We start from the raw sequence: 57,671 nt of genomic DNA on the forward strand, positions 1-57,671 counted from the left end.
AAACCGTTTGTTGGTCATTGGTCATTAAGTCATTAGTCATTGCTGACTACTTTCCTATCGTCCACTGGCTTCCTTCCGGCCCGCTCACTACATGATTTTCTATTTCCTAAAAGAACTTTCTCGATATCACTGTCGCAGTGTATCTGTTATTTATTTACAAAACCCCGTAGGATCCTATTTTTTCAACGTTTTGCCTCGTTACCGAAGCGGCTGCAAAGATGCGATTAATTTCAATACGTGTCAAGTGTTATTTTCACTTTTTTTATATTTATTTTTAATCTGCAAATTTCAAAAAACAACCGCCCTTTTTGGTTGAGCGGGTTGCAAATGTAAAGAGAAAATGGCAAGCAGCCAAAAGAAATTTACAAAAAATTAAAACAATTGCTAAACCACTGTAAACTAACGGCTATTAACCTCATTTTTATTAAGAACCAACGGCAATTATTGAATTTGTATATTTGAAATGAAATGCAAAACCACCAATTTCCTGATAATTTCCTTGATTCGATAGCCGCAGAGCCGGGTTTCGACCGTGCAGATTTTACTGATGCGCATCAAAATACCGACTCGCCCACCGCTATAAGGATCAATCCTTTTAAAAAAACAGCATTAAAAACCGACGGGCAAGTGCCCTGGTGCGCCGAAGGCTATTATTTAGATACCCGCCCATCCTTTACTTTCGACCCGCTTTTTCATGCAGGTAATTATTATGTGCAGGAAGCGTCGTCTATGTTTATCGGCCACATCTTGCAACATATTAAACAAAAAGAACCGGTAAAGATACTGGACCTATGTGCCGCGCCCGGCGGTAAAAGCACGCTGCTTAATTCGGCAATGACGGCTGATGACCTACTGGTGGCTAATGAAATTATTAAAACGCGCGTTCCTGTTCTGGCTGATAACCTGAGCAGGTGGGGCACGGCAAACACCATAGTAACCAATAACGACCCTAAAGACTTTAACCGCCTAACCGGCTTTTTTGATATTATATTAGTTGACGCGCCATGCTCTGGCTCGGGTATGTTCCGTAAGGACCCTGCGGCTATGAATGAATGGAGCGAGGCCAATGTGAACCTTTGCCATCAACGACAGGAGCGTATACTGTCCGATATTTACCCGGCGCTAAAAGAAGACGGCTACCTTATATATAGTACCTGCTCTTACTCGCACCTGGAAAATGAGGATATACTGGATTGGCTCTGTGCCGAATTTGATCTGGAAACCGTGCGTATACCCATTAATATAGAGTGGGGCATTGTTGAAACGCAATCGTCAGCGGAAAAAGCGTGGGGTTACCGTTTTTATCCGGGTAAGGTTAAGGGCGAAGGTTTGTTTGCGGCCTGTTTAAAAAAGAAAGAAAGCAGCGGCACGTTGTTATCCTTTAAAAACAACAGGAATCAAAAAGTAGACAATAACGAGTTTGAATTGATTAAAAGCTACATTAATGATCCCGCCGTTTATTACTTTTTTAAGGTGAATGACGACTGGCTGGCCATAAACAATCAGCATAAAGAAAGCCTGAACCTGTTGCAGCACCATTTATATATTAAAAAATCGGGCGTTAGGATTGGTAAGCTGGCAGGACGCGATTTGATACCAGACCATGAGCTTGCACTTAGTACTATAATTAATAAGGATGCGGTTATACAAACCGAATTGGATTACGACCAGGCTATACTTTATTTGCGCCGCGAGAATTTAACTATCGACGCTGTCGAAAAGGGCTGGAGCTTAATGACCTTTGAGGGGCAGGCTTTGGGATGGGCAAAATTATTGCCTAATCGCATTAATAATTATTACCCGAAAGAGTTAAGGATATTGGCGAGCGGGCCGAAGTAAAGGATAGCCTATATTCTTTTAACTTTAAGTATGTTCAATGAAATGATTGTCCCGCTCAATTGCCGCGGTCTAACTGACATGCTTTTCCGAAGAAATAAATCCGATAATCCCTTAATCCTATGAATCATGGTTCAAACAATTGCGTTAGGGATGGAAATGGATACCGGCCAATGCGCCTAAGGCCTGAGGCGTATGAATGTACAGCCCGACCCGAAGGGAAACGTCCAAATAAATTTCGTTTAAAACTTATTAGCGCTGCAGGCTGTTTACGGACTATATAGTATAGCACATGACAGATATAGCCAAACGTTTCCCCGAAAATCCATTATTATCACCCATTGACCTTAAAGCAAGTGAAGCAGGTTTGCAAATTATTTGTTTACTTAATCCGGGTGTATTTACTTTTGAGGGGAAGACCTGGCTCATCATCCGCGTAGCGGAAAATGCGGTGCAAAAGGAAGGCTCCATATTTTTCCCGATCCTGAATGACCTGGGTAAAACTGAAATTGTTGAACTGCCATCAGCGCATCCGGAACTGATCACTACCGATCCGCGGGTGATACGCTACCAGGGGCTTGATTATTTAACCACCCTATCGCACCTGCGCCTGCTTTGCAGTGATAACGGCATCCACTTTTACGAGCCCGAAGGCTATGTGTCTTTATTTGGTGCAGGGTATTTGCAGGCTTTTGGTATTGAGGATTGCCGGGTTACCCAGATGGGGGATAAATATTATCTCACTTTTACCGCCGTATCAGGCAATGGTGTTGGAGTTGGTTTGCGCAGTACTACCGACTGGAAGACTTTCCAATCGTATGGCATGATACTGCCCCCCCATAATAAGGATTGCGCTATTTTCGAGGAAAAAATAAACGGACTATATTATTGCCTGCACCGCCCAAGCAGCGTGGATATTGGCGGCAATTTTATCTGGCTGGCCGAATCGCCGGATGGGGCGCATTGGGGTAACCATAAATGCATCATCAAAACCCGCAAGGATAGCTGGGACTGCCAGCGTGTTGGCGCAGGCGCCGCACCCATAAAAACAGAAAAAGGCTGGCTGGAAATTTATCATGGCGCTAATAAAGAACATCAATATTGTTTAGGCGCTTTCCTGCTTGATCTGAATGACCCTTCAAAAGTTATTGCCCGCACCGATAAACCTATTATGGTGCCTACAGAACAATATGAGCTAAGTGGCTTCTTCGGCAATGTAGTTTTCACCAACGGCCACCTGGTTGATGGAGATACGGTTACTATATATTATGGCGCATCGGACGAGTTTGTTTGCGGGGCGAGGTTTTCTATAAAGGAGATATTTGCGGAATTGGAGGTGTAATGATGATTTGCGTCTTAGGGGTGGCTAAAGATCATTTTAGTTATTCATCTTTTTAGCCAGTTGTATTGCAAATTATAAGCATCGTCCAGCTCAATCGCTGCGGGAAGGCTTTGTTCTTTTCCTTGATGAAGAACCAAAAATCAAGTCAGGCGAGAGGCTTCTTTACGCACAAGGCCTTTGCCCTGCAAAGCCGATAAAACCACGGGCTGCATAATTTTGCGCTTCGCTTCGCTCGCGCAAGGCCACCGCTTCAGCAAAAAGACGCTATGCCCCTCCTGCCGCACGACCCAATTTGTTTTACCTGCTTTCACCCGAAGCTTATCGTCTGACACTTAGGGCAGAACCAACATTCTGTTATTATGAGCAATCAAAAAAAGCGGTGGCCTGTCAGCCCACGCGGCCGGGAGTTTGGCCTGTGAGGTGGCAGCGATTGGGCTGACTTGATTTTTTGGTTACTTTTGTATCAAAGACAAAAGTAACAGCCAACCCGCGGCGATTGAGCGGGTGGATGTTTTAATGGCAATAAGGAACCTGGTTAGTACCTATAAGTAAAAAAGACGCAAAATATTGCGTCCTCTACAAAAAACACCCACTATCATTCCCTCTTTAGGGGGTTAGGGGGGCTAATATTCTCCTATCGACAACAAAACCAATGTACAGGCATACTCCGTCTCAATCCCCTTTTCATTCGCCATCTTCCTCAATTCACTATTTTCCGTTCCGGGATTGAAGATGATACGTTTGGGATGCGTGTTCAATATATAATCATACAGCGGCGGCTGGTTTTGCGGACCGACATATAACGTAATAGTATCTATATCATTATGAATAGTTTCGGGCTTTTCGATGGGTATGCCGGCTACCGTTCCGGTTTTTAATCCTACGTTAACTATAGAATGCCCGTGACCCGCCAACCGGTTTGCCGCCAGGTAAGCATACCTGCCTGCATTGGGCGTAGCCCCTAAAACCAATGTTTTTTTATCAGCCATAATATAAATTCCTCTTTTAAGCCCCTCTCCTTTGGCGAGAGGGGTTGGGATGAGATATTCAAATATTACGCCAAGGTGTAATATTTAGCGTTTTTGGCAGTCAGAATGTAGTCACAAAAAATAATTTAAATTTTTTAAAATGTTTTTAAACGTGAATCGTCTATACCTTTAAACAAGTAATACATTGATAGCGACCTTAATGCCCGAAGAAAGAAACAGCCATATACTGCACGCCATAAAAGCGTACGGTAAAAATTTGCTGGGCTTTATCCGTAAGCGTGTTAAGAGTGATGCCGATGCTGAAGACATCCTGCAGGATGTATGGTACCAGTTTAGCGCGCTGGTAAATTCTGAACCAATTGAACAGACAGGCGCCTGGCTGTATAAAGTGGCAAGGAATAAAATAACAGATAAGCATAAAAAGAAATCAGAAACTTTACTTGATGACCTGTTTACCGGAAGTAATGAAGACGAGGATGACACCTCTGGCTTTAAAGATTTCCTGATGACCGAAGACAGTACGCCCGAAACGGAATACATACGAACCCTTTTTTGGGAGCAATTGTTTAACGCGCTGGACGAACTGCCCGAAGAGCAAAAGCAGGTTTTTATCTGGCAGGAAATGGAAGATATGACCTTCCAGGAAATAGCAGAAGCTACGGGCGTAAATGTAAATACGCTGGTATCGCGCAAGCGGTACGCGGTATTGCACTTGCGCGACAGGTTACAACAATTATATCAGGAGATCACAAAATATTAAAAACAAAAAAACATGAAAAATTTATTTTTTAAAGGACGGTTTATATTTATACCCATTGCGGTAGCGGCTTTCCTTTCGCTCATCAGTTTTGTGGTGATGCAATTATGGAACAATTTATTACCCGCGATACTGCACGTTAGCGTCATTACCTTCTGGCAGGCTATGGGCATATTTATTCTATCTAAAATACTGTTTGGCTTCGGTAAAGGCGGGCGCGGCTGGGGTGGCCGTGGCGGTGCGCCATGGATGCGCCATAAAATGGAAGAACGTTTTAAAAATATGACGCCCGAAGAAAAAGAAAAATTCAAACAAAAAATGCGCGAACGCGGCGGCTGTGGCCCATGGGGACGAAGCGATAGTTTTGATTTCAACATGAATAATTTTGTTGACAGAACAGAGCCTGCTAAGCCAACTGAATAACATTTAGACCGTGAGATTTGACAACTTTTTAAAAGTTGTCAAATCTTTTAAGTTATTAAACACTCACAAACAATACTACTATGGACATACTGGTATTTACAACAAGCGTTACCGCCCCTGAGCAGATTACAAGGGTGCAACCCCTGCTAACTTCTGTGCAGGCTATTGAGGAATGGAACTTCGACCTGGAAGATTGTGATAATATACTGCGCGTAGTGTCGCACGATGTTTCGCCGCGGTATATTGAATCCCTGCTGCATAATGCAGGTTTTTTGTGTACGGAGCTGGAGTATTAAGGAAATTACCTCACCAACATCATGGTACGCACTTGCTGTAAACTGCCGTTTTGCAGGCGTGCGTAATATGGCCCGGGCACATAGCCTTGATTCTCAAAGGTAACCTTGTGACTGCCCTTTTCCTGTACCGCATCAATCAGCGTACGCACCAGGTGCCCTTGCGAATCAAATACCTGGATAAGCGCGTGCCCGCCCTGCGATTCGAAATTGATAGTAGTTGATCCGTTAAACGGATTAGGATAATTATTAATTAAATTCTTACCAGCCTGTGCATTCAGTATATCACTATTGGTTGATACACATGGCGCGGTATCTTTAATAACCGGCAGTTCCTGGAAATTATTAAGCATTACATTGTTTAAAATATCTGGCGATACACAGAACCATTCTTTCAATACAGATGCATAAACCGACCGAAAATCGTACTGCATAGGTATATTATCATTCACACCCACCGTGGTGCCAATAGCCGGACTGGTACCCAACACGCCTGATTGTATATAATCGCCAAATAAAAACATTGGCGCTGCTGCGCCGTGATCTGTACCTGCGCTGGCGTTTGATTTTATGCGTCTGCCAAACTCAGAAAACGTCATGCCCATTACCCGTTTAGATGTACCTAACCCTTTCATATCATCCATAAAAGCTTTTACCGCGTCTGACGTTTTTTGCAGCAGATTGGCATGTGTACCGGTTTCGGTAGCGCCATTATTAACTTGTGCAGCATGGGTATCAAAGCTGCCTATGCTTACCATATATACCCGGGTTTTTAACCCGCCGGCAATTAAACGCGCAACTATCTTAAGCTGATCTGCCAGGGTATTATTAGTTGGATAAGTTGCTTGCTTGGTCACTTTTGCAGCTGCTGCCTTAATAACCGCGCCATACTCCTGTGTTTGCTGCGATACCTGCCTGATGTAGGTCAACTCTTTACCCGCAGGCGTGTTTGGCGCAGTATCTTGTATACCGTTTATCAGGTTATAAAAATTATTCGGATCTGATATTGCCAGCCCCATATTTACCGAGGGGCCCTGCATGGCAGGCGATACGGTCGAGCCTATTTGTATAGCCAGCGGATCGGGCATAATGGTATTGGGATAGCCTATGGGGTAATTGGTATACTCCTGACTAAGGTAGCGCCCCGCCCAACCTGTATTTAATACAACATTTGAATCTGCACCGGTAAGCCAGATATCTGTAGCGCGAAAATGCGAGAAATTAGGCTGCGGATAGCCTACCGATTGTACAACTTTAAGTTTGCCATCATTATAAAGGCTTTGTAAACCCGTCATGGCCGGATGCAGGCCGGTCATGCTGGTACCGTCAAGCGCCAATATTTTATTTTGAGGTATGATAATGTTAGCGCGCGCATTTGCCAGGTTAGCATATTGATCTATAGGGATAACCATGTTTAAGCCATCATTACCGCCAGTCATTTGAATGATCACCAGCACATGGTCGGTTTCTGTAGGCGCCGCGGTTAGCGCACTCATTAATGGCGAGGCCCCAAAAGCCTTAAAAGCATAACCATTAACCAATGCGGGCATCATAACACCTGCCGTACCTGCTGCTCTTAAAAAATCTCTTCTTCTCATGATAGCTGGTATTCAGAAAGGTCCATGATATATTTATAAAACGCTGTAAGGCGCATGATAACTGTACCTTTATTAATAGCATCGGTGGGTAGCGATTTATAAGCGTTCCAGGCATCGCTCCAATAGTGATCAGACAATTGTGATGATAACAATATCGCCTTTAAAAAATCTTTTACCTGTTGCGATACCGTAACTGCATATAGCTGGGCAAGCACATCGCTTACCAATGCATTAGGATCGGCAGGATTTGGTAAGGTACTTGTATATGCAATAACATCTATACCTATTTTTTTGCCATTGCGCGTATAGCCGTTGGCCACCATGGTATCAGTAAACTGGTTACGTTTGGGCAGCGTGTCTGTGTTTATCCAAAGCTCATGATATTCTGGTTCCTGGTAATAAGCCGCCCAACCGGATACGTTGGGCGGGTCGCCAATATTTTGTGCGATGATAGCCGATTGCGTGCGGATATAATCCCACATATAATAAGCATTTACATAATCTGTATCCGCCGGGAAAACTATCCCGAAATCGCGGCAAACACCAACATGAAAATCAATGGGACTCTTTATCATACAACCGCTGTTTAGGCGGTCAAAGAAATGATCGCTGGTTAAAAGCGCCTTTAATACCGGCTTAATTTCATAATTATTATTCCTGAAAATAGTAGCCAGCGGCGCAATAACATTAGCCTCGGTGGCATCATCAATAATGTAATAAACAAAAAAGCGGTAAAGCCTGCGGCATATATACAGCGCGCACTCGTTAGTGGCAAATATCATATCCAGCATATCATCCAGCTCCGTGGCGCCGGCAGCGTTAACCTTACTGGTTATTAATTTATTACCGTAAAATGCAGAGAATTGCTTGTTGGTGGTGTCATGCCTGGTAGCATCAAATGCAGATGATATGGTGGCGGCGTTAACGTTATAACCGGTTAACACCTTCGCGACAGTTTTTACATCATCTTCTGTATATTTTGAGTTGGGGCCCTTACCTATGGTAAACAATTCCTGCAGTTCGCGCCCATAATTTTCATTGGGCGATGTTTTAACATTTTGATACCCGTTTAAATAACGCAGCATAGCAGGGTCGAGCGTTATTTGCTTTACCAGCTGTTTAAAATTACCTAAAGCGTATTGGCGCAGCAGGGCATTGTGCTTGTATTCATAACGCGCGTCGCCAATGGTAGCTGTTTGGGTAGAGAAATGGTTATGCAAAAAAAGCACCATTTTTTCTTCTATACTTTGCTGCTGATTTAACATACGGCCCAGCCACCATGCTTTAAGGCTGGTTGTGCGCCTGCTATCCGTTGCGCCATCTGTATAAGGCGCGTTTACCCAAGTTTGGCCAGCGGCTACATTAGCATCGGTATAATTGCTGTCATTATAGTTATTAACCGGTGGGGCAGGTGTTGCGGCGGGGGTTAACAGGGTATCAACCACGGTAATTAATGATTTGCCCTGAAAAGCTAATAGATCTGCCTGTTTTACACCAAAAAGTGAACGTTTTAATAAGTGGACCAACTCTGAGTTGCCGAAAATACCGGCATACGTAGCTGTGCCTGAAAGCGTCCGAAATGTGGTCATATTAGGGGATTTCTTAAATGTACACACAAATATATAAAATGCAACAAACCTGTTACATTTTATTGACAGGAAATTTATTCCTCAATATAACAGAGAAAAAAGGGCAGCATGACGTATTGCTATGTGGCAGGATGGCAGCGCTCCTTATCAAATTATCCTATAATTATCCTCGTCAACAATGCAATCTGTCCGGAATGATATATCTGGTGCTGTATAAACCCATAAACCAACTCCTCGTAAGTGGTAACCGGCTGGTTGCCGCGTTTATCAATGATTGGTTCGCCCCATTTTTCTTCGGGGAAATCCTGAATGGTTTTTACCAGGTTTACGTTAACCAGCTTAAGGTCATCTATCCATAGTTTCCATTTCCGTTCGTCGGGGTCGCCGGTTTCGGGCCAGTTGCCACTTAGGGGTAGTGATGCAGGTTTTTCGTTAAGGCGGTCCATTACCTCTTCGGTCCAGCTAAGCATGTGCAGAATGATCTCGGCAATGGTATGCGCATGGCCCACCCGTTCGTAAGCGGTTTCAAAAGTAACCTTGCCCAGTATATCATATACCGGCGATCCGTACCAGGGATGGCCCGTTGATACTTTTTCTAATTCGTGAAGGAGTTTTTCGGCTGTTGTCATGACTATGATTTATAGATTAAAGGATTTTAGGATTGCCTGTCGAACTGTTAAATTTAATCATGAAAATCAATAAATCCTACGAATCATGGTTCAGACAACCTTTCCCGCTCCCACCGCGCAATTTATCCCATCAATAGCCGCAGAAATTATGCCACCCGCGTAGCCCGCGCCTTCGCCGCAGGGGAAAAGCCCCTGTACTTGCGGGTGCTGCAGCGTTTCTTTATCGCGCGGAATTTTTATGGGCGATGATGTGCGCGACTCCACCCCCACCAATATAGCCTCATTTGTATAATATCCTTTCATTTTTTTACCAAAGGCGGGCAGGGCGCGGCGCAGCCTGTCGTTTATCCAATCGGGCAGCACCTCTTTTAGCGCTACGCTTTTAGTGCCCGGCAGGTAAGAGTTTTCGGGGAGATCAACAGACAGTCTACCTTCCACAAAATCTACCATCCGCTGCGCGGGAGCCACCAGTTTGCCGCCACCGGCTTTAAAGGCCAGCTGTTCAATCTGGCTTTGAAAGTGCAGCATCTTAAACGGATCGGCATCGCTGCCCTTTACATCTTCCATGTTTATTTGTACCACCGTGCCCGAGTTGGCGAAAGGATTATTGCGTTTTGACGGGCTCCAGCCGTTCACCACAATTTCGTTGGCTTCGGTGGCGCAGGGAGCAATGATGCCGCCCGGGCACATGCAGAACGAAAACACTCCCCGGCCATCCACCTGCTCCACCAGGTTATAGTAGGACGGCGGCAAATCCGGACCACGATATTCGCAATGGTATTGGGCGCGGTCTATTATTTCCTGCGGATGCTCTATGCGTACACCCAGCGCGAACGGCTTGGCTTCTATTAATATATTTTGGCGATGCAGCATTTCAAACACATCGCGGGCGGAGTGGCCCGTGGCCAATATCACCGCGCTGGCTTTCAGGGTTTCGCCCGATGATAGCTTTACGCCTTGTATTTTGCCGAAGTCGGCCAGTAAGCCGGTTACTTTGGTATCAAATAAAATCTCCCCACCTGCATTGAGGATGGTTTCGCGTATGGCAGTAATAATTTGCGGCAGCTTATTGGTGCCGATATGCGGACGTGCATCTACCAAAATATCGGTAGTGGCGCCATGCGCTACAAAGGTTTTAAGCACCTGCGTAACATCGCCGCGCTTGGTGCTGCGGGTGTACAGCTTACCGTCCGAATAGGTGCCCGCCCCACCCTCGCCGAAACAATAGTTGCTTTCGGGGTTTACAAGGCCCTCCTTGTTAATGTTAGCCAAATCGCGCCTGCGCTCTTTAACTGCCTTGCCGCGCTCTACAATAACAGGCTTCATGCCCATCTCTATACACTGCAAAGCCGCGAACAACCCGGCCGGACCAGCACCCACAATAATTACCGGCTTGCCATTTTTAACATCCGGGTATTGCTGGATATAGGTTTCGGGGTGATGGCTCTCGTCAATAAAAATCTTAACCTGCATGCGGTAAAGCACCCGGCGGCCACGCGCATCAATACTGCGTTTTAGTACCTGTATGCCAGTAATTTTTTGTGGCGATATGTTAAGCGATAAAGCGGCGATGCTTTTTAACGCGGCTTCATCTTCCTGCTGCCCGGGTGGGCAGGTTATTTCTATTTCTTTTATCATTAAGTTGCCGGGTTTTTATCCCGGGATGGGACAAAGGTAGGGATTAAGCAATTAACTCTCAAAGCGTCATTGCGAGAAACGAAGCAATCTCTACGTAGGCTAATCAATTTGGGCAAATTGGGTACCGCCCTTGCCAGCGGGGTATATTATTCAGTAATTATCAGATTCTTAATTTTTTTATACAACTTTTTTAGATGATGATCAGATATATCAAGTCATAGACTTCAGGCAGCCCGCAGCAAAAAACGCCAAAAATGTCAGAAAATAAACACTGGCATGGAAATAGCGCTACCTGCAATAATTTTACTATTTACAACATGCGCAAACTACAATTACCTGCATTTAACCTGAAAGGGATGGATGCCAAAATAAAAGCGGGTTTTACCCAACTGGCACAGAATGGCTTTAAACAAATTTTTAACCGGATAGACCAACTGGGCGTTAAAAAAGGTGTTGATGAGTTGGGTCTTGAAAAATTTATTAACCAATGCGCGCTGCTAGCGGCAGGCTCGGGTGCTATGGCAGGCGCGGGTGGCCTGTCTACCATGGTGTTAGGCATCCCGTTTGATCTGATCAATTTAATTACGCAGCAGTTTAGGGTCACGTTGGCTATTACCTATTACCATACCGGCAAATACCAGCTAAAATTTACTGATTTTTTTACGATAGTGGCTGCCTCGTTAAAGGTGGACACGGGAATGACCATCAGCAAAAACGTAATGGAAGAGGTCGCCGAAAAACTGATGCTCAACCTCGGCTCGAAAACGGCCGAACGGCTGATACCGGTAGTAGGCGCGGTAATTGGCGGCTCGGCAAATTATTTTTTTATTAAACGGATGGCTAATACATTGCAAGCTAAGCTGGCGGTTTAGGAGATTAATAAGCAACGGGATGTGCGATTACAAATGTTCGAAAAATTTTAATTTGTAATAAGTTCCCTCCCCACGGGAGGGGCGCGGTTTGACGGTGAAATAGCAGGGAGGGGTTTCACCGATATACAAATCGCTTTATTAACCCCTCCCTACCCTCCCAGGGGAGGGAATCGCACAGCCCAAACACTCTTTTCGCTTTACTCCGCTTTCCGCTTTCAGCTAAAAAACCTACTTTTGCCCTACTATGAGCGAAGAGAGATCATTAAATTTTATTGAAGAAATAGTTGAAGAAGATATAGCTGCAGGCAAGCACGGCGGCCGGGTATTAACCCGTTTCCCGCCCGAGCCTAATGGTTATTTGCATATTGGTCATGCTAAGTCTATCTGCTTAAATTTCGGACTGGCAAAAAAATACAACGGCAAAACCAACCTGCGTTTTGATGATACCAACCCCACCAAAGAAGAAACCGAATATGTTGACAGCATTAAAGAAGATGTAAAATGGCTGGGTTTTGACTGGGCCGAAGAGTTATATGCTTCTGATTATTTTGATAAATTATATAATTTTGCCGTAACGCTGATAAAAAAGGGCCTGGCTTATGTGGATGACAGCACCGCCGAAGAGATTGCCTCCCAAAAAGGCACACCTACCGAACCGGGCACACCCAACGAATACCGCAACCGCAGCGCAGAAGAAAACCTGCAACTGTTTGCCGACATGAAAGCCGGCAAATACCAGGATGGGGATAAGGTACTGCGTGCAAAGATAGACCTGGCCTCGCCAAATATGCTGCTGCGCGACCCATTGATATACCGCATTAAACACGCCCACCATCACCGCACAGGCGATGTGTGGTGCATTTACCCGATGTATGATTTCGCACACGGCCAGTCTGATGCCATTGAAGAAATAACACACTCTATTTGTACGCTTGAGTTTGTGTCGCACAGGCCATTGTATGACTTGTTTATAGAGGAATTAAATATATTCCCGTCTAAACAATATGAGTTTGCCCGTTTAAACATGACGTACACTGTTATGAGCAAGCGTAAGCTGCTGCAATTGGTTAATGAGAAACATGTAGAAAGCTGGGACGATCCGCGTATGGCTACGATCAGCGGTTTGCGCCGCCGTGGTTATACGGCCACGTCTATCCGCGAATTTTGCGAGCGTATTGGCGTTGCCAAACGCGAGAACATGATAGATTTTAGCCTGCTGGAGTTCTGTATCCGTGAGGACCTGAACAAAACCGCCTGGCGCCGCATGGCTGTGTTGGATCCGATTAAAATGATCATCACCAACTATCCCGAAGGAAAAACAGAAACCCTGCATGGCGAAAACAACCCCGAAGTTGAAGGCGGTGATGGCGGCAGAGATATGCCATTCAGCAATGAACTTTGGATAGAGCGCGAAGACTTTATGGAAGAGCCGCCTAAAAAGTTTTTCCGTTTAGGCGTTGGGCTGATGGTGCGTTTAAAGAACGCCTACATTGTTAAATGCGACGATTTTAAAAAGGATGCCAATGGCAACGTTACCGAAATATATTGCACCTACATCCCCGAATCAAAATCGGGACATGATACCAGTGGTATCAATGTTAAAGGCACTATTCATTGGGTAAGTGTGCCCCACGCTAAAACAGCCGAGGTGCGTTTGTACGATCGGTTGTTCCAAGTAGAGGACCCATCGAACGAAGAAGGTGATTTTAAAGATTATATAAACCCAAACAGCTTACATATCATCTCTAACGCTTACATAGAGGCCGACCTGGCCAATGCCGAAATGGGGAAAGGCTACCAATTTATCCGTAAAGGTTATTTCACGCTGGATAAACATTCAACTGCTGATAAGCTGGTGTTTAACCGTACCGTGACCTTGAAAGACGGGTGGGCGAAGAAGGGTTAAAGGTGGGAGGTAAAAGGTTTAAAGGTGAAAGGCGAAAGGTTTGATTCCTTACCTTTCGCCTTTTACCTCACTCAATACTTCTGATACACATTATACAACACATTCAAATCCAGCGGACTTAATTGCACGGTACTGTCATCCTGTACAAAGTGGCGTTTAAAAGCTATTATGGCCGCGTTGAGATCAGAAGTATCATAACCTATTAATCGCAATGCGGTTTTATAATCAAAATTGTCTGGCGCGGGTACTACTATCATATCGCTCCGGTAGCCAAAACCATGGTCTGCCAGTAATTTCCATGGGAACATCGGTCCGGGATCTGGTTTGCGCCTGGGTGCAAAATCCTGGTGCCCAATAAAATTAGCTGTAGGTATATTATAAGTCTTTTTTAGCTGCGTCAGCAATGCCAGCAGGCTTTTTATTTGCATGTCGGTAAAAGGTTCGAAGCCATTATTGTCTATCTCTATACCTAACGAACAACTGTTCATATCTGTAACGCTGCCCCATTTGCCTACGCCGGCATGGTTAGAGCGCAAGTAATCATTCACCATATGGAAAACCTTGCCGTCTTTACCTACCACATAATGGGCACTTACTTGAGTGCTTGCCATGATAAAGGTTTTAATTGTTTGTTGTACAGAGTCTTGCGCGGTATAATGAATGATCACATAGTTAGCTTTACGCATGCCAAAATTAACAGTGCCTACCCATTCTGAAGGCACTGCAATTATGCCCGTGCTGTCAAATAACATAACGGGCTGCTGTAGTCTTGCAATATTTAACAGCGAATCTGTTTTAGTAGTATAAATACTATCTGTAGTAAAATGGGGCCCTTTAACGATGGGCGATTTTACAGAACCTTGTTTAGGTTTGGGATTAGTGACTTTTGGCGAACACGACGCGACCAAAATCGCGGCAAACAAAAGCAATAAAAAAAGGTGTTGAGGTTTCCTGTAAGTAAGCATGTAGCTAAATTAAGTTATTAAGCTATAAACTAACTAAATAAAGTGCATATTGTTTATGTTATTACCAAAGCATAACCCTATTGGTTAATATACGCCCTTATTATAGGTCATCCCCGGCAAAAGTATCACCCTGATTTATATCGCCGGTATCATAACCTTTTTTAAACCAATACATACGCTGCGCGCTGGTGCCGTGTGTAAAGCTATCGGGTGTAACGCGCCCCTGGTATTGCTGCTGCAGGCGGTCATCGCCAATCTGGTGGGCGGCGGTAAGTGCCGAATCGATATCCGAGCGTTCAATTACAATATTATTATGATGATTAAGCGCTTCATAATGCGCCCACACGCCGGCATAAAAATCGGCTTGCAGCTCAAGTTTAACCGATAGCTTGTTGTAAGCCATTTTACTTAAATTATTCCTGGCCTCATCCATTTTGGCCGATACACCCAACAGGTTTTGTATATGATGGCCAACCTCGTGTGCTATTACATAGGCCCAGGCGGATTCGCCGGGCGCGCCGAAACGGTTTTGCAATTCATCAAAAAAGGAAAGATCAAGGTAAACCCGTTGGTCGGCCGGGCAATAGAATGGCCCGGTTGCTGATGTGGTGTAGCCGCAGCCTTCGGCATCAACGGCACCGGTATAGAAATGCAATATCGGATGCTTATACGTTTTCTCCATGGTTCGGAACAGGCTATCCCAAACAACGGTAGTCCCTTGAAATATTACCCGTGCAAACTGCTTGTTGCGACTCTCCTGCCCGCCGCCCGGTACCGTATTTATTTGCTGTGAGCTATCGGCAGTGTTATTCAAGCTGAGCATTTGTCCAGGGTTTATGCCGGTGAATAAATAGATAATAAGACCTATTACACCCAATATGCCGCCGCCAAATAATAACCCGCGGCCACCGCTGCTGCTGCTTCCTTCTTCAACATCATTGCTTTCGCTGCCGCCAAACCATCGCATAATTTATTGTTTTAAGTGTAGCTGTTTAACAGTATGGTGTTTGCTATTGTTTGAGTGATAAGGGTATATAAGATTTTTCGCTACGCTCAAGAGAGTAGTTCTTCACTCGCTGCCAATGACAAAAACGAATTTTGTTTCACGCGAGTGTGAAACAAATAAAACAAGTGAAATAATATTTTGACTTAAAGTATTGTTTATGAGATAATTGCTAAAAAGTGGTGAAACAAAATGTAACAACTTATTCGTCAATATTTGTGGGCGTGATATTAAGCTTGGTTATTGATAATCAAATAATTACAAATTGCCAATTTAGGAGTGGTGAAACAAAGTATTTGAAACAAGATGAAACAAAATCACTGGCAATATAATGCCGCCATTATATCAGTTGCCCGAAGTTTATAATATGCGAAGGCTTGCGCTAAGAATGATTGTCAAACAGGTAATTTAGTGTCTTTTTCAATGCGGTTATTTGCAAACGCAAATATGGGTTACTCAGAATGACAATTTTATTTTCCCAACACATATGGTCTTTACACTATAAATTATCTATTTTCATAGCCATATAAAAAACCCTGACAGGAAATGAAAAAATTATTTACGCTTAGCCTATTGGTTTTTGCCACAGCTTATACACAAGCTCAGCAAAAAACTTTGATGGGTTTTACGCCCGCCTCATCAGCCAAACAGCTGCAAACCGAACAGCAGTTTGATCAATCACTTAACGCCACACGCATTGGCGAAACATTAAAAGATCTGTCTATGTATCCGCATCACATAGGCTCGCCCGGCGGCAAGGTGGTTGCCGAAAAGATATTAGCCAAACTAAAGAGCTATGGTTTTGATGCGCACTTACAGCCATATAAAGTGTTGTTCCCTACACCCAAAACCCGTGTGTTAGAAATGACCGGCCCCACCAAATACACGGCTGTGTTAAAAGAAGCCGCGTTGACCGAAGATCTCACCTCATCACAAGCAGGACAGCTACCTACTTATAACGCCTGGAGTGCCGATGGTGATGTAACCGGCCAGCTGGTATTTGTAAACTATGGTTTGCCTGATGATTATGAAACATTAGCAGCTATGGGCATAGATGTAAAAGGAAAGATAGTTATTGCCAAATACGGCAAATCATGGCGCGGCATTAAGCCTAAAGTAGCTTATGAGCATGGCGCTATTGGTTGTATAATTTATTCTGACCCGAAGGATGATGGTTATTATGCAGGCGATGTATATCCTAAAGGAGCCTATAAAAATGAAACCGGTGTACAGCGTGGTTCAGTAATGGATATGGTGATCTATCCCGGCGACCCGTTAACTCCCGGCATTGGTGCTACCGAAAATGCTAAACGCTTGGATCGTAAAGACGCTACCACCATATTAAAGATACCTGTATTACCTATTAGCTACCAGGATGCCAAACCATTGCTTGCTGCTTTGGAAGGGCCGGTAGCCCCCGACGATTGGCGCGGTGCATTGCCTATAACTTATCATATTGGTCCGGGTGCCACTACAGTACATTTAAAGCTGGAATTTAACTGGGACATGGTTACGGCTTATGATGTTATCGGCACAATAAAAGGCTCAACCTATCCTGATGAGTGGGTGTTGCGCGGCAATCATCATGATGGCTGGGTAAATGGTGCCGATGATCCGCTAAGCGGACAATCGTCATTATTGGACGAGGCAAAGGCTTTGGGCGATATGCTTAAAACCGGCTGGAAACCAAAACGTACCATCGTATATTGCGCCTGGGATGGTGAAGAACCGGGACTATTAGGCTCTACCGAATATGTGGAGGACCATGATAAAGAGCTGCAGCAAAAAGCAGTAGTATACATTAACTCGGATGATATATCACGTGGATTTTATCATGCCGGTGGATCGCATGCGTTAGAAAAATTTATCGGCGAGGTATCAGAAGGTATTACAGACCCCGAAACTAATGTTACCGTGGCCGAACGTAAAAAAGCGCATGAAGTGGTAAATGCAGCAACATCTAAAGCTAAAAAGGAAATACTGGACCGTAAAACCGATCCAATATCAGCATTAGGCTCGGGGTCAGATTTTTCATCTTTTTTACAGCATTTGGGTGTGCCTACCCTGGATATAGGTTATGGCGGCGAAGGCGGTGGTGGCGATTATCACTCTATATATGATTCATTTGCCGATTACCAGCGTTTTAAGGACCCCGGTTTTGTTTATGGTGTAGCCTTATCAAAAACCATAGGGCATACCGTATTACGTATGGCAAATGCCGATGTATTGCCATTTGACTTCCGCAGCCTTTCAACCACCTTAAATGGCTATGGTAAAGAGGTAATAGAACTGGCAAACACCATGCGTGAGGCTACGGCCATGCAAAACCAACTGGTAAAAAGTAACGCTTTTAATTTGGCCGCTGATCCGACCAAACACATTGCAACACCAGTGGCAAAAGGCGAAGTACCGGCAATTGATTTTTCGGCATTAACAGCTTCTTTGGATGCATTAAAAGCAAGTGCCAATAAACTGGCGGTGGTTATGAATACCGCGTCGGCAACAACTGTTGATCATAAAGCTTTAAATGAAACTATTTATAGGGCCGAGCAACAATTATTATCACCGGAAGGTTTACCGCGACGCCCATGGTATAAGCATAGCATATATGCGCCGGGCTTTTATACCGGTTATGGTGTTAAAACCATGCCAGGTATACGTGAAGCTATAGAACAACGTAACTGGCCGGAGGCTCAGCAACAAATAGTGGCAGTGTCTGCAACTATTAATGCTTTAGCTGCCTATTTGGATAAAGCGGCAATGTAATTGTCTGAACCATGATACAGGATCTAAGGATTTTATGATTGCCTGTCTGATTAAATCAGGGCGATCATGAAATCCTAAGAATCATGGTTCAGATAATTCTTTATAAACTCCCTGCATCCATCCTCAATCAGCTTATAAACAGGTTCAAACTGTGCGTCATCATGATAAGGATCCGGTACTATTTTATTATCCGTCAACAGCAGCCTTACTTTTTTAACATCCTCGTCATTACGGGCCATTGCTAAAACATTGCTGAGGTTGTTTTTATCCATCACCAGGATATGATCGAACGTATCAAAATCACTTACCCTAAAAAGCCGGCAAACTTGCTTGCTGATATCAATGCCATGTTCGCGGGCAGTGCATACTGAGCGCCTGTCCGGGCCCTGGCCAATGTGCCAGTCGCCGGTGCCCGCCGAATCAATTTCCCAATTTAAACCCTGCTCATCAGCCAGGTGCTGCATGATCCCTTCCGCCAACGGCGAACGGCAAATATTGCCCAGGCAAACCATTAGTATTTTCATTTTTTTGAGGTAAAAGCAAAAAGCCGAAAGACCAAAAGCTTTTTGCTTTTAGCCCTCAGCATTAATCTCCTTAACTGAATATCTCATTCAAAACACCCGCTAACCTGATACCGCCTTTTAGCAGTTGCTGGTTAAGGATGTCTAAATGGGTAAAATTGTATTTGTAATTTAATGTATCACCGGGTTTAATTTCGGTATATATTTGCTCTGCCAATTGGCTCGATTCAAATATCCATTTGTTCAATGGGGCGCTTTGCCAATCTTTAATTTGTGCCGGAGTAGCATGATTAATTGCTTTTGCGTATTCACTGTAGCTTAGTTCCTGGAAATTCACCAGTTCGCTATCCCAAATAGAATGCAGGTTGGTAGGCTTATTAAACCAATTCACTTTAAAATCATTACCCCCTTTATCGCTCGCATGCGCGGTATGCATTGGCTGGTGCACATCTTCGGTAATATGTATTAGCATGTGCAGATATAATAGCTTGTTTTCTTTTGATGTTTCCTTCTTTTTTAATTCAGCTATCAAAAATTTCAGCTTGGTGTAAGCATCCACATTATTATCATGCTCCAAAAACTCGGTCATTTCGGGGTAGCTCATCGGTCTTTCAAAATCGACAAAATGCCAGTTATATAAGTAGCTGTAAGTAGGGTCTGATTTAATAAAATCGGCCCAGTTGCTGGCCATAGCTACAGATTCATTACCTAAAATGGCGCGCACGGCGGCAAGGGCCTTCGGCGATAAATGATCTTCGGCTATCTGGCCCGAAATGCGGTGCCCGTTGGTGCCCCAGGCCATAGTTATTACCGGCGAGCAAAGTATTATTGTCCCTAAAGCTAAATTTTTTAAAAAAGTATTTTTCATGTTATAGTGGTTTTGGGTTACAGGCTATCTTTTTAATTAAACGCAAGTTAACAGGTATTACGTTAGATGTGCTTGAAAGCTGAATAAGTGAATCAGTTTTTTTGCTGACTTTAAAAAACTCTTCATACGGCCCCGATCGGAAACAGCCTGCCTGTTTTTTCAAAGTATAATCGGCATTGCAAAAATTGCCCTTTATATGCAGCGTATCATTGCTTTGCTTATAAGTTCCGCGGATGTACTCTGTCCAGTGGCCGGCATTCATACAACTATCTGCCCCGGAGTTTACCTTGCTGAAAGAACTGATCTGCATAAACACCGAATCGCAGCTAAATTTTAAATTATAAAGCGAATAACTCAGTAACTGTTTTTGCATCGGTATGCTGTCCTGCTTCCATTCGGCTTGCAGGTAACCCTCGCCCTTGCCTTGCCGACTGGGGTTGAGGGAGCAAGCGGATATGAATAGGCAAAAAGGTAAAAGGATAAAGGTAAAAGGTTTTTGCATGTTTATTTATAAAACACGTCATTGCGAGGAACGAAGCAATCTCTGCACTTGCTAATCAATGTGTATATTGACTTTCAGCCGTAGAGATTGCTTCGTTCCTCGCAATGACGCTTTAATTTATTTTAGTGAACCAATCATATCCTCTGGCCTAACCCATGCATCAAACTGCTCATTGGTTAAGTAACCCAAACCTATGGCAGCCTCGCGTAATGACGAGCCTTCTTTCAATGCTGTTTTAGCAATTTTAGCAGCAGCCTCATAACCAATATGCGGATTAAGCGCTGTAACTAGCATTAATGAATTTTCTAAATGCTTTTTAATACCGGCATAATTTGGTTCGATACCAACGGCGCAATGGTCATTGAATGATACACAGGCATCGCCAATTAAACGCGCCGACTGTAAAAAGTTGGCTGCCATTACCGGTTTAAATACATTCAGCTCATAGTGGCCGTTCGAGCCGCCTATGGATATGGTAACATCATTACCCATAACCTGCGCGGCCACCATGGTAACTGCCTCGTTTTGGGTTGGGTTAACCTTGCCTGGCATAATGGATGATCCCGGCTCATTATCGGGTATATGTATTTCGCCGATACCAGACCGCGGACCAGAGGCCAGCATGCGGATATCGTTAGCAATTTTCATTAACGATACAGCGATCTGTTTCAGTGCGCCATGCGTTTCTACAATAGCATCATGCGCGGCTAATGCCTCGAATTTGTTTTCGGCGGTGATGAAGGGCAGGCCGGTAAATTGGGCAATGTATTGGGCGACTTTAACATCATAACCTTTTGGGGTGTTGATGCCGGTACCAACTGCAGTACCGCCAAGCGCCAGCTCTGATAGGTGATCTAATGTATTGCGTAATGCTTTTAAGCCATGATTTAATTGCGATACATAGCCCGAAAACTCCTGGCCCAAAGTAAGCGGCGTAGCATCCATCAGGTGGGTGCGGCCAATTTTTACCACGCTCTTAAAAGCTTCTACTTTCCCTTGTAGGGTATCGCGTAGTTTTTCAATGCCAGGTATGGTTACATCGATCACCATTTTATAGGCGGCAATGTGCATGGCGGTTGGGTAAGTATCGTTTGATGATTGCGATTTATTCACATCATCATTTGGGTGGATAAAGGTTTTGCCCTCGCCCAGTTTATTGCCTGCTGCAACGTGTGCGCGGTTGGCTATAACCTCATTAACGTTCATGTTTGATTGCGTACCCGAACCGGTTTGCCATATCACTAAGGGGAACTCACCTGCTAATTTACCGGCCAAAATCTCATCGCAAACGGCGGCAATTTGGTCGCGTTTGTCGGCGGGTAGTACGCCTAAATCGGTGTTGGTATAGGCGGCAGCTTTTTTAAGATAAGCAAAAGCGGCTATGATCTCTTTTGGCATAGATGCCTCCGGACCAATTTTAAAGTTATTGCGCGACCTTTCGGTTTGCGCGCCCCAGTATTTATCGGCAGGTACTTGTACCTCGCCCATGGTATCATGTTCGGTTCTGAAACTCATTGTAGTGTAGTATACTAATCAGCCGCAAAGGTAGCTGTAAAATGGGTGCCAAGTAAAATAATATTCAAAAAGTTACGGGTGCCAGATTTCTCACTATCGTTCGAAATGACATTAAATATTTCTAGAGGTTAAAGGCGTTCCACCTTTAACTTCTCTGCCAGCTCATTTAAATCTTTTACAACCGCATCAACCAGCGGGATACCATTTTTTCGCCTGTCAATCTCAGCCTCACGCTCCGGTTCGCCGGGGATAATTACTTTTTGATCCGGATCAATTGCTGATGCTGATTTAAAGCGCGCTACCCAATTATCCAAATGATCTTTAAACTCGTTAACCGGGCGGAAACCATCAACCCGCATAGCGCCTAAAAAGTGCCCTATGCCCGTACCTACCGGGTCGGTAGGTGGTTCAAGGAAAGATACAAATGGCGGTACCCACGGCCCATAATTAGCACCCGACAACACCCCAGACAAGATATCAACTGTAGCGCTTAAACCAAATCCTTTATGGCTGCCATGTTCGCGGTCGCTGCCTAATGGCAATAGCGAGCCCCCGCTTTTTAAAGCATGCGGGTCGGTTGTGTAATTCCCTTCTTTGTCTTGTATCCAGCCTTCGGGCACTTGTTTGCCTGAGCGTTGGGCTATTTCTAATTTACCATTAGCTGCTGCCGATGTAGCCATATCAATTATCACCGGCGGATATTTTCCTGCCGGAAAAGCATAGCACATGGGGTTAGTACCCAACATCCGCTCGTTAGAAAATGTAGGTGCCACCAACGGACTTGCATTGGTCATAGCAAAGCCTATCATATCTTTTTCAACCGCCATTAATGCATGATAACCGGCAATGCCAAAATGGTTTGAGTTGCGGATAGACACCCAGCCCGAACCATATAACGCTGCCTTTTTAAGCGCAACTTCCATTGCAAAAGGGGCTACCACTAAACCTAAACCGGCATCACCATCAATAGTGGCCGTGGTTGGGGTTTCATGTACTATTTGTATGTTGGGTGTAGGGTTAATGCGATTTTTCTCCCACAAGCGGATATAGCCCGTCAATCGGGCAACACCATGCGAATCAATTCCTCTAAGATCTGCTAATAGTAAAACATCTGCAGCTAATATGGCGTGTTCCTGGCTGCAGCCCATTGCCAGGAAAATATTTTGAGTAAAGCTGCGTAGTGTAGATTCGGTGACGAGCATGTGCAAATATATTGCTTTATTTGTCATTGCGAGGAGGAACGACGAAGCAATCGCTAACTGTTATCCGCGCACTGCATTCTTGCGATTGCCACGCTACGCTCGCAATGACATAGACGTTTACGCCTCCGTCAACACAGCAAATTCAAAAGCTAACGGGTCAAAATTGCGGATGAGTTCGTCAATAAAGCATTGTCCCCATTTAACATACAGTAAGCCGAAATTTTCATTGCGTTCCTGCAAACTATTGCCGGGAAACAATTCTGTTTTAATTTGTTCTATCTGCTCCAGACGGGCATGGTAGTTTTCTCTTTCTGCTTTTACCAGCTTCTTTTCCAGTTTATCTATAGCCTTTTTCAGACGAGCCTGAACCGCTTCGGTAGATGGGGCAAGTGTTGGATCGATCTTAGCGGCGCGTTGCTTAATGCTATCGAAAATAGCGGTTAGTTCACCCCATTCTTGTTGTAGTGATAAATTATGCCTGCTATGTTTTTTAATCCAGTAATTCTTTAAAATATCAGTTGGCTTAAATAGGTCGGCAGCAGCCAGCTCCATGCGCTTTATTTTTACTGCGGATTCTTTACGAACCACCAAACCCGAATTACGCAATATCAATACCGGGAAATCAACTTTATAATGGTCGAAGTTTGATTTTAGCTCCATCCAGTAAACCACCTCTGCGCCACCGCCTATGTAGGCAATGTTGGGTAAAATGCATTCCTGGTATAGCGGGCGCATCACCACGTTGGGGCTAAACCTTTCAGGATGATCGGCTATTTCTTCTTTTAATTCAGCTTCTGTAAAACTTAGTTTTGTATTTAAAACCTTGTAAGCGTTGTCTTCAAACACCAGGCGTTCGCGCAGGCTTTCTTTTAGGTAAAAGAAATTGATCTCGCGTGGGTTCACCTGTATATGTACGCCCAGTTTGACCAACTCTTCATTAATAGCCGTAATGTTTTTAAAACTGTTCTGCTCAATAATATCCCGCTGAACTATAGGCGCGAACTGTTGTTTTAAACGTTGATTATCGGCATCAATGATAACCAGCCCATGCCGGCCAAATAAGGCGTTTACCATGTAACGGGTAGCATCGGCCAGTCTGTCAAACCGGGTATAGGCCGTTTCAACAATTGCGGCCAGCTCGGGGCCATAATGCTCCATGCCTAATACGCCTTTATATTGATTAAGGGCTTGCCGCATTGTTTCGGGGTGTATGCGCCCGGTTGCCCCGGTTGCCTCATGCCACCAATGTACTTTTTTACCGCCGATGGTGGTATAGTTGATCTCGGCAAAATCATGATCTTCTGATGCCATCCAATAAACCGGCACAAAATTTTTATCAGGAAATTGATCTTTTAGTTGCTGCGCAAGTTTAATGGCAGTAACTATTTTATAGATAAAATATAGTGGACCGGCAAATATATTAAGCTGGTGCCCTGTTGTGATCGTATAAGTATTGGATAACCTTAGGCGCTCGATATTTTGTTGAACCTGTTGCGGAATTACAAACTCAGGATCCCAAATGCGGGCGTATTTATCAATTAGCTGGTACTGGTCAGTTAAGGTATCGGCCAACAATTCCCTATCGGCAACCACCTTTTTATTTTCTAAAAATTCAGCGAAACCTTCAAGGGTTGGGCGATAGCTATAAAATGATCTTAATTCCGGTTTATCTTCCAGGTAATCAATAACCGTTGGGGAAAAGAACCCCGTTTCTTTATAGCTTATACAGGCAACGTCCATTAGGTCAAATGTAAAACCAATAACCTGAATACACAATGGGTTTGTTTTATTTTACAATATGTCCATAAAGATCGAAATCCTCCGCGGTATCTATCTTCACATTAACAAAGCTGCCAACAGTAGCATAATCAATAGCGGCATCAATTAACACCTCGTTATCCACCTCCGGCGAATCATATTCTGTGCGGCCCACAAAGAAGTTGCCGTCTTTTTTATCGATGAGTACTTTATAGGTATTGCCGATCTTTTCCTGATTCTTCTCGAAAGAAATTTCCTGTTGAATTTCCATTATCGCATCAGCACGTTGTTGCTTTACCTCTTCGGGCACATCATCAACTAAAGAGTGCGCATGTGTTTTTTCTTCGTGCGAGTAAGTGAAGCAGCCCAAACGGTCAAATTTGGTTTCTTCCACCCATTGCTGCATTTCTTCAAAATCCCGCTCAGTTTCGCCGGGATAACCGGTTATCAGCGTGGTACGCATGGCAATGCCCGGTACTTTATCCCGGATCTCATTAACAATATCAATAGTTTTTTGCTTGGTGATACCGCGGCGCATAGATTTCAGCATATTATCGCTGATGTGCTGCAATGGCATATCCATATACTTACAGATATTATCGCGCTCGTTCATCACATCCAATATCTCCATCGGGAAACCTGAAGGATAAGCGTATTGCAGCCTAATCCACTCAATACCATTCACGTCAGATATGCGGCGAAGCAATTCGTCCAGGTTACGTTTGCCGTATAGGTCCAACCCATAATAGGTTAAATCCTGTGCTATTAATATTAGTTCTTTGGTTCCGTTCTTAGCTAACTTTTCGGCTGCTTTAACCAAATCCTCCATTGGCGTAGTTAAGTGTTTACCACGCATCAGCGGGATAGCACAAAACGAGCAGGGACGGTTACAGCCCTCGGCGATTTTAAAATAGGCAAAATGCTTGGGGGTGGTTAACAAGCGCTCACCAATTAACTCGTGTTTGTAATTGGCACCTATCGAGCTTAATAAATTTTGCAGATCGTTAGTGCCAAAGTAAGCGTCAACATTAGTAATCTCTGCTTCCAGTTCGGGCTTATAACGCTCGGACAGGCAGCCGGTAACAATTACTTTCCCTACTTTGCCCTGTTCTTTTAATTCGCTGTATTGTAAAATGGTATCGATAGATTCCTGCTTGGCGTTATCAATAAAGCCGCAGGTATTAATAACAATAATATCATCCTTACCCACTTTGTCCGACTCATGGACAACATCAAACAGGTTGCCTTTAAGCTGTCCCATCAGGATTTCAGAATCGTATGTATTCTTCGAACAACCAAGCGTAACTACGTTTACACGTGGTTTTTTGGTTAGTATCGGCTTGGCTATTTCTTTCGTTCTCATTTATCTTTCTTATCCACTTGTCATTTCGATACGAGGAACGAGTGAGAAATCTTAACCATCATATATGGCGTATAAGATTCTTCGCTATCGCTCAGAATGACAATTTCCTTTTTAGTCTTTAAACAGGCTATCCACAAAGGCCTTTCTGTCAAACAATTGCAAATGATCAACACCTTCGCCAACGCCTATATATTTTACCGGTATTTTAAACTGGTCTGATATGCCTATCACCACGCCACCTTTTGCCGTACCGTCTAATTTTGTTAAAGCCAGGGCATTAACAGCGGTGGCTTCTGTAAATTGTTTGCATTGCTCAATAGCGTTTTGCCCTGTTGATGCATCCAGCACCAGCAATATTTCGTGCGGCGCGCCGGGTACAACTTTTTGCATTACATTTTTAATTTTGGTAAGCTCATTCATCAAACCAACCTTATTATGTAAACGGCCGGCTGTATCAATAATTGCTACATCATCGCCATTGGCAACTGCCGAACGCAAAGTATCAAAAGCAACCGATGCAGGGTCAGATCCCATAGCCTGCGCTACAACTTTTACGCCAACACGTTCGCCCCAAAGTTTTATCTGGTCAACCGCTGCTGCCCTGAAAGTATCGGCCGCGCCTAATACTACCTTGTTACCTGCCTGTTTTAATTTATGTGCCAGCTTGCCAATAGTGGTAGTTTTACCAACCCCATTAACGCCAACCACCATAATTACATAAGGCTTATGGGTGCCATATTCAAAGCTTGAAAAATCATTGCTGTTATTTTCGGCAAGTAGCTGCTGTATCTCATCGCGCAGCAAACCGTTTAAATCGGCAGTGCTTACGTATTTATCGCGCGCCACGCGGGCCTGTATACGGTCGATAATTTTAAGGGTGGTTTGCACACCAACGTCTGATGTTACCAGCACCTCTTCCAGTTCATCCAGCACATCATCATCAACTGTTGATTTACCGGCTATTACTTTGGTAATTTTTGAAAAAAAGTTATCCTTGGTTTTTTCTAACCCGGCATCAAGCACCTCCTGCTCTTGTGGTGTGCTTTCCTTTTTCTTAAAAAAATCAAATAATCCCATTGTCTTAGAATGTGCAGATATGCAAATATGCAGATGTGCAAATTAATAAATATCAGTTAAACGTTATTTTATTCAAACATCTGCATATCCCCGCATCTGCACATATACAAAAAAAGCCCTCTCGTATCAACAAGATGGCTTCAATATTATATAAAATTATTCCCGATTATAATTTTCCGGCAATCGCATCCTTAACAAAATCGTTAGCTACGATTTGTGTTTTGAATGAATAAGCACCTGTTTTTGGCGACTTAGTCATGGTGATTACTTTTGAAAAATCTTTGCCTTTACCGGCAACTTTCAGGGTTGCAACTACTTTCTTTGCCATTTCTTTTAATTATTGAATGAGTGAATTAGTGAATGAGTGATTGGCTCAATCCAATTAATTACTTAATTTCTTTATGAACAGTTACTTTTCTTAAAACCGGGTTAAATTTTTTCATTTCCAGTCTTTCTGTTGTATTCTTTTTGTTCTTGGTGGTAATGTAACGAGACATACCCGGCATACCGGTTGCCTTGTGCTCTGTGCACTCTAATATTACCTGAACTCTATTACCTTTCTTAGCCATCTTCTTATTTTTTATGGGCAATTATTAAACAGGAAACAGTGACTACTCACTATTCTCTACTCACTAATCAACTATTATATATATCCTTTTTTTACAAACTTGTTGATACAAGCTGTTATACCGTTTTTGCTGATAGTTTTAACAGCTGATGTAGATACCTTTAAGGTTATCCATTTATCTTCTTCAGGGATATAAAACTTTTTAAGCTTAAGGTTTGGATGAAACCTGCGTTTAGTTTTACGGTTTGAGTTAGAAACGTTGTTACCAACTATTGACGCCTTTCCTGTTAGATCACAAATTCTTGACATGACAATTGTTTTTTAATTCGCCCTTTTATTAAAAGAGTTTGCAAATATCAGGATTTTAAGTCAAATAGACAACAGTGTATTTAAATATTTTCAAATTCTTTTTTATTGGGATGATTTATGTTGAAAATTGTAATTTTAGAGCGTCGTTTAACTCATGAACAAACCTATTTTATACTAAAAACAATGAAGATCACCTCATTTGACCATTATAAAGAAGTGTACAAACAAAGCGTTGACCAACCCGAAGAGTTTTGGGCAGGCATTGCCGATAGTTTTTTATGGAAAAAAAAGTGGAATAAAGTATTAGAATGGAACTTTAAAGAACCAAAAATTAAATGGTTTGAGGGAGCGACACTTAACATTACCGAAAACTGTTTAGACAGGCACCTGGATACCCTAAGCAATAAACCCGCCATTATATGGGAACCAAATGATCCAAAAGAAGATCACCGTATATTAACGTATAAACAATTGCATGATAAGGTTTGCCAGTTTGCCAATGTATTAAAAAACAATGGCGCAAAAAAAGGAGATCGTATATGTATATATATGCCCATGGTGCCCGAGCTGGCTATAGCACTTTTGGCTTGCGCGCGTATTGGCGCTATCCATTCTGTTGTTTTTGGCGGATTTTCGGCACAGTCCATATCAGACAGAATACAGGATGCCACCTGTAATATAGTTATTACTGCCGATGGCGGTTTTAGAGGAAACAAGGATATACCGCTAAAATCTGTTATTGATGACGCGCTGGTTACCTGCCCGTCTGTAAAAAAAGTTATAGTACTTACCCGTACCCGCACGCCGGTTTCTATGATAAAAGGTCGGGATGTTTGGTGGGAAGATGAAATTAAAAAGGTAGAAACACAAGGCACAATGGATTGCCCTGCCGAAGAAATGGATGCCGAAGATATGTTATTCGTCCTTTACACTTCCGGCTCTACCGGGAAACCAAAGGGTGTGGTACATACCTGCGGCGGCTATATGGTGTATACGGGTTTCACTTTTGATACTACGTTTCAATATCAACCCAACGAGGTTTATTTTTGCACGGCAGATATTGGCTGGATAACCGGCCACTCTTATATAGTATACGGACCGTTATCACAAGGCGCAACTTCATTAATGTTTGAAGGCATACCAACCTACCCGGATGCAGGGCGTTTATGGGATATTGTAGATAAATATAAAGTAAACATATTATATACCGCACCTACGGCCATACGCTCGTTAATGAGTTTTGGCAATGAACCGTTAAAAGGCAAGGACCTGAGCTCCCTAACAAAACTGGGATCTGTAGGTGAGCCTATTAATGAGGAAGCCTGGCATTGGTTCGATGAAAAAATTGGTCATGGCAAATGCCCTATTGTTGATACCTGGTGGCAAACCGAGAATGGCGGACACATGATATCCCCGATTGCCGGTATTACCCCACTAAAACCCGGTTATGCAGGTTTGCCTTTGCCGGGCATACAGCCTGTTTTAGTTGATGAGAAAGGCGACGTAATTGAAGGCAACGGCGTAAGCGGCAATTTATGTATTAAATTTCCATGGCCGGGCATGCTGCGCACTACCTATGGCGATCATGAGCGCTGCCGTACCACCTACTTTGCTACTTACCCGGATATGTATTTTACCGGCGACGGCTGCTTACGCGATGAAGATGGCTATTACCGCATAACCGGTCGGGTTGATGATGTATTAAACGTATCGGGCCACCGTATTGGCACCGCCGAGGTGGAGAACGCAATTAATATGCATAGCAGCGTGGTAGAGTCTGCCGTTGTTGGTTATCCGCATGATATTAAGGGACAAGGCGTATATGCCTTTGTAGTATGCCCCAACAAGCATGACGATGACGAACTTACCCGCAAGGATATAATTATGACTGTTGCCCGGATTATAGGCCCCATTGCCAAGCCGGATAAAATTCAGTTTGTAAGCGGTTTGCCTAAAACACGATCAGGCAAAATAATGCGCCGCATTTTAAGAAAGATAGCAGAAGGTGATACCAGTAACCTTGGCGATACCTCTACCCTGCTTGACCCGGCTGTTGTTGAGGAGATTAAGGCGGGAGCTTTGTAGATTTACAGATATATAATTTATATATTATCTTTATCACTATAATGGAAAACAAAGATGTACGCTGGAAACAACGCTTTCAAAATTTTGAGAAAGCCTTTTTGTTTTTTCAAACTACCGTAGATAGAGAAACTTATACACCGATTGAAGTGGGTGGTTTAGTACAGGCTTTTGAATTTACTTTTGAATTAGGCTGGAAAACAATAAAAGATTTTTTATACGAACAGGGCTTAAGTACAAATTATCCGCGTGAGGCAATAAAAGAAGGTTTTCAAACCCAGGTAATTAAAGACGGACATACCTGGTTGCACATGCTTGAAAAACGTAACGAACTATCGCATACCTATAATGAAGTTGTGGCAGAACAAGCAATCGACATTATCAAGCATCAATATTATCCAGCTATAGATCAAGTATATCATTTCTTAAAAAATAAAATAAATGACTAACAAGTTGGGGTTTAAGCAAGACGACCTGTCAATTATTGTTCAAATCATTTCAACATTTCCCGGTATAAAAAAAGCTGTCATTTTTGGCTCACGGGCTAAAGGAAATTATAAAGCTGGCAGTGATATTGATATAGCTGTATGTGCAATAAATAATGATTCCATTTTGCAGTTATCCGGCGTTTTAAATGATGAAACTTTATTGCCGTATAAGTTTGATCTGCTTAATTATGACACCATTAACAACAAAGAATTAAAAGAGCATATTGATAGGGCTGGGATAGAAATATATAAACAGTAATTTCGCATTGATGAAACCCAACATATTAGTAGTAAACGACGATGGTATTACCGCGCCTGGCATAAAAGCCCTGATGCATGTAATGAAAGAGATTGGCCGCGTGGTAGTTGTAGCGCCGGATAGTCCGCAGTCGGGCATGGGGCATGCCATCACGATAGGCAAACCATTACGTTTGGATAGGGTTGATATTTATGAAGGTATAGAAATGTACAGCTGCTCTGGCACCCCCGTTGATTGTGTGAAGCTGGCTGTTACCAAAATATTTAAAGGTAAAAAGCCGGATCTGTGTGTATCAGGTATTAATCATGGCTTAAACAATGGTATAAACGTGTTATACTCGGGCACCATGTCGGCAGCGGTAGAGGGGGCTATAGAAAGTATACCATCTATAGGGTTTTCATTGGATGATTATACCCTGCAGGCTGATTTTAGCCATTGCCTTAAATACGTTAAAGAAATAGCGTTACAGGTTTTAACCAATGGCTTACCTACGGCTACGTTGCTTAATGTAAACTTTCCTAAAGGCGCACATATAAAAGGTATAAAAATTTGCCGCCAGGCCAACGCTAAATGGGCCGAAGAGTTTGATGAAAGGATTGACCCTTACAAACGGCCGTATTATTGGTTAAGCGGTGTGTTTCAATTAAATGACCATGGCGAGGATACCGACTCATGGGCGCTTGATAATAGTTATGTATCGGTAGTACCCATACAGTTTGATATGACGGCGCACCATGCTATACCTGTTTTAAATAGCTGGAGTTTTACTATTTAAACATGTTTAACGATTAAAACGAACTTGTAAAGAAATATGGATGACCGCCTATAGCCGTGTTTTATGCAGATAGGTCAGGTAGGGTCAGGTAGGGTCACGCGTTCTTCAACGGTTTAGCACATTTGTGCTTTTTTATAACTATTGCTATGTGGTTAGTATTTATTCCTTTATTGCCAGCAAGGTTAAATCTATCCCTTTTGCGATGGAAAGCTCCCCGCATAATAGCGGGAAGTCAGGATTATTTAACACCCATAGCTCGCTTTTTTTATTGGCGCTTATAGCGTGCAAAACGGGTGCTATCTTATTGTTTATTTTATAAACGGTAGTATCATTGGTATCAACGGTAAATTTAATTCCGTTAAGCTCAAACGGTTCATTTTTTATCATACTGGTATAAGTTGTTTTTGAAACAGTTACAAAAGTTTCATCGTCTTTCAGCTTAGTAACATTATCAGCATTGGGTGTGCGTACGGCTAATTTTGTACCACTATCCTGTGCTTTTGCCGATATCGAAAAAATGCCGGTGCCCAAACCATCAACGTTCCATTGCACATTGGTTGGGTCGCCTATTGACTTTATAGTTAAAGTGATAGGAACGTGCTGGCCCAGGTTACGTAAATAAGCTGTATAGCTCATAACCGTTCCCGGTTTAATTATGGGTATATATTTTTGAGCAAATACTGCAGTTGTTAGTAATATAAAGAGCGGTGCTAACATTATTTTTTTCATCCTTAAATGTATAAAAAATTACGCCCGTAAAAATAAATAATCAAAATAGGGCGCACACTCGTATTTTTGGCATTATCCTGATGATAATTAAACCCGTAAAATGAAATATTACCTGGTGGCAGGCGAGGCTTCCGGCGATCTGCATGGGGCCAACTTAATGAAAGAGCTTACAAAACTTGACCCACAAGCCGAGTTCCGCTTTTTTGGTGGCGACCTGATGCAAGCCGAAGGCGGAACGTTAGTTAAGCATTATGCAGATATGGCCTTTATGGGGTTTTTTGAGGTAGCTGCAAACCTGCGTACTATATTAAAGAATCTGGCTTTTTGTAAATTGGATATAGCCAACTACCATCCTGATGTTTTAATCCTTATTGATTTTCCGGGTTTTAATTTAAAGATAGCCGCATTTGCCAAAGAAAACAATCTGCCGGTTAACTACTATATATCTCCTAAAGTTTGGGCATGGAACCAGAAACGGGTATTAAAGATAAAAAGGATTGTCGATCATCTTTTCTGCATATTACCGTTCGAGGTTGATTTTTATAAAGAGTGGGGCATGGAAGTAGATTATGTTGGCAATCCATTATTAGATGCCATCGCCGATTTTAAGCCCGATGCCGGTTTTTTAAACAAAAATAAATTAACCGCCAAAAAGATCATCGCCTTATTACCCGGCAGCCGTAAACAGGAAATTAATTATTTACTGCCTGATATGATCGCCGTTGCAAATCAATACCCCGATTATCAATTCGTAATTGCAGGCGCGCCATCATTTAACAGTGAATATTATCAGCAATATTTAAATGGTAAACCTATACCTGTTTTGTTTGATGCTACTTATGATATTTTAAGCAACGCGCATGCTGCTGTAGTAGCCTCCGGGACTGCTACTTTAGAAACCGCTTTATTTAATGTGCCGCAAGTGGTAGTATATAAAGGCAACCCAATATCAATAACTATTGCCCGTATGCTTGTTAAAATAAAACACATATCATTGGTTAATTTAATAATGAATAGCGGCATAGTAAAAGAGCTAATTCAGCAGAATTGCACCCCTGCAACCATAGGTGCAGAGTTAGATCTTATTCTCAATAATAAAACCTACCACGAAAATATGCTGGCCAATTATGACAAACTGGACGAGAAAATGGGGACACCGGGCGCGTCTGCAAAAACAGCCCGGTTAATTGTAAAATACGCTACAAAAAAATAAAGCCCCCGAAGTTCGGAAGCTTTATCGTTTTCATAGGAGATAGTAGATTTTATAGGTAGATGTGTGTATCGATCAGGCAGCTTTTTGTTGGGCCGGCTGGTTGCTGCTGGTAATAAACTGACCTTTTTCTCTGAAAGCTTGCAAGTCTGCCATTAACATTTCTTTTAATTCGTTGTCAAAGCGTTTTAATAATTTACTTGTTGCTGGTTTTTGTTGAGTTTTCATAGGTTGATGTCTTTGTAGGTTAAACAGATGTTTTACTAAGCAACTGATAATTGCTCATTTTTAATTGCTCTTAAAAAATTTCTGGCCCCTCTTATCATTTTAAGATCATTCATTATTATTTCTCTTAATTCCTTATCAAAGCGGGCTACTAATTTGCTGATTGCCGGTTTTTGGTTGATTTTCATAATGTATGTTTTAATGTTTTTATTGTTCTGATTTAGTTTCGTTATCATCTGTTTCTGTAAGGTTGTCGTGTCTGCGTTTAGCCTCTTTATATTGACGTAGTAATTGTTCCTTGTCGCGCTCGTCAGTAGACTTGTCAGGTTCGATAGGATTTTCCCATTCCTTTTCTTTAGTCTCTTCCTGTTTTTTCTTTTCAACGACCATCACTTAATAACTAATAGTTGATAGGTACTGTTCCAATTAAATGCCAAGATTTAAAATGGGAAGAAAAAAACTCATCAATAACTCAAAATTTATTTTAGGATAACGCGTATAATGCTATAAACAAGCATTTTACTCAATTTAAATAAAAGCAATCCGAATTTTAAAATTGTATACAAAAACAGAACACTGTTTTTTGTTGAAGTACTCAGGAGTGTACAGTTGTAGTTTTATTCTGTATTTTTTTGCGGTTAAGCAGATGCATTATTAAGGCAATAACCGATACAACGATACCCATTATACATACGCCGTTCCATTGATAAAGATACCAAAGGTGCGTAGCCACAAAAGTGCCCAATGACCCGCCAATAAAATACGTAACCATATATACGGTATTAATACGATTACGGGCTCCCGGATTTGTAGCAAATATTATAGCCTGATTTGATATATGCGTTGCCTGCACACCCATGTCTAACAAGATCACACCTATTATTAACCCCACCATACTATGACCGGAAAATGCAAAAACAATAAAAGAAATAATAACCAACGCTACAGTAAAGCTGGACAAATGGTAAGGATCCATTTTATCGCTTAATCTTCCCATGGCACCTACAGCCAGAGCACCAAAAGCACCAACCAGGCCAAATAAACCTGCAATATCACTGCCCAGATTAAAATTTTGTTTCAACAAGAAGGTAAGTGTGCTCCAAAAAGCGCTAAAACAAGCAAAGCACAGGGCACCACGTAGCGCAGCTAACCTAAGCTTAGGATCATCCCTTATTAAATGCACCATAGATAGCATTAGGTTTTTATAAGTACCTTCATACTCGGGCTCAACCTCGGGCAACAGGTAATACACCAATGCCCACATAACCATCATCAGGCCTGCGGCTATATAAAACATATTACGCCATCCAAAATGCGCCCCAACAAAACCACTTAGTGTTCGTGATAACAATATTCCTATTAATAAACCGCTCATTACAAAACCTATTATTTTACCACGCTCATGCGGTTTGGCTAAATGAGCAGCCATGGGTATTAATAATTGCGGAATCATACATGAAGCCCCAACAAAAAAACTAGCTACTAATAATATGTTAATATTTGTGGCATAACCGGTAAGCAATAGTGATAATACAATAAATGCGAAATCTATTATCATTAATCTTTTCCGCTTAAACATATCAGCAAGCGGTATAATAAAGAACATTCCAACTGCATAACCAACCTGGGTGAGCGTGGATACCTGCCCGGCTTTTGCACTATTTACATTAAATGTGCGGCTAATATCAACCAATAAAGGTTGATTATAATATAAATTAGCTACAACCAACCCGGTAGTAATAGTCATTACCCATAATGTAAATGTTGTGAGTTGGGGATTTTTATTTTTTGCTGATGCTTTGTCCATAAATAGAAGGAAATTGTTTACAAAAATGTAAAAGCATTTCTAAATTGATGTTTATTAAGCGCAATTTTCTACTATTTCTTTGATTAGTTGCAATTACCAGATATAATAATTGCAAATACAGATGCTATTTTAAAATTAGTCGAAATAATTGTTACAATAATTATTTCACCATTATTTTTATACTTTTCAAACAAAAATTACCGAAAATCATGTTTAAAAACTAAAAAAGCATATACTTAATAAGAATTTTGAATAATTTTTAATAAGAACTGTTGAAAATTCAGGTTTAAACTACCAGAAATAAATATTTTTCTTGAAAAAATCACAACAAAACACAAAAAATATCAAAATCTCTATTAAATTAACACTATGTTAACATTTAACCAAATATTTTGCCATTATAATAGCCATACATATCTGTTTTACAAAAAAATTATAAAAATATTTGCATATTAAAAATATTAGTGTTACCTTTACACCATGCAAACGAGATAACAACATCTTAATAGCATATTGAAAAAGTCTTCTCATAATTTAGGTTTATAATTGGTTTAGTAAAGGCCCCTGCCCATCAGGGGCCTTACTTGTTTCTATATATTCTAAAATGGCACATAAAGCAAACTATTTTTTCCCAAACATAAATTTTCAAGTTATTATCTTTTTGTTACTTTTGCCATCCAAACTATGGGGGGTTAGCTCAGCTGGCTAGAGCGCTTGCATGGCATGCAAGAGGTCATCGGTTCGACTCCGATATTCTCCACACATTGATAATCAGGCTTTTAGATTAAATTCTAAAAGCCTGATTTTTTTATAGGTACAACATAGGTACAACACTTTCCTTTGGTTTTATCGTGTTTTATTAATCACAACCTGCCTGAAAAACAAAAACAGTTAGTTTTTTTGGTCAAAATGGTTATCGCCGATGCCCGTTGTCGAATAAATTATTGAACACACCATCCCATATTTACCGCTTAAGCAACCAACAGCGCAAGCCGGGTAATAGTCAAGGCCGGGCAAGCCAATAAAAAAACAAACACAACTGCCCGTTTATATAGCCTTTACTTTTTACACGGCGGTGGGCTAAATTTGCGGATGTGGTGAATATGGAATAATATTTAATGAACGATTGGGCGAGTACGTTGGCGCCTGCTGTTGTTCAAAACACCGTATTTGGGCGCTTTGCTAAAGAATTTTCATTATTGCTCTCCGTCTTTTCTTAAGGCTTAATTATATCTTAGTAAACTAATTTGTATAATAAAAAATGTATTAAATGGTTGAATTTGAAAGTAAGCGTACAATAGAAGAAGTGCTTGATTTAGAAACAGGCGAGATTATTTTATCAAAAGAATTTTTTAAACAATCAGAAGATAAAGTAATTTATTTCAGACGGGTACAACAGGAAGCAATAAGTGGAATTAGAGCAGCAAAATTCGTTTGTATTTACTGCCATCAGATTGTGAAAATTTCCGGAAAACCAACCCAAAGAGGAATAGTTTCTTTCTTTGCCCATTTACATGATAGTGAAGAATGTGAAATTAAAACTAACGGAAATTATTCAAAAGAAGAGATTGAGGCAATTAAATACGCAGGTATTAAGGAAAGTCAAAGGCATATTGATCTTAAAGAAAAAATATATAAGGCATTAACTGACCAAAAAAGCAAAGAATTAGAAATAAATAATGTTGAAGTTGAAAAACGGTTCATTAGCAACAATCCATTATTAAATTGGAGAAGACCTGATCTTTACGCAGAATATAAAAATAAAAAAGTTGTTTTTGAACTTCAATTATCAACAACGTTTTTAAGCGTTATCGTAGCCAGGGACATATTCTATAAATTAAATAACACTTTTATTATATGGATTTTTAACTTTTCTTCTAATGAAGAATATGTTAATCTTGGTAACCTAATGTGTAAGGATATATATTATGCCAATAAAAGAAACGCATTTGTTTATGATGAAAAAGCCATAATCCTATCGGAGCAACAAAGGGAATTGATTTTGCTTTGTATTTGGTTTGAGCCAATTATTGAAAATGGCAAATTAGTACATGGGCGGGGAAGTATTCATAAAGAATATGTTAAATTCTCGGAATTAAATTTTGATGATAAGGAACTCAAACCTTATTATGTCGATGCTGATAAAATGTTTTTATCCTATTACCCGGAACAATTAGTCGAACGGACAAAAAATGAACTTGAAAGTGAAAAGTGGTTAAAAAAGGTTGAAGAAAATAATCAAAAAAAATTTGAACAAAAGAGGATTGAAAAAGAATCAAAGGAAAAGGAGCAAGAAAGAAAAATTAACGAAATAATTGCTGGCATAAGAAATGGAGTATACGAACTAAATCCCTTACAAAAAAATGGGAAGTGGGGTTATGAATCACAGGGGGAATTAATAATCAAACCCATATATAGTTTTGCTGATAAATATGGGGAAAGTAGATTTGCAAAAGTAAAAAGGGGTAGGAAATTCGGATTATTAAACAAACTTGGTAAAGAAATTTTACCCTGTATTTACGATGAAATATTTGAATATTGTAAAGGCACGGAATTTATAAAGGTGAAAAAAGATAAAAAATTTGGCTATACAACCCCCCTTGGGGTTGAAATAATACCTTGTTTATATGACGAAATTTTTGAAATCAATAATGATCGATATGTAGTCAAAATAGCGAAAGAATGGTCAATCATTGACGATAAGAATAGTAAAATTGAAATGCTATCGTTTGATAACATATCAATTTTTCAGGAGGGTTTAGATTTATTAAAAATTACTCGAAAGGAAACGGTAAAAACATTAATTGGACAAAATTATGGTGGTTATAATATTTATAGTTCAAATCATACTTATTACGAGGGGCTAATGGATTTTAACGGAAACGTTCTGATCCCTGCTAACTATAATTATATATCTCTTTTTGAGCAAGGAAAAGCTACAGGCATTATCGATCAAAGAAAGGGTATAATAGAATTTAACGATAATAAGTTAAAATGTTTCATTTATGCTATCGAAGATTTTAACGACCATGGAATAGCAAGAGCAAAAAAGAATGGACTATTTGGATTTGTTAATAAGGATAAAACAGAGGTCATACCTTTTATATATGATATGATTAATCCTTTTGAAGGGGGAACTGCAAAAGCAAAAAGGAATGATGTTTTTGGTTGTATAGATTTAAATGGAAACGAAATTATTGATTGGGTTGGGGCATATAGTGATGACGGTGTAGCCATCGCAAGAAAATTTGGCCTTTTTGGTTTCATTGATTTACAAGGAAATGAAGTATTTCCATTTGTGTATGATTCGTTAGAATCATTTATAGATGGCAGAGCTAAAGCAAAAAAAAATGATCTATGGGGATATATTGACTTGAATGGCCACGAAGTTATTCCTATAATCTTCGATCAAATCGAATCTTTTATTAATGGTATAGCTAAAGCAAAAAAAAATGATCTCTGGGGATATATTGACGTGAATGGCTACGAAGTTATTCCTGTAATATTCGATCTAATCGAATCTTTTAATGATGGTATAGCAAGAGCCAAAAAGAATGGTCAATGGGGGTATATAGATTTAGAGGGCAATGAAATTATGCCTTGCGTTTTTGATCTAATTGAACCATTTCGGGATAATAAAGCCATTGCAAAGAAAAACGGACTATATGGATACATTGATTTACGTGGGAATGTTATAATCCCTTTCAACTACGATGCCATTGAGACTTTTGAAAATGGTAGAGCTAAGGCCAAAAGAATTAATTATTGGGGCTATATTGATGATCGCGGTAATGAGGTTATTGGCTTCGTTTTCGATTGGATAGAAAAATTTAATTTGGGCAAAGCCAAAGCTAAAAAGGAAGGACTGTGGGGATACATTGATGTTAAAGGTGCAACTATCATTGATTTTTTATACCACGAGATAGAAGACAGGAACAATGAATATTACAAAGTTAACCGTTTACACAAGTGGGGTTATATCGACTATTCAGGAAAAGTGGTAGTAAAAATTATATATGATAAGTTATATGACTTTGATGAAGGACCAACCGACATAAGACAAAAAGATAAAACCGTACAAGTTTATGGGTTGGCCAAATATACCTTTTCCACCAAGCGTGGTTATGTTAGCAAAACTGGGCAAGAATATTGGCAATACTGGAAGGATTGAATCTAATATAGATTCTTGTTTAGATTATAGCCAGGCTAAAACTTAATAATAGTTTCCGTTTTAAAGATATGATAGAACTAATCAGGGCATTAAATGAGGATCGTCCACTTTGTAGTAACCACATTACAGACAATCCTATAAAAGCATTTATAAAAAAAACAGGCAGTATAGGGGAATGTAGTTATTGCGGCAAGAAAAAAAACGTAACGTCTTTTATTAAAGTAGCAAGTTTCATTAAAAAAGGCATATTACGATTTTATGGGGATGCAAATAATGAAGGGTGCAGTTGGGATAAAGAAGAACAAAAATCCTTGGTAGCTACTTATGATACGGAAGAACTTTTAAAGGATAAAATTAATCTTAGAGTAGATAATGATTTGCTAATGTGCGATTTGATAGATTATTTAGGTGATGGAACCTGGTGTAAGTTAGATCCCTATGGTGACGACGAAGACGAAGAGCTATCTTACAATTGGGACGAATTTAAAAGGGTAGTTAAGCATGTTTCACGTTACGTTTTTTTTGGTTCTAAACAGTTTAAATCCGGGATGAATGGGGCTTATGTAGACAACATATTGTATGAAATAGGAAAACGCGTTAATAAGCTCAAATTATTCAGTACGCTGGAACCGGGAACAGACTTTTATAGATGCCGTCGACATTCCTTCAAAAAAAAACCGGTTAAGGCTGAAGATTTTACTTCTCCATCTAATGATGAAGCCAAATTTCCTAACCGCATGAGTCCTGCTGGGATATCTATGTTTTATGCAGCTTTTAATCCTGAAACAGCCTACGAAGAAACACTCGATCCAAATTCTAAATTCCCTATCGAGATAATGAGCACCGGTGTATTTAAAAACAATAAAGAATTAACCTTAATAAACCTGGCAAGGTTACCGCCACTACCCAGCATATTTGATCAAAAAAAGTCAAGTGATTATTATAGTATGGTCTTTTTGGAGAAATTTGTTAATGATCTAAGTGCAACGGTGGCTAAAGATGGTAGTGAACATATTGAATATATACCAACTCAAATAATTACGGAATATTTTCGGTACACACATGGCGACCTTACAGGTAAGATTATTGACGGAATTATTTATCCAAGTTCAAGAAACCCAGGAAATGAAGCGTGTGTATTATTTTTCGATCAAAGCCAGTGCCTCGAAAAAATGGATTTTTTAGCAAACAGAGTTCATAGAAAACCTATACCTCGTTTGACAATTATCTAAATATAGATCCATATATTAATTTCGGATTTATTCTTTTCGTTAGTCTTCCCTAAAAATGAAGCCTTCATAACTTCATCATCAAAAGTATCAACGTTACGAAAAAAATCATATTTTTATCGTATGGATAAAAAGAAATATGACGCTTTCAAAGATGAAGTGGCTAAGAAAACCATATCAGGATTAAATTTAACATTTCAGATAATCCATTTATAAATTAAAATTTCATAATAAGCTCAAACCCTATTTGGAATAAATGCACATTTAGGATATTCATAATTTATTTTTCGAAGTTATTTGTTTTATCTATTTGGTGACCAAGTTCTTCAACCCAAGAATCTAAATAATATGTTATGCCGCCTTTATATACCCAGTTACCATTTCGTTTCACTATATCAAAATTTGCGATGTCAGCATCGAACGCGAACCTATAAATGTCCTCTTTGTCATATTGGAAAAAATTGATAGTGCCAGTTATTCTATCTCCGGATTCTCCAGTTAAAAAAAAACCAATAATAGGAATCATAATGTTTTATTTTCTGTAATAACAAATTTATGAATTAAATACTGAAAGCTAAATAAATTAAGAGCACAACTTTTCCGCACCGCCTATTATCAGTTTAACAGCTTGAAATATTCGACTCAAAATCAAAAAACTTAATATTATAGCATTTAATGATCCTTTACACACATCCCCCATTTTTAACGCTTAGGCACCAAAAGCGCAAGGCGGATGAAAGGTCAAGGCCGAAGCACCGCTAAAAAACAAACAAATACCGCTTCGTTTATATAGCCTTGAACTTTAAGTCCGCCGGTCGCTAACTTTGCCGGACGCGGTGAAATGAGGATGTTTTTATTTGTGGGCGGGGCAAGGGCAAGTGTGTTGCGAAGCTTCACTCTTGCCGTGCATCAGGCAAAGCGGGTGAAGGAATGATCCCGGACTGCCGGGATTCATGGATGAACCTGCTTTGCCTGAATGGGTGGCTTTTTTCAATTAGGCTGGTTTTTTAATGCTTTCAAACTATCCGCTTCTCTTTCAAGTTGTTTAATGCGTAATTCAGTTACCTGTCCTTTTTGATACCTCTTTATGCTGTCCGTCCTATAGCTGTTAATATCGGCTACCTTAAAACTATCAAGTTCATTAACCATATCCAGTTTGCCTGTTTTATCCTGTTTAATATAATTCCAGTACCACGAATTACGGTATCGGGTGTTCTCGCTGTTCATATACCAATAAGGGAAACCAAACCAGCAGATAATGCAAGCCATTAAGGCCAGGGCTGTTAAAATCATAAAACGTTTGCCCATAATCTTTAAAAAGCTTTTACCGCCGTCCTCCGGCAATACCAGTATACGGTTTTTGGTGAACAGCTCATTAAGCTGCCTTTGTACTACATTTTTTATAGTGGTAAAACCATCAGCCACAATATTGTGTACTGGTAATAATTCCGGCGCGGGTGCTGTTACCTGTATGTTCTCTATCTTGCTTTTAAAGCCATCTACTTTTTTATTTAGTTCATCAACTTTTGCAGGTAATACTTTAACCACTTCTTTTACTGCTTGTAATTCTTTGGTGAAATCTTCCATCACCGAATTAAAATTTGTTTCGTTTATCATAATCTAAATCCTCCCGATTGTTTAATTTCCTGTTTATCCTCTTGTTGTTTTTTCAATTGTTCTTCTCTTTGCGATCTTAAAATCGTTTCCCTAAGTTGTTGAGCCAGGCTTGGCTTTTGTTGTTCCTCTTGTTGCATCTGTCTGTTTTGTGCTAATTGCTTTGCAATTTTCAATAAAGGATAACCAACCTGACTGCCTTTAAACCTGACTGCTTGTGCATCTGTAAAAGCGATACCCCTGCCCAATTCGACTTCATAGCCTTTTGCAGTAATCTTATTCTGAAATTCTTTCATGGTTGTGGATTGCTTTAAGAATTTAGCAATAGCCTCTTTTAATGCTTCTTTACGGATATCCTGACGTGGCAATATCCTTTCTTCTTTAGACAGAAACCTACGTGGGCTAAGCACTTGTTGCAATTGGTGCTTCCTTTCCATGCTTCGGCAAAAGTTTGCCATCCGTTTGTAGTTGTTGCTGTCGGAAACCGTTTTTGCATCATATCCAACCCTATTAGCCACAATATGCAAATGTTGGTGCTGCCGGTCGGCATGCTCTATAACCACATACTGGTTATTTTCAAACCCAAAGTCTTTAGCCATTTGCTTACCAATATCAATTTTATCCTGGTTGCTTAACTGATCTGAATGGGCAAAGCTTAAAGAGGCATGTAATACTGGTTTAGATAGCTTCGGGTTTAAATACCGTACTTCATTGAACTGCTGTATCAGTTCTTTTTTATTACCGAAGCATTGATTATAGCAAATAACCTGCGCCTGCTTTTTCTCCTGTTCTATTTCCTGCAACGCTTTACTCTGTTGTAATCTGCCTTCATGCAGGTAGTTTAAACATCCCCGGAAACTTTTTCCTGTGCTTATCTTACCGATCATTGTAAATAGTCTTTAATATCCGTAACTAACTGTTGCAGGCTTGTGCTTTGCTGGTTTAGCCTTGCACGTTCAAGTACGCTTAATTCATCAAAGCTATTTCGCTTTTTAGCGATTTGGTTAAGATTGGCGGCTATGTGGTTTAGTGTTCCCGTTAACTGTAATACGTCTCGATGCAAAGTTTTAACCCTGAATTTTACCGCTCCTTTCAAGCCCATTTCCCGCAAGTATTCCGATACGCTTAAACCAACCTGTTTCGCTTTGTTTTCAATCTGCATACCTTCAAAAAAGGAACACTTAACGGAAAGCGTTCGCAATCGCTTTACTTCTTTTGGCGGCCTGCCGCCTTTGTTTATTTTTGGCTTTTCAAGCATCTTTAAATCCTTTCCTGTCTTAAAAAACTCCCCATGAATGCGATAGCATGAATGGGGCCAGCAAGTTTTGGTAACACCAAAACATAGCTCATACTTTAGCAGGGTAATTCAGGAGATAGGTGAATGAGTAACTAACACAAACCTGCAGCACCATCATGTGTATGCGTAGCAAGATCTTACCATCCCGATCAGAGGATTACAAGAGCAGAGGCAAGAGTACCAAACATTAACCTGCAGCACCTAAAAGGATGTATGCATAGCGAGATATCACCTTGTTTTTGTAATGCAAACAGGAGGCCTGGCCCGAGAGTACCTAACATAGCTTTGCAGCAAGACCTTTTGCATGTCTAGCCAGATATTACCTCTCAGGTCTCCTGTTTCGTTTATTTGTAGTGATTAGTAAACAATAAGATATTGATATAGAGAGGGAACGGCAAAAGAGCATCCACATAGCTTGCAACATCGTAGTAATGATGTATGCCTGAGCAAGAACTTACCATTGCCGGATTCTTATCCATGAGTCTCAATAGTATTTTAAGCCGGGGATAGTTCCCTGAGCCTGTGTAGAATATGAGTATAGACTGTGGGATATATCTCTCTGTTTCGATTCTGTAATAATTCGATTATGAGCAAAAAAGTAACATTGAAGCAGTGCCTGGGTATAGACGTATCCATGAAGAAGATCGATTGCTGCCTGTCCTTCTACACAGAAGACCTGAAGATCAAAGTGGTGGCAACCAGCGGGTTTGAAAACAGCACTGACGGGTTTGTAAAGCTCCGGGAGTGGTTAAACAGGAAGCAGGATAATGCCCTTGTTTTGCATGTCAATATGGAGGCGACGGGTACCTACCACGAAGAAGCCGCCTATTTTCTTGCCGGTGTAGGTTACCGGTTGAGCGTTATCCAGCCCACGAAGGGCAAACAGTATGCCAAGAGCCTGGATGAGAAGAATAAGACGGACAAGATCGATGCAGGTATGCTGGCCCGTATGGGCCTGGAACGGGAACTTATGCCCTGGAGCCGGCCCAATGAGCAGCTGCGCCTGTTAAAAAGAATGAGCAGGGAACGCATCGGTTTGATCCGGGACAGAAACGCCTTAACCAACCAGTTACATGCCTTGAACCATTCTTTCGATGCTTTTCGCGATAGCGTGGAGCGCCTGAAAGAACGGATTGCTTTAGCAACCAAACAGCTTAGTGAGATCGAAGCGCAAATGCGTGACCTTACAGAAAGTGACCCTGAACTCTCCAAGCGAACCAAACACGTGATCACCATTCCGGGGGTCAACTTTGTTACTGCAATTACCGTGATTGCTGAAACCGATGGTTTTGCCAATGTCGGTAACAGGCGGCAGCTCGTCAGTTATGTAGGTTTGGATGTGGTCATGAAAGAATCAGGTACGCTAACCTGGCGGCCACATATATCCAAGCGGGGTAATGCTTACATCAGGGCAGGGTTATATATGGCTGCTGTCAGTTCCATCATTCACAACAAAACCCTAAAGACCTATTTTAACCGGCTTAAAGATAATGGCAAACCGGGAAAGACGGGTATCGTTGCCCTGGAACGAAAACTGCTCGTCCTGATCTACACGCTTTATAAAAACGGTCAGGATTATAGCCCGGATCATACGTAGCACAAGGTAAGATCAGGCAGCTTTTTTAAAAAAGAATAGCCCGTAAAAACGGGCTATAGTAGATGGTCTTTGCCCTAATGGTAGGTCATAACCTCTGATACTGTAAAGATAAGCATTATTCTGTTTTTATAATACAGCTTGGTTCAGCGCGTGATCTGCTGGCCCTGTGATCTTTTCTTTCTTTTTTTCTTTTGCTCGGAATCGCTCTCCGGGACGATATTGGTACCTGCGGTATACAACGGTTCCAGCATTACTTCCAGAAAACCCGCCGCTGTCTTGCCTGCTGCGGCCAGCATACCGGTAGTAGTTGTGAACAAACCTTCCGCAATACCCTGGGCAAGTTCGTTCGCCACCGATCTGCTCTGGTAGTTCCGCGAAGCGCCCTCGGTCAATACGCCCAACTGTTCTCGCTGCGCCAGGTTGCCATTATGATGGATATTAGCGTAAGCCATGGTGTCTTTAAGCTGCCTGTCAAACGAAAACAGGCTGTCGAACAGCGTTTCGCCGCTCTGCTTGAACGCCACCCGGTCAAACTGGCCCATCTTTTTAGAGTGCTCCGCATTCTTGCCCCGTGAGGTGTTCATCGGGCTAAGCTTGATCTTATTACTGGCATCCTTACGGCTGACAATGACCTGTATATGCATTTGCTCACCCTCTTTGCGCTCGCCCCGTTGCTTCAGGCCTTGTTTGACCTCCGGGTCTTTGTGGCTGTAGTAACGGTAGTTTTCCAGCTTGGCGAACCATACCAAGTCTTCGTGGCTGTTGACACCATCCCGGTTGAAGTTCCGGGCGTAGGCATCCATCACCCTGACCGCAAACCCTTTCATTTGTTCTTTAGCACCATCCCCGCCATATTGCTCTTTTAGAAACGCGATCTCTTTCTGGCTTGGGCTGATATTGACCAGGAAGAATTTGGCATCGTCCTTACCCAATTTGGCAATATTGCTGTCGATCCTCGCTTTGACCTCGTAAGGTTTGATCCTGATCTGCTGGCCATTAAACCAGTATTCAGGCTCCTGTTTGTGATCGAGCCTGTTTTCTTTTTCCAGGTAATGGACCAGGCCGCCGCTGCTGCCTTTATTGGCAGCTTCCTTGTTATCGGTAATATTGATAAACATACAAGCTTCCTACTACTGATTTATTACTTACAATAAACTGATCTGCGCTTTGGTCACGGCGATCAACTCTTCTTTTTCCCTGCCAGGTGTCATCATTCCAAAAGCATCCCTCGACTTAATATAGCTGTCCAGAATGAACATAAACTGCGACTTGAGCGCTTCCTTGCTTTTAAGCCCTTTCTGCATCGTATCCATGATCATCCCGATGGCGTTTAGCTTCCCGTCCTGGGTATTTTGATTATTCAGCAGGTCGGTATTAGCCTTGAGTATTTGGGTATTAAAGCGTTCGATGATCTTGCCTTGCGATACAGACACCCTGTCCATTTCTGTTTTGATCGGGATGAGCAGCATGTTCTCCTGGCTTTTAATGAAACCAATGTACTGCTGGTGGTTCTTCATCAGCGCATTCTTTAACAACTCATCATTCAGGTCCAGCGGGTCTTTCTTGCTTTTATAAAAGTAATCGACCATTTGGATAAAGACCTGGCGCTTTGTGCGGCCCAATTTAAGGGCGATCTTTTCGAACTTTTGATCTACCGTAATAGGGTATCTAACTGATCTCACATTAATATCTTCCATCGTAAATCCTTTCTTTGACCGGCTTAGCTGTTTATACAGTTAAACCTTTATGCCGATATATAGGATACCCCGAAGTATCCTGTTTTCTTTTCTCTCATAGGCAAAAACGCCCTAAAGTATCCCCGGAGGATACGTAAAACCCCCGTAGCGAAGCGTAGGGCAAGCAAAGTAGGGCTCTGCCCAACTTCCGCTTGCTCCTTATGCTTTCGCATAAGGACGAGACATTATCCCGGTACAAAGTACCCGGATACAAAACCTCGCGGCACAAACTCCCCAGGTACAAAATCTCGCGGTATAAAATAAAACACGCGTTTCGTAAAGGCTGCAATCAAAAAAATTACTTAAAAATTTGCTTTTCATAATAGTATCTGGCTCCCACATCCGGGCTAACGCCCGTCGTGGTATCCCGATACTTCGTATCGGGGATTTATGCCTTTGCTATTGTTGCCTTGTTTCCAGTCCAGGCTAACGCCTGTTGTTTCTGATACTTCGTATCGGGATTATCTGTATTTGGTAACCGGGTCTTTAAGGGGCAGAGATGGGCGATTTAAACTCGGGGCGTGATTGCCTCCTTCAATCCATTCGATTAGTTTTCTTCGTGAAAACAAAAGTTTTCCTTCAATCTTACAAAAGGGAATTTTTTTGCGTTTGACTAATCCATAAATGGAAGTGACCTCGTATTTGATGAGGTTGGCCGCTTCTTTGGTATCCAATAAAGTATCATCTTCATTGGACATCTTAGGACTTACCTGCACTGCGTTTTTAACGGATAACTCAATCAGCTCCTGGAGCTCTTGAGTAGAAAGTGTGGTTACAAATGTTGCGTTCATCATAAAAAAATTGATGAAACAAAACAATACGAAAATAACCCAACGTTACTGAACGTAGTTTAACGAAGTCATACCGTAATCCGGTAGTTTGGTATTTTGGATAAGATTTGTAAAGTATTTTTAGCGTAGAAACTGTTCTCCAGTTCTTTAATAGCAGCAATGGCTGCGGGCTGTTTTTTTGTAAAATTACCCGGCATATAATTTAGTTCTATCGCATCATAAACCGAAAAGGTAGCTTTTAGACATTTGCTATATTCCTCCAATGACAAGCGGGTATAGGTGTAGTTAAGTTTGTAAGTGGCGTGCATCAGCAAGTATAGGATGGGCTGATAATCAAGCGGCAATTCATAAAAGCGGTGGGGGCTGTCGGGTAGTTTACTGTGTTCTCCCGATATATCGGTAAACATGCTCCCTAACAATTCTACTACATCACTTTCCGCTTTAAACTCCGGCGTTAAACTTAAAGACTTACATTGGGGTACATCCAACAACACCAGCCATATTGTAATAATATCTTCGATAGGGTATTTCAATGGTATTTTGGAAAGTGCAGATTTTGTGTCTGTAGTAAGTGCTTGTACCGATGTATTCTCCGGCAAGGTTTTGGGGATTTGTACAGGTTCGGCTTTAGTGGTTAAAAGACTTAGGTTTTTGTATTCCTTAAAAGCCCTTACCAAACAAGCTTGAATATATCCTAAATTATGAAGCAACTTCGGAATGGCAAAGCCCTCAAAATATAAATCCCGCTGGCAATACTCCATAAACTGTTCCAACATTTCCTTTTGATGGGATAGCCCCAAGGATGGAAAAGCGGGGCCGATCTCCGTATTAAAACCGTCAAGACCTAACAAATAGCCTTTGTAAAATAGCTGCATGAGTTCTTTGGTGTATTCTTCCGTGATGGGTCGGGTAGTCTCTAATAGTATTTCGTTGTGTTCTGCTACCTTGTTTTTAAATACCTTAGCCAAGTTGGGTTCGCTCACATAAAAAACTTGCTGCTCATCCGTTTCAATTCTTTCAAAAGGGAAGCTTCTTTGATATTCAAATGTAGAGGCAGCCGGTTCAAATAGACCGCTTAATGAGGACAGGAAAGGGAATTTACCGTGCTTGTTAGTGTTTACACCAGTTAAAGGACTGTAATCGGGTAGTTGAATAAAATACATGATCCGTCAATGATTTGGTCAAACTGTATTACCTATAAGAAAGTATGAAGCAATTAGTTTGTAATAATGCTAAAAGTGTTTAAACTCAAGTAAAACAATGATTATTTAATGTTGCCGTTAAAAATGTCCGTATAAGTAGTTTCCATACTGGCTATTTCTTCTTCTGTCAATTTAGCAAAGTCTTTGCGCCGCCTGTTAGGAAACACCCCTTTGTTTTGATGTAAGAACATAATCATCAAATTAATATCCTTATCCGGCATATCAACTATGTTCTGCAACTCCCGTTTCAATTCATCGTAGTGCTGTATAAACTCTAATTCTTCCGGCATATCCTGGTTGATGGTTTCCTGTATGGTTTGCGCTAAAAAAACACATTGCGCCGTTAGATCAGGATAACGAAAATAAGCTTCGACTTCTTCGGGATTAGTGACCTCTAATGTTCCATCCGCTTTTTTATTATAACTAATGTGCTGAATTAGTGGCTTGGAATATTGTTCCAAAGCGCCGTCATATTCCTGCATGTTGTTGAGCATGTGAGCGGATACAGGAATAATTAAACCATCCGGCACCACGCCATCCCTAACCAACATGTCGTGTATCAGGAAACGGTGTAATCTTCCGTTTCCATCCTCAAATGGATGGATAAAAACAAACCCAAAAGCAATCAATGCGGCTCTTATGATAGGGTATGTACCCTCGGTTTTATCTGCGGCTACCTTTAGCCCATCCATTAATGAAGCCAAATATTGTGGTGGCGGACAGATAAAATGGATTAGCTCATTGCCATAAGGTAGCGACTGGCCAATATAATTTTGAAAATCCCGAAAGCCTGGAGAAGCAAAGCGGGGGTCAACAATCAAATTTTGCAACGTGGTCAAACTTGCTTCACTAAGCATTTGTTCGCTTGGCTCCCTGCCTGCTTGCATTAATAGCGCGATAAATCGGTTCATCCGTTCTGCCGATGGTTTTTCCTTTTCTATTTCATAGGAGGAGCGGGTTTCTTTACTATACAAGTAATTGGTAGCTCTCCTAAAAACATCCGCCGAATAATTGGCCTTTAGGTTTTCGATCTGCGATCTAATATCTGTGCTTAGTAGTTGATTTAAAACAGTCGTTCTTCTGATTACCGGGCAAAATAAAAAAGTCCCTAATAAATTATTATTGATTCGCCACCGGTTGTCCTTTATGATCCGGCCTGTTATATATTCGCTTTCCTCCAGCAGGTCAGCGTAGTTACCTGAAATCAGGTAAGGCAGGTCTAATACTATACCACTAAGAAATTCATATAAAAAACCGATTTTACGTGCGTACTTGCCTGATGGGGACACCGAAATAAAATCTATAATTTCTTGTGGACAAAGCAGATTGAAAACTGCTTTTAGAAATGGAAGGTCTAAGTCATCGTATTTTAATGAAAAAACAAGGTGTGCTAAAGGCGTATCTTCATCAGGTATATATTTTCTGCCGTAAATTTGGCTGACCTCACCTTGAGCGTTTAGTTCCACTTTCTCATTGTTCCCTATATAAGAGTTATGTGTTAAGCGGTATTTTTTGAGATTAAAATGCTCCCGTAGCCATAAATTTCCAACAGTTCTTAATGCCATGTGTTATTAGTTACGGTAAAATTGATTTCTATACTGTAATTTAATTATAATTATATAAATGTACGGTAAAACAATTCTTTGATGTAATGTTTTAGCAAAAATCAGTAAATACTACTGTAATTCAGAATCGACTACGGTAAAATAATTTAATAACTACCTTAACTACTGTAAAATGGTTACAGTTGCCGAAAAACGGCAGGCACTGCCTGCCATTTTAAATTAAATTATAGAATTGATAAGATCATCCATTACCGGGTCTCCTATATCATCTAAATAAATGTCGGTGGTTTTAGTGTCCTCGTGGCCCAATGATTGGCCGATCATTTCTTTGGATATGCCGTTTACACGTAAAGCGGTTGCATAGGAGTGCCTGGCTACGTATGTCGTTACATTTTTTTCAATGCCAACAGATTTGGCTAACTCTTTAATATCTTTATTTACCCTTTTTAGTATTTTCTTTTTCCGGTCACGAATGGAGAGTGCAGTCATGTGCCTTTTGTATAAGATCGGAAAAATATAACCAGCATCGCTGTTGCCCTCCAGGTTTCGGTAATAAGTCAACATCTCCAGTGCAATAGGATGTAATTTAAACTGAAATTCCTCTTTGGTTTTAGCCCTTAAATAATTTAACTCGCCGTCTTTAACATTGCCCCATTTTAAACTGGCCAAATCCGTAAAGTTTAGCCCCCTGCAATAAAAGCTAAATAAAAAGTAGTTGCGCGAATTTAGTAAGGCATCGTCCTTAGCATCAATTTTCACTTCTGCGATCTTATCTATTTGGGCTTTCGTAATAGCGCGTTTTTTTGTGCGTGGATTGTTATACTTTGAAAATGCAAAATCTTTAAAAGGGTAATGTTTTTCCGGGCAAATTTTATCACTGATTGCTGTTCTCCACACTGTACGAAAAGTACGGAAATAAACGCTGCGTGTGGTTACCGCACAATTCCGCCCTAACAGGTATGCCTCAAACTTCTTTAAAAAATCGAGTTGCATATTTACAAAAGCATAATCCTTACCTTCAGTAAACCTCTTTAGACAATTTAAGGTCGATTGGTAAGTTTCAGCATAACCTAACCTTTCTTCAACTTTTAGCCTTTTGATCTCTGCCTCGAAAAAGCTAAAAAGAGATTTGGCTTTAATATCCTTATCTGTATTTGTTAGTTTTAGAACAAATTGTTTAACATCGTCAAAACTAACTACTGTTTCCTCCTCACCTGCATTCAGCAGGTAGAGATCAATTTTAGAAGTGATGTTTTTCAACAATAGATTAATGGTCTTGAAATCAGGATGGGATTTCTTAGTGCATCCTGATATATGATCCCAATGTTCGGGACTGCTTGATTTTTTGGTCGTCACGAATTGGCTTTGCCTATTGATCGTGATCCTTAACATAATTGGATATTCTCCATTGGTCAGCACTTTATTTGTGCGTAAAATAACCTTAGTTGAAATTGACATAATGCAAGTGGCCGTTAGTTAGTGCAAGGGGTTTTAATATTGGGTACAACATAGGTACAACAAGTTGTGTCTAATTTTGATTAAGTAAACTTAGTAAAACTTATATAACATGCTGTTAATCATAAAGATAGTAATAAATTTACAAACTGCAAAATTTAAAATAACGTCGAAAATCAGGCATGGCATGCAAGAGGTCATCGGTTCGACTCCGATATTCTCCACTCAAGCACTTAATGTACCTGGTGTTCAGCTATTTAGCAACACACCAGGTACTTACTCCGACAAAACTCTGCCACAACATGCCAATTTCGGCGGCATGGAAAGCGCGGAAATCACCTACACAACACCCCGTTTAGTCAAAGGAAAAAACGTTGAAGCTGTACCGAAAGGTTCAACTAAATCCAAAGAGGAAGCTAAACAAAGCTGGTATGTGGAATTTTTCTTTCACAACCCCGGAACCAGCCAAATGGAAAGGTTCAGGTTCAGCAAGAACTTAAACCGGATAAAAGAACCAAAAGAAAAGCTTAACCTGTTCACGGAATTATTAGACACCTACAAAGATGCTTTGGACGGTGGCTGGAGCCCGATTGACGAAAAATCCAACGAAAAACTCAAACGGGAAATTGTATCACTCACCCTTGACAAAGGCAAAGGTTTGTTTGAGGCTTACCACAAAGCCAAAGGAACGAGGAAAAAATCCATTCAATCCTACCTATCCAAAGTCAAAGCCTTTATTAATTTCTATGGCGAACATAAAAAAGTAAACGAGATCACTGATTATGAAATTACCCATTTTCTAAACCATCATGAGCAAAGTCAAAAATGGAAAGGTGTGACCTACAACAACACGAGGATATGCCTTAATAACTATTTCAAGTATCTCAAAAAGAACAAATACATAGACATTAACCCGGTAACGGATACGGAAACTCGGACTAAAATAGCCACGGAATCACACCAGGTATTTTCTGACGCAGATTTTAAGTCAATTTTAGAATGGCTCCAAAATCACGATCCTTATATGCTCCTGTTCGTTAAGGCGATCTATTATACCTGCATCCGGCCAAAAGAGTTAAGATACCTACAACTTAAATACATCAACCTGGAGAGTAATACCATTACAATACCCGCTCATATCGCTAAAAATAAAAAATCTCTGCCTGTTAATATTGATGTCAGCTTTAGAAATGAATTAGATAAACTAAACGTTGCGAACTATCCCGGTGATTATTATTTGTTCGGCTCCACAAATACCATTGTAGGGCCAAACAGGATTGGGGAAAATACCCCATATAATCGTTTTCAGGTTTGCTTAAAAGCATTAAAACTGCTAAATAAGAACTATACCTTATACTCGGTAAAGCATCTATCAAACGTTAAAAAGTTTAAAGCAGGCTGGACGATTGCCGAAATATGTTCCGCTAACCGGCACAGCAGCTTAGTGGAAACAGAAACCTATCTAAAAGATTTACTAAAATTTGTCCAAACAGATAAGTTAATCCCCGCGATATAACTTATTTCCTCTTTCTAACGGGGCCCAAAAGGATTTGTGCCATGAACTTTTCCTTTTGGGACTTCTTTTTTAATTCCTTAGCCGGAAAATGAAGCGTATGAATTTCACTGATCTTCCTCGTAATATCGGAAAGCATAGGCAGCGATTGGATCAAGCTATCTAATTGCCGTTCCTTTTCGTCCAACTTAACAATCACTTCTATCAGCCTGCCGACAATTAATTTTAGCGGTATCTCTCCATGTTCGATTTGGGTTAACAACTCGTCAATTTGTAAATCTTGTTTTTTTGTTTGTTCCGGTAACATGGTAATTCCTTTTTGACAGGTAAAATTCCTTATAACGGGTTACCCGAACCGGCAGTTTTAAAAAAGGGTGAAATATTTAATCATGCACATCAATACGGGGTATTAGGTGTGTTCCTGTAATTAATTAAAATCTTTCACCAAACTTTTGGACTCCCATATCATATAAAACTATCCTCCCAACTTTGGCTTAAATTCTACAAGCCATGATAAACAACACCATCAATAAAGAAGCCGCAGGCTCAAAACTCACACCACAGGTCAAACGCATAAGGCAACAACCCCGCCATCCGATCCGGCGACTCTTACGCTCTTTTGAGCCGCTGGAAAAGTCCGATCAATCCACCAAACCAAAGGGCTGATAAGCTCAAAACCAACGATCAGTTTAATAACAGTACGGGTTCCGAAACGGCACCGGTAGGTGGCCGTTTCAAACGTGGCAGCGTTCAGCAAAGATGTATTTTTGTCCCCAAAAATATCTTTGCCGCCTGCTGCGGAGCTTACCGGGGTTCGGAACTCACCCCTTTTAGGAGCCTGAAACATCTTGTTTATGCCAAGAAAAAAAGCAGCAAACCAGGAAGCTTTATTAACCTGTTCCATAAGGACGAGAGTAACCGCAACCGTATGGAACAGATTGAAAAAGGTAATGGTTAAAAGCGATTGCCAAAGTATGGGTGAATTGGCCCGTAAGATCCTCTCCAAAGAAGAAATCAAATGCTTTTATATAGACGCTTCCCTGAATACGGCTATGGAAGAACTGGCCCTGATAAGAAAAGAGTTAAAAGCCATCGGCCATAACATCAACCAATTAACCAAAAGGTATCATAGCACACCTGATGAAAGCATAAAAGCCTTTTACACCCTGAAAGTTGCCGAACTCTACAAAGTTGTAGATGGAAAAGTGGATGAATTATTAGTGATCGTTTCTAAACTGGCTTTGAAATGGTTGCAAAGATAACGATAGGGAAAAGAATCCGGGGCATCCTGCACTACAACGAAAACAAGGTTAGCGCAGGGCAGGCACAATTGATTATGGCCAGCGGCTTTGCCGGGGAGATAGGGCAAATGAGTTTTGAAAACAAGCTGAAGCGTTTTGAAAATTTAATGATACTCAGCGAAAAGGTTAAAACCAATGCCTTGCATATTTCCCTCAACTTTGATGCAACTGAAAAACTGGACAACGCCAAGATGCAGGCCATCGCGGCATCCTATATGGACAAGATTGGCTTTGGCGACCAGCCATTCCTGGTTTACCGCCATAACGATGCTGCGCATCATCACATCCATATTGTCACCACCAACATACAGCCCTATAAAAAGCGGATTGAAACCCACAACATCGGGCTGCTCGTGTCCGAGCCGGCCCGCAAGCAGATCGAGCAGGAGTTTAACCTTGTTAAAGCCGAAAGCAAAGCGTTCAAAACCCAGGCGGCCATCAAACCCGCCGACCCCGAGAAAGCTATATATGGTCACCTGCCAACCAAACGGGCAATCAGCAATGTGGTGGGTGCCGTGGTCAGCCAGTATAAATTCACTTCGCTTGCGGAATTAAACGCTGTATTAAGGCAATTCAATGTCGTTGCAGACCGGGGAAAGGAAGATACCTTAATGTTTCAAAAAAAAGGGCTGATCTATTCCTTATTAGATAAAAACGATAACCCAATAGGTATTCCGATCAAAGCCAGCGCCTTTTACAGCAAGCCGACTTTAGCCAACCTGGAAAAGAAGTTTGAGCAAAATATCGAAAAACGGAAACCTTACCGCGAAGATTTGAAAGAAGAAATTGAAAAGGTTTTCAAAGCTTACCGGCAGATCACAAAAGAAACCTTCATCCGGGAACTGCAAAAGGAAAACATTCAGGCCATATTCCGGCAGAATGAACAAGGGCTTACCTACGGGGTAACATTTGTCGATAACACGAATAAAGCTGTGTTTAAAGGTAGTGACCTGAGCAAGAATTACAGCGCAAAAAACCTTACGGAAAGATTTAGCCAAACAGACCAGCCCTTTAAACGCACGACCCCGACAACCAACTACTTAAAAACAAATGAGCAGGCAGAGCAATACCTGAAACCAAGTGGCTTTGAGAAAATAATACAAACGCTTACGGGTAAATCTGCGGGAGATACCGCACCGCTTACACCACGAAAAAAGAGAAAGAAGAAAGAACAGGGTATGCACCTGTAACAGATTAAACCATAAACAGAAAGGATTTTTATGCAAACCGGGGAAGACCTGCAAGGATTACGTAAGATCATTGATTTTACAAGGCTAATCAGCATTTTTATATTGGCCATCCACTTTTATATAGCTTGTTATATTGCTTTTGAACAATGGCATTGGACGGCAACCATCACTACACGCATCATAACCAATATTGCCAAAACAGGGCTGTTTAGTAATATATGGAAGCCAAAATTGGCGGCTTTGCTATTCTTGCTGATCTCTTTAATAGGCGCAAAAGGCAGGAAAGAAGAAAAGATAGATAAGCGGGCCATTGCTGCATATATCATCAGCGGGTTATTGCTTTACTTTATCAGTATTCTTTGCTTCTATATCCAAACATCCGCTGCGATTATCACAACCTTATACATAGGCATAACAGCTATTGGTTATTTGTTGATCTTAACCGGTGGGACATTATTATCCCGCTTAATTAAGATCAGTTTACAAAATGATGTTTTCAATACCGAGAACGAGACGTTCCCCCAAGAAGAAAGATTGTTGGAAAATGAGTATTCCATTAACCTGCCTGCCGTCTATAATTTAAAAGGCAAGCTTCGTAAAAGCTGGATTAATTTCATCAACCCCTTTCGTGGCCTATTGGTAATAGGTACGCCAGGTGCCGGTAAATCTTATTTTGTTATAAGGCATATCATTGAACAGCATATCAAAAAAGGGTTCAGCATGTTCCTTTACGATTTTAAGTTTGATGATCTTTCTGTTTTGGTTTACAACGCCTTACTGAAATACCAGCATCACTATAAGGTTAAACCTACTTTTTGGGTGATCGACTTTGATAAAATCCAGCACCGGGGAAACCCGCTATATCCCGAAAGCATGGAAGATATTACAGACGCTTCAGAATCATCGAGGACGATCATGTTAGGGCTTAACCGGGACTGGATCAAAAAACAGGGGGATTTTTTTGTCGAAAGCCCGATCAATTTTTTAACCGCAATTATATGGTATCTGCGTAAATACAAGGATGGCAGGTATTGTACGGTTCCCCATGTAATTGAATTGGCCCAAATAGATTACGACCCGCTATTTGCCGTATTGCAAGAGGAAGAAGAAATCAAAGTATTGATCAATCCTTTTGTTTCGGCTTTC

54 protein-coding genes and 1 tRNA gene (1 of these 55 running past the window's edge) are annotated in these 57,671 nt (G+C 41.2%); 21 read left to right on the top strand and 34 right to left on the bottom strand.

Annotated elements, in window-relative coordinates; genetic code table 11:
* Positions 1 to 468 precede the first annotated feature (468 nt).
* Both JWR23_RS07485 and JWR23_RS07490 read left to right on the top strand, forming a co-directional pair.
* On the top strand, positions 469 to 1,839 hold the full coding sequence (locus tag JWR23_RS07485) for an RNA methyltransferase (RefSeq protein WP_299514937.1): 1,371 nt from the start codon (positions 469 to 471) through the stop codon (positions 1,837 to 1,839).
* Positions 1,840 to 2,128: 289 nt separating this feature from the next.
* Positions 2,129 to 3,178 (top strand): glycoside hydrolase family 130 protein, encoded by a 1,050-nt coding sequence (locus JWR23_RS07490; RefSeq protein WP_299514940.1) that lies wholly within the window; start codon positions 2,129 to 2,131, stop codon positions 3,176 to 3,178.
* A gap of 623 nt (positions 3,179 to 3,801) precedes the next feature.
* Here the strand turns inward: JWR23_RS07490 and JWR23_RS07495 are convergent.
* On the bottom strand, positions 3,802 to 4,167 hold the full coding sequence (locus JWR23_RS07495) for a CoA-binding protein (RefSeq protein ID WP_299514942.1): 366 nt from the start codon (positions 4,165 to 4,167) through the stop codon (positions 3,802 to 3,804).
* A gap of 184 nt (positions 4,168 to 4,351) precedes the next feature.
* On the opposite strand from JWR23_RS07495, the gene JWR23_RS07500 reads away from it, so the two are divergent.
* The 3 genes from JWR23_RS07500 (at position 4,352) to JWR23_RS07510 (ending at position 5,643) form a co-directional block, all read left to right on the top strand.
* The gene (locus JWR23_RS07500; RefSeq protein ID WP_299514945.1) at positions 4,352 to 4,927 is read left to right on the top strand and encodes an RNA polymerase sigma factor; all 576 of its coding nucleotides are present in this window, start codon (positions 4,352 to 4,354) and stop codon (positions 4,925 to 4,927) included.
* Positions 4,928 to 4,939: 12 nt separating this feature from the next.
* Positions 4,940 to 5,347, top strand: a complete 408-nt coding sequence (locus tag JWR23_RS07505; protein ID WP_299514948.1) for a hypothetical protein — start codon at positions 4,940 to 4,942, stop codon at positions 5,345 to 5,347.
* An 80-nt stretch (positions 5,348 to 5,427) separates the two neighbouring features.
* Positions 5,428 to 5,643 carry a hypothetical protein gene (locus tag JWR23_RS07510; protein ID WP_299514951.1) on the top strand — a complete coding sequence of 72 codons (216 nt, stop codon included), beginning with the start codon at positions 5,428 to 5,430 and terminating at the stop codon, positions 5,641 to 5,643.
* Between the two features lie 5 nt (positions 5,644 to 5,648).
* Here the strand turns inward: JWR23_RS07510 and JWR23_RS07515 are convergent, their stop codons facing one another.
* The 4 genes from JWR23_RS07515 to JWR23_RS07530 form a co-directional block, all read right to left on the bottom strand.
* Positions 5,649 to 7,238 (bottom strand): DUF1501 domain-containing protein, encoded by a 1,590-nt coding sequence (locus tag JWR23_RS07515; protein WP_299514954.1) that lies wholly within the window; start codon positions 7,236 to 7,238, stop codon positions 5,649 to 5,651.
* A complete protein-coding gene (locus tag JWR23_RS07520; protein WP_299514959.1) occupies positions 7,235 to 8,827 on the bottom strand; it encodes a DUF1800 domain-containing protein in 1,593 nt (530 codons plus the stop codon). Before JWR23_RS07520 ends, JWR23_RS07515 begins: the two co-directional genes overlap by 4 nt.
* A 152-nt stretch (positions 8,828 to 8,979) precedes the next feature.
* A complete protein-coding gene (locus JWR23_RS07525; RefSeq protein WP_299514962.1) occupies positions 8,980 to 9,456 on the bottom strand; it encodes a DinB family protein in 477 nt (158 codons plus the stop codon).
* A gap of 90 nt (positions 9,457 to 9,546) precedes the next feature.
* The gene (locus tag JWR23_RS07530) at positions 9,547 to 11,094 is read right to left on the bottom strand and encodes an NAD(P)/FAD-dependent oxidoreductase (protein WP_299514965.1); all 1,548 of its coding nucleotides are present in this window, start codon (positions 11,092 to 11,094) and stop codon (positions 9,547 to 9,549) included.
* A gap of 254 nt (positions 11,095 to 11,348) precedes the next feature.
* Here JWR23_RS07530 and JWR23_RS07535 point away from each other — a divergent pair, with 254 nt between their 5' ends.
* Together JWR23_RS07535 and JWR23_RS07540 are read left to right on the top strand one after the other, a co-directional pair.
* Complete coding sequence (locus tag JWR23_RS07535; RefSeq protein WP_299514968.1) at positions 11,349 to 11,966, top strand: hypothetical protein; 618 nt, start codon at positions 11,349 to 11,351, stop codon at positions 11,964 to 11,966.
* A 244-nt stretch (positions 11,967 to 12,210) separates the two neighbouring features.
* Positions 12,211 to 13,872, top strand: a complete 1,662-nt coding sequence (locus JWR23_RS07540; protein ID WP_299514971.1) for a glutamine--tRNA ligase/YqeY domain fusion protein — start codon at positions 12,211 to 12,213, stop codon at positions 13,870 to 13,872.
* Between the two features lie 71 nt (positions 13,873 to 13,943).
* Here JWR23_RS07540 and JWR23_RS07545 read toward each other — a convergent pair whose 3' ends face one another.
* Complete coding sequence (locus JWR23_RS07545; RefSeq protein ID WP_299514974.1) at positions 13,944 to 14,837, bottom strand: N-acetylmuramoyl-L-alanine amidase; 894 nt, start codon at positions 14,835 to 14,837, stop codon at positions 13,944 to 13,946.
* Between the two features lie 100 nt (positions 14,838 to 14,937).
* Entirely contained in the window at positions 14,938 to 15,804 is an 867-nt protein-coding gene (locus tag JWR23_RS07550; protein ID WP_299514977.1) for a neutral zinc metallopeptidase, read from the bottom strand.
* A gap of 582 nt (positions 15,805 to 16,386) precedes the next feature.
* Here JWR23_RS07550 and JWR23_RS07555 point away from each other — a divergent pair.
* On the top strand, positions 16,387 to 18,606 hold the full coding sequence (locus JWR23_RS07555; protein WP_299514979.1) for a transferrin receptor-like dimerization domain-containing protein: 2,220 nt from the start codon (positions 16,387 to 16,389) through the stop codon (positions 18,604 to 18,606).
* A 74-nt stretch (positions 18,607 to 18,680) separates the two neighbouring features.
* Here the strand turns inward: JWR23_RS07555 and JWR23_RS07560 are convergent, their stop codons facing one another.
* The 11 genes from JWR23_RS07560 to rpmB all read right to left on the bottom strand — a co-directional run bounded on the left by JWR23_RS07560 (position 18,681) and on the right by rpmB (position 28,289).
* Complete coding sequence (locus JWR23_RS07560; RefSeq protein WP_299514981.1) at positions 18,681 to 19,130, bottom strand: low molecular weight protein-tyrosine-phosphatase; 450 nt, start codon at positions 19,128 to 19,130, stop codon at positions 18,681 to 18,683.
* 70 nt (positions 19,131 to 19,200) lie between these two features.
* On the bottom strand, positions 19,201 to 19,995 hold the full coding sequence (locus tag JWR23_RS07565) for a S1/P1 nuclease (protein WP_299514983.1): 795 nt from the start codon (positions 19,993 to 19,995) through the stop codon (positions 19,201 to 19,203).
* Position 19,996: 1 nt separating this feature from the next.
* The gene (locus JWR23_RS07570) at positions 19,997 to 20,497 is read right to left on the bottom strand and encodes a fumarate hydratase (RefSeq protein ID WP_299514986.1); all 501 of its coding nucleotides are present in this window, start codon (positions 20,495 to 20,497) and stop codon (positions 19,997 to 19,999) included.
* Between the two features lie 117 nt (positions 20,498 to 20,614).
* A complete protein-coding gene (gene fumC, locus JWR23_RS07575; RefSeq protein WP_299514987.1) occupies positions 20,615 to 22,012 on the bottom strand; it encodes a class II fumarate hydratase in 1,398 nt (465 codons plus the stop codon).
* Positions 22,013 to 22,140: 128 nt separating this feature from the next.
* Complete coding sequence (locus JWR23_RS07580) at positions 22,141 to 23,214, bottom strand: Ldh family oxidoreductase (protein WP_299514989.1); 1,074 nt, start codon at positions 23,212 to 23,214, stop codon at positions 22,141 to 22,143.
* A 117-nt stretch (positions 23,215 to 23,331) separates the two neighbouring features.
* Complete coding sequence (gene bshC, locus JWR23_RS07585) at positions 23,332 to 24,954, bottom strand: bacillithiol biosynthesis cysteine-adding enzyme BshC (RefSeq protein WP_299514992.1); 1,623 nt, start codon at positions 24,952 to 24,954, stop codon at positions 23,332 to 23,334.
* A gap of 46 nt (positions 24,955 to 25,000) precedes the next feature.
* Complete coding sequence (rimO, locus tag JWR23_RS07590) at positions 25,001 to 26,335, bottom strand: 30S ribosomal protein S12 methylthiotransferase RimO (protein ID WP_299514994.1); 1,335 nt, start codon at positions 26,333 to 26,335, stop codon at positions 25,001 to 25,003.
* A gap of 111 nt (positions 26,336 to 26,446) precedes the next feature.
* Positions 26,447 to 27,412 (bottom strand): signal recognition particle-docking protein FtsY, encoded by a 966-nt coding sequence (gene ftsY / locus JWR23_RS07595; RefSeq protein WP_299514996.1) that lies wholly within the window; start codon positions 27,410 to 27,412, stop codon positions 26,447 to 26,449.
* 166 nt (positions 27,413 to 27,578) lie between these two features.
* Positions 27,579 to 27,740, bottom strand: a complete 162-nt coding sequence (locus JWR23_RS07600) for a DUF4295 domain-containing protein (RefSeq protein WP_299514998.1) — start codon at positions 27,738 to 27,740, stop codon at positions 27,579 to 27,581.
* Between the two features lie 58 nt (positions 27,741 to 27,798).
* On the bottom strand, positions 27,799 to 27,981 hold the full coding sequence (gene rpmG / locus JWR23_RS07605) for a 50S ribosomal protein L33 (protein WP_175269406.1): 183 nt from the start codon (positions 27,979 to 27,981) through the stop codon (positions 27,799 to 27,801).
* Positions 27,982 to 28,055: 74 nt separating this feature from the next.
* Positions 28,056 to 28,289, bottom strand: coding sequence for a 50S ribosomal protein L28 (gene rpmB, locus JWR23_RS07610; protein WP_144247620.1), 234 nt, complete (start codon positions 28,287 to 28,289; stop codon positions 28,056 to 28,058).
* Positions 28,290 to 28,472: 183 nt separating this feature from the next.
* On the opposite strand from rpmB, the gene acs reads away from it, so the two are divergent.
* From acs to surE, 4 genes are read left to right on the top strand one after another with little or no spacing between them, the layout of a single operon-like run.
* The gene (acs, locus tag JWR23_RS07615) at positions 28,473 to 30,374 is read left to right on the top strand and encodes an acetate--CoA ligase (RefSeq protein ID WP_299515121.1); all 1,902 of its coding nucleotides are present in this window, start codon (positions 28,473 to 28,475) and stop codon (positions 30,372 to 30,374) included.
* 41 nt (positions 30,375 to 30,415) lie between these two features.
* A complete protein-coding gene (locus JWR23_RS07620) occupies positions 30,416 to 30,820 on the top strand; it encodes a nucleotidyltransferase substrate binding protein (protein WP_299515000.1) in 405 nt (134 codons plus the stop codon).
* Entirely contained in the window at positions 30,813 to 31,118 is a 306-nt protein-coding gene (locus JWR23_RS07625) for a nucleotidyltransferase family protein (protein ID WP_299515002.1), read from the top strand. Before JWR23_RS07620 ends, JWR23_RS07625 begins: the two co-directional genes overlap by 8 nt.
* 10 nt (positions 31,119 to 31,128) lie before the next feature.
* Positions 31,129 to 31,893: a 5'/3'-nucleotidase SurE gene (gene surE, locus JWR23_RS07630; protein WP_299515004.1), complete on the top strand. Its 765-nt coding sequence runs from the start codon at positions 31,129 to 31,131 to the stop codon at positions 31,891 to 31,893.
* A 159-nt stretch (positions 31,894 to 32,052) separates the two neighbouring features.
* On the opposite strand, the gene JWR23_RS07635 is transcribed toward surE, so the two are convergent.
* On the bottom strand, positions 32,053 to 32,622 hold the full coding sequence (locus JWR23_RS07635; protein ID WP_299515006.1) for a hypothetical protein: 570 nt from the start codon (positions 32,620 to 32,622) through the stop codon (positions 32,053 to 32,055).
* A 100-nt stretch (positions 32,623 to 32,722) separates the two neighbouring features.
* On the opposite strand from JWR23_RS07635, the gene lpxB reads away from it, so the two are divergent.
* The gene (gene lpxB / locus JWR23_RS07640; protein ID WP_299515009.1) at positions 32,723 to 33,835 is read left to right on the top strand and encodes a lipid-A-disaccharide synthase; all 1,113 of its coding nucleotides are present in this window, start codon (positions 32,723 to 32,725) and stop codon (positions 33,833 to 33,835) included.
* A 72-nt stretch (positions 33,836 to 33,907) separates the two neighbouring features.
* Here the strand turns inward: lpxB and JWR23_RS07645 are convergent, their stop codons facing one another.
* From JWR23_RS07645 to JWR23_RS07660, 4 genes are all read right to left on the bottom strand, one after another.
* Entirely contained in the window at positions 33,908 to 34,060 is a 153-nt protein-coding gene (locus tag JWR23_RS07645) for a hypothetical protein (protein ID WP_299515011.1), read from the bottom strand.
* Between the two features lie 35 nt (positions 34,061 to 34,095).
* On the bottom strand, positions 34,096 to 34,245 hold the full coding sequence (locus tag JWR23_RS07650; RefSeq protein ID WP_299515013.1) for a hypothetical protein: 150 nt from the start codon (positions 34,243 to 34,245) through the stop codon (positions 34,096 to 34,098).
* A gap of 19 nt (positions 34,246 to 34,264) precedes the next feature.
* On the bottom strand, positions 34,265 to 34,447 hold the full coding sequence (locus tag JWR23_RS07655) for a hypothetical protein (RefSeq protein ID WP_299515015.1): 183 nt from the start codon (positions 34,445 to 34,447) through the stop codon (positions 34,265 to 34,267).
* A 205-nt stretch (positions 34,448 to 34,652) separates the two neighbouring features.
* A complete protein-coding gene (locus JWR23_RS07660; protein ID WP_299515017.1) occupies positions 34,653 to 35,864 on the bottom strand; it encodes an MFS transporter in 1,212 nt (403 codons plus the stop codon).
* Positions 35,865 to 36,550: 686 nt separating this feature from the next.
* Between JWR23_RS07660 and JWR23_RS07665 the strand changes: the two genes are divergently transcribed.
* From JWR23_RS07665 to JWR23_RS07675, 3 genes are all read left to right on the top strand, one after another.
* Positions 36,551 to 36,624 (top strand) — tRNA-Ala (locus JWR23_RS07665).
* A gap of 510 nt (positions 36,625 to 37,134) precedes the next feature.
* Positions 37,135 to 40,035, top strand: coding sequence for a DUF6035 family protein (locus JWR23_RS07670; RefSeq protein WP_299515019.1), 2,901 nt, complete (start codon positions 37,135 to 37,137; stop codon positions 40,033 to 40,035).
* A 68-nt stretch (positions 40,036 to 40,103) separates the two neighbouring features.
* Positions 40,104 to 41,267 (top strand): HEPN-associated N-terminal domain-containing protein, encoded by a 1,164-nt coding sequence (locus JWR23_RS07675; RefSeq protein ID WP_299515022.1) that lies wholly within the window; start codon positions 40,104 to 40,106, stop codon positions 41,265 to 41,267.
* A gap of 850 nt (positions 41,268 to 42,117) precedes the next feature.
* On the opposite strand, the gene JWR23_RS07680 is transcribed toward JWR23_RS07675, so the two are convergent.
* From JWR23_RS07680 to JWR23_RS07695, 4 genes are read right to left on the bottom strand one after another with little or no spacing between them, the layout of a single operon-like run.
* On the bottom strand, positions 42,118 to 42,258 hold the full coding sequence (locus JWR23_RS07680) for a hypothetical protein (protein ID WP_299515024.1): 141 nt from the start codon (positions 42,256 to 42,258) through the stop codon (positions 42,118 to 42,120).
* Positions 42,255 to 42,881, bottom strand: coding sequence for a hypothetical protein (locus JWR23_RS07685; protein WP_299515026.1), 627 nt, complete (start codon positions 42,879 to 42,881; stop codon positions 42,255 to 42,257). The genes JWR23_RS07680 and JWR23_RS07685 overlap by 4 nt, the downstream gene beginning before the upstream one ends.
* Positions 42,878 to 43,765, bottom strand: a complete 888-nt coding sequence (locus JWR23_RS07690) for a relaxase/mobilization nuclease domain-containing protein (protein WP_299515028.1) — start codon at positions 43,763 to 43,765, stop codon at positions 42,878 to 42,880. Before JWR23_RS07690 ends, JWR23_RS07685 begins: the two co-directional genes overlap by 4 nt.
* A complete protein-coding gene (locus JWR23_RS07695) occupies positions 43,762 to 44,136 on the bottom strand; it encodes a hypothetical protein (protein WP_299515031.1) in 375 nt (124 codons plus the stop codon). The genes JWR23_RS07690 and JWR23_RS07695 overlap by 4 nt, the downstream gene beginning before the upstream one ends.
* A gap of 625 nt (positions 44,137 to 44,761) precedes the next feature.
* Here JWR23_RS07695 and JWR23_RS07700 point away from each other — a divergent pair.
* Positions 44,762 to 45,772 (top strand): IS110 family transposase, encoded by a 1,011-nt coding sequence (locus JWR23_RS07700; RefSeq protein WP_299515034.1) that lies wholly within the window; start codon positions 44,762 to 44,764, stop codon positions 45,770 to 45,772.
* A 143-nt stretch (positions 45,773 to 45,915) separates the two neighbouring features.
* On the opposite strand, the gene JWR23_RS07705 is transcribed toward JWR23_RS07700, so the two are convergent.
* From JWR23_RS07705 to JWR23_RS07730, 6 genes are all read right to left on the bottom strand, one after another.
* Positions 45,916 to 46,890 carry a DUF5712 family protein gene (locus JWR23_RS07705; RefSeq protein WP_299515037.1) on the bottom strand — a complete coding sequence of 325 codons (975 nt, stop codon included), beginning with the start codon at positions 46,888 to 46,890 and terminating at the stop codon, positions 45,916 to 45,918.
* A gap of 27 nt (positions 46,891 to 46,917) precedes the next feature.
* Positions 46,918 to 47,454, bottom strand: a complete 537-nt coding sequence (locus JWR23_RS07710; RefSeq protein ID WP_299515040.1) for a BfmA/BtgA family mobilization protein — start codon at positions 47,452 to 47,454, stop codon at positions 46,918 to 46,920.
* Positions 47,455 to 47,969: 515 nt separating this feature from the next.
* The gene (locus JWR23_RS07715) at positions 47,970 to 48,302 is read right to left on the bottom strand and encodes a helix-turn-helix domain-containing protein (RefSeq protein ID WP_299515042.1); all 333 of its coding nucleotides are present in this window, start codon (positions 48,300 to 48,302) and stop codon (positions 47,970 to 47,972) included.
* A 65-nt stretch (positions 48,303 to 48,367) separates the two neighbouring features.
* Positions 48,368 to 49,462 (bottom strand): hypothetical protein, encoded by a 1,095-nt coding sequence (locus JWR23_RS07720; protein ID WP_299515045.1) that lies wholly within the window; start codon positions 49,460 to 49,462, stop codon positions 48,368 to 48,370.
* A gap of 101 nt (positions 49,463 to 49,563) precedes the next feature.
* Positions 49,564 to 51,066, bottom strand: a complete 1,503-nt coding sequence (locus tag JWR23_RS07725) for a Fic family protein (RefSeq protein ID WP_299515048.1) — start codon at positions 51,064 to 51,066, stop codon at positions 49,564 to 49,566.
* Positions 51,067 to 51,285: 219 nt separating this feature from the next.
* The gene (locus JWR23_RS07730) at positions 51,286 to 52,524 is read right to left on the bottom strand and encodes a site-specific integrase (protein ID WP_299515051.1); all 1,239 of its coding nucleotides are present in this window, start codon (positions 52,522 to 52,524) and stop codon (positions 51,286 to 51,288) included.
* 109 nt (positions 52,525 to 52,633) lie between these two features.
* On the opposite strand from JWR23_RS07730, the gene JWR23_RS07735 reads away from it, so the two are divergent.
* Entirely contained in the window at positions 52,634 to 54,037 is a 1,404-nt protein-coding gene (locus tag JWR23_RS07735) for a site-specific integrase (RefSeq protein ID WP_299515054.1), read from the top strand.
* A gap of 1 nt (position 54,038) precedes the next feature.
* Here the strand turns inward: JWR23_RS07735 and JWR23_RS07740 are convergent, their stop codons facing one another.
* Positions 54,039 to 54,341 (bottom strand): hypothetical protein, encoded by a 303-nt coding sequence (locus JWR23_RS07740; protein ID WP_299515057.1) that lies wholly within the window; start codon positions 54,339 to 54,341, stop codon positions 54,039 to 54,041.
* Between the two features lie 547 nt (positions 54,342 to 54,888).
* Between JWR23_RS07740 and JWR23_RS07745 the strand changes: the two genes are divergently transcribed.
* The 3 genes in view from JWR23_RS07745 to mobC are tightly spaced (at most 30 nt apart) and all read left to right on the top strand, a layout consistent with a single transcriptional unit that may run on beyond the window.
* Positions 54,889 to 55,296: a mobilization protein gene (locus JWR23_RS07745; protein WP_299515060.1), complete on the top strand. Its 408-nt coding sequence runs from the start codon at positions 54,889 to 54,891 to the stop codon at positions 55,294 to 55,296.
* Complete coding sequence (locus JWR23_RS07750) at positions 55,281 to 56,525, top strand: relaxase/mobilization nuclease domain-containing protein (RefSeq protein ID WP_299515062.1); 1,245 nt, start codon at positions 55,281 to 55,283, stop codon at positions 56,523 to 56,525. The genes JWR23_RS07745 and JWR23_RS07750 overlap by 16 nt, the downstream gene beginning before the upstream one ends.
* Positions 56,526 to 56,555: 30 nt before the next feature.
* On the top strand, positions 56,556 to 57,671 hold the 5' portion of the coding sequence (mobC, locus tag JWR23_RS07755; RefSeq protein ID WP_299515064.1) for a conjugal transfer protein MobC. 909 nt of this gene lie beyond the right edge of the window; the window shows 1,116 of its 2,025 coding nt (coding positions 1-1,116); the start codon lies at positions 56,556 to 56,558; its stop codon lies off the right edge, out of view.

This window comes from Mucilaginibacter sp., from assembly GCF_028288205.1.
GTDB lineage: Bacteria > Bacteroidota > Bacteroidia > Sphingobacteriales > Sphingobacteriaceae > Mucilaginibacter.

Excerpts from the sequence above, each read along its gene's own strand:
- JWR23_RS07550 (WP_299514977.1), bottom strand. The coding sequence starts at position 15,804 with ATGCGATGGTTTGGCGGCAGCGAAAGCAATGATGTTGAAGAAGGAAGC.
- JWR23_RS07530 (WP_299514965.1), bottom strand. The coding sequence starts at position 11,094 with ATGATAAAAGAAATAGAAATAACCTGCCCACCCGGGCAGCAGGAAGAT.
- JWR23_RS07495 (WP_299514942.1), bottom strand. The coding sequence starts at position 4,167 with ATGGCTGATAAAAAAACATTGGTTTTAGGGGCTACGCCCAATGCAGGC.
- JWR23_RS07520 (WP_299514959.1), bottom strand. The coding sequence starts at position 8,827 with ATGACCACATTTCGGACGCTTTCAGGCACAGCTACGTATGCCGGTATT.
- JWR23_RS07540 (WP_299514971.1), top strand. The coding sequence starts at position 12,211 with ATGAGCGAAGAGAGATCATTAAATTTTATTGAAGAAATAGTTGAAGAA.
- rpmB (WP_144247620.1), bottom strand. The coding sequence starts at position 28,289 with ATGTCAAGAATTTGTGATCTAACAGGAAAGGCGTCAATAGTTGGTAAC.
- JWR23_RS07625 (WP_299515002.1), top strand. The coding sequence starts at position 30,813 with ATGACTAACAAGTTGGGGTTTAAGCAAGACGACCTGTCAATTATTGTT.
- ftsY (WP_299514996.1), bottom strand. The coding sequence starts at position 27,412 with ATGGGATTATTTGATTTTTTTAAGAAAAAGGAAAGCACACCACAAGAG.
- JWR23_RS07655 (WP_299515015.1), bottom strand. The coding sequence starts at position 34,447 with ATGGTCGTTGAAAAGAAAAAACAGGAAGAGACTAAAGAAAAGGAATGG.
- JWR23_RS07560 (WP_299514981.1), bottom strand. The coding sequence starts at position 19,130 with ATGAAAATACTAATGGTTTGCCTGGGCAATATTTGCCGTTCGCCGTTG.
- JWR23_RS07515 (WP_299514954.1), bottom strand. The coding sequence starts at position 7,238 with ATGAGAAGAAGAGATTTTTTAAGAGCAGCAGGTACGGCAGGTGTTATG.
- JWR23_RS07545 (WP_299514974.1), bottom strand. The coding sequence starts at position 14,837 with ATGCTTACTTACAGGAAACCTCAACACCTTTTTTTATTGCTTTTGTTT.
- bshC (WP_299514992.1), bottom strand. The coding sequence starts at position 24,954 with ATGGACGTTGCCTGTATAAGCTATAAAGAAACGGGGTTCTTTTCCCCA.
- JWR23_RS07720 (WP_299515045.1), bottom strand. The coding sequence starts at position 49,462 with ATGTATTTTATTCAACTACCCGATTACAGTCCTTTAACTGGTGTAAAC.
- JWR23_RS07670 (WP_299515019.1), top strand. The coding sequence starts at position 37,135 with ATGGTTGAATTTGAAAGTAAGCGTACAATAGAAGAAGTGCTTGATTTA.
- fumC (WP_299514987.1), bottom strand. The coding sequence starts at position 22,012 with ATGAGTTTCAGAACCGAACATGATACCATGGGCGAGGTACAAGTACCT.
- JWR23_RS07715 (WP_299515042.1), bottom strand. The coding sequence starts at position 48,302 with ATGATGAACGCAACATTTGTAACCACACTTTCTACTCAAGAGCTCCAG.
- JWR23_RS07635 (WP_299515006.1), bottom strand. The coding sequence starts at position 32,622 with ATGAAAAAAATAATGTTAGCACCGCTCTTTATATTACTAACAACTGCA.
- JWR23_RS07620 (WP_299515000.1), top strand. The coding sequence starts at position 30,416 with ATGGAAAACAAAGATGTACGCTGGAAACAACGCTTTCAAAATTTTGAG.
- JWR23_RS07570 (WP_299514986.1), bottom strand. The coding sequence starts at position 20,497 with ATGCAAAAACCTTTTACCTTTATCCTTTTACCTTTTTGCCTATTCATA.
- JWR23_RS07725 (WP_299515048.1), bottom strand. The coding sequence starts at position 51,066 with ATGGCATTAAGAACTGTTGGAAATTTATGGCTACGGGAGCATTTTAAT.
- JWR23_RS07695 (WP_299515031.1), bottom strand. The coding sequence starts at position 44,136 with ATGCTTGAAAAGCCAAAAATAAACAAAGGCGGCAGGCCGCCAAAAGAA.
- JWR23_RS07745 (WP_299515060.1), top strand. The coding sequence starts at position 54,889 with ATGCCAAGAAAAAAAGCAGCAAACCAGGAAGCTTTATTAACCTGTTCC.
- JWR23_RS07580 (WP_299514989.1), bottom strand. The coding sequence starts at position 23,214 with ATGCTCGTCACCGAATCTACACTACGCAGCTTTACTCAAAATATTTTC.
- JWR23_RS07485 (WP_299514937.1), top strand. The coding sequence starts at position 469 with ATGCAAAACCACCAATTTCCTGATAATTTCCTTGATTCGATAGCCGCA.
- JWR23_RS07565 (WP_299514983.1), bottom strand. The coding sequence starts at position 19,995 with ATGAAAAATACTTTTTTAAAAAATTTAGCTTTAGGGACAATAATACTT.
- JWR23_RS07750 (WP_299515062.1), top strand. The coding sequence starts at position 55,281 with ATGGTTGCAAAGATAACGATAGGGAAAAGAATCCGGGGCATCCTGCAC.
- rimO (WP_299514994.1), bottom strand. The coding sequence starts at position 26,335 with ATGAGAACGAAAGAAATAGCCAAGCCGATACTAACCAAAAAACCACGT.
- JWR23_RS07690 (WP_299515028.1), bottom strand. The coding sequence starts at position 43,765 with ATGATCGGTAAGATAAGCACAGGAAAAAGTTTCCGGGGATGTTTAAAC.
- JWR23_RS07645 (WP_299515011.1), bottom strand. The coding sequence starts at position 34,060 with ATGAAAACTCAACAAAAACCAGCAACAAGTAAATTATTAAAACGCTTT.
- acs (WP_299515121.1), top strand. The coding sequence starts at position 28,473 with ATGAAGATCACCTCATTTGACCATTATAAAGAAGTGTACAAACAAAGC.
- JWR23_RS07730 (WP_299515051.1), bottom strand. The coding sequence starts at position 52,524 with ATGTCAATTTCAACTAAGGTTATTTTACGCACAAATAAAGTGCTGACC.
- surE (WP_299515004.1), top strand. The coding sequence starts at position 31,129 with ATGAAACCCAACATATTAGTAGTAAACGACGATGGTATTACCGCGCCT.
- JWR23_RS07510 (WP_299514951.1), top strand. The coding sequence starts at position 5,428 with ATGGACATACTGGTATTTACAACAAGCGTTACCGCCCCTGAGCAGATT.
- JWR23_RS07535 (WP_299514968.1), top strand. The coding sequence starts at position 11,349 with ATGTCAGAAAATAAACACTGGCATGGAAATAGCGCTACCTGCAATAAT.
- JWR23_RS07505 (WP_299514948.1), top strand. The coding sequence starts at position 4,940 with ATGAAAAATTTATTTTTTAAAGGACGGTTTATATTTATACCCATTGCG.
- JWR23_RS07525 (WP_299514962.1), bottom strand. The coding sequence starts at position 9,456 with ATGACAACAGCCGAAAAACTCCTTCACGAATTAGAAAAAGTATCAACG.
- JWR23_RS07555 (WP_299514979.1), top strand. The coding sequence starts at position 16,387 with ATGAAAAAATTATTTACGCTTAGCCTATTGGTTTTTGCCACAGCTTAT.
- JWR23_RS07735 (WP_299515054.1), top strand. The coding sequence starts at position 52,634 with ATGCTGTTAATCATAAAGATAGTAATAAATTTACAAACTGCAAAATTT.
- lpxB (WP_299515009.1), top strand. The coding sequence starts at position 32,723 with ATGAAATATTACCTGGTGGCAGGCGAGGCTTCCGGCGATCTGCATGGG.
- JWR23_RS07600 (WP_299514998.1), bottom strand. The coding sequence starts at position 27,740 with ATGGCAAAGAAAGTAGTTGCAACCCTGAAAGTTGCCGGTAAAGGCAAA.
- JWR23_RS07660 (WP_299515017.1), bottom strand. The coding sequence starts at position 35,864 with ATGGACAAAGCATCAGCAAAAAATAAAAATCCCCAACTCACAACATTT.
- JWR23_RS07700 (WP_299515034.1), top strand. The coding sequence starts at position 44,762 with ATGAGCAAAAAAGTAACATTGAAGCAGTGCCTGGGTATAGACGTATCC.
- JWR23_RS07650 (WP_299515013.1), bottom strand. The coding sequence starts at position 34,245 with ATGAAAATCAACCAAAAACCGGCAATCAGCAAATTAGTAGCCCGCTTT.
- JWR23_RS07675 (WP_299515022.1), top strand. The coding sequence starts at position 40,104 with ATGATAGAACTAATCAGGGCATTAAATGAGGATCGTCCACTTTGTAGT.
- JWR23_RS07685 (WP_299515026.1), bottom strand. The coding sequence starts at position 42,881 with ATGATAAACGAAACAAATTTTAATTCGGTGATGGAAGATTTCACCAAA.
- JWR23_RS07740 (WP_299515057.1), bottom strand. The coding sequence starts at position 54,341 with ATGTTACCGGAACAAACAAAAAAACAAGATTTACAAATTGACGAGTTG.
- rpmG (WP_175269406.1), bottom strand. The coding sequence starts at position 27,981 with ATGGCTAAGAAAGGTAATAGAGTTCAGGTAATATTAGAGTGCACAGAG.
- JWR23_RS07490 (WP_299514940.1), top strand. The coding sequence starts at position 2,129 with ATGACAGATATAGCCAAACGTTTCCCCGAAAATCCATTATTATCACCC.
- JWR23_RS07705 (WP_299515037.1), bottom strand. The coding sequence starts at position 46,890 with ATGTTTATCAATATTACCGATAACAAGGAAGCTGCCAATAAAGGCAGC.